The organism is Rufibacter sp. JT3400010, assembly GCF_054956755.1.
On record NZ_JBUDXA010000012.1, the window covers coordinates 57,672 to 115,342 of the forward strand.

The window sequence follows — 57,671 nt, forward strand, 5'->3', positions numbered from 1 at the left end:
CATGTTGAAGAAGCGGCGCACGCTCACGTACCGCCACTCGTTGCTATTACCGGCCAAGGTGCGGGCTCCCCATACCAGCGTACCTTTGCCGGTAAAGGCCTTGATCACGTTGATGGACTTCCCGAAGTTGACATCCACGTTCAGCTCTCCGTTCTGCGACTCTTCCAATTTAACTGACGGCCCCACCACATTAACCAGACTCTCATTTGCGGGAGCTTTCCAGACACCGCGGGCGGCATCTACGCGGGCGTACAGCCCGGCAATAGCCCCGGAAGGTGGTAGCAGAGCGGTTTGTTCTTCCAGGTAGGAGATGACGTTTCCTAACACCGGAATGCGGCGCAGAACATCAGCCTCAGCGGCTTCCTCAGAATTCTGGGCATCGCGGAGCAGGTTGGTGATGAGGGTATACAGTCCATTGAAAATAGTGTCGCCGCGTTTCTCGATAATTTCTCGCAGGTTTTTGACTGCGTCTTCACGAGCCACGTCAGAATCAGCGGAAGCATCGGCGGTGAGGGTCAGTCCGGCAAGGTCTGCATCTTCGTCTAAGCCATCTTCTATGGCAGTATCCAGGTCCACAAAGTCCCAGGTACGGCCGCCCTTGTCATTGATACTGGCGATGCCTGGGTCACCCACTATTTTATCATCCTGGGAGAGCACTTCCACGCCAAACAATTGCCGGAGGTACAAGGGCGGCGTTCCGCCAGTAGGAAATAAACGTTCTTTGAAATCGGCATGTAAAGAGCCCGTGAGTAAGGCCGAGGAGCCACTTCTTAGACCTTCGTCAATGAAGACATCTACTATCTGGTACAGAAAATCCCAGACGGTGGTGTAGCTGGTTTTGACGGGCGTGATGTCTGCGTAGTTGCCGGCCAGCGTGGTAATGGCACTGTAGAAAGCAGCTTTGCGCTCCTGGTACATTTCCTCCAGCGATGCCTTGGTGCCCAGAAAGGTACTGAAAGCACTGTTCAGCCTTTTCGAACTGTCCACAAGGTTGTCTAGCTCCTTCAGGTTGTTTTGGGTGGTCGTATCAGTGATTTGCACATAGTCGGCGCTTCCCCAATCAACAGTGGCCCCGAATTTGGTTACCTTGCCTTTCACATCACGGTAGCGCACCTGGCGGGGCAGGTTGATGCGCAGGTACGGGTAGTAAGCGGCCCCAAACTGCAGGTTGCCCATGCCAATGTTGGTGCGGAAGGTGTCAATGTCTGTTTTCCGGTATTTTTCGTCAGAGGGGTTCGCAATTTTCACATCTGCGATCAGGAACCGGTCTTTCAGCGCAAAGCATTGTTCCAGCGCGACCTTGTGCAAATCGCCTAACTTGTTAGCGTCTAGTTTGATCCCATCCGGAAAAAGGAGAAGAGTGGGTTCGTCTTCTTTCCGCAGCTCGGCTAAGGCGCTTTCCACGGCCGTGGTCATGTCGCCTGCCACAAACGTGTTGGGGAATTTACCCAGAGATACAATGTAGCACTTGCCACCCCCATTCCGGAAATACATCCGGAGGCTATCATATAAATAATAAGTGCTTTCTACCGTGGCGGTCTTCACGGTGTTGCTCACGCTGAGGCCTACTCCTGTCACGTTCAGCGGCGGACTGCCCCCAAATAACTCCTCAAACTCCACCAGAGATTCCAGCCGGGTAGGCGTAAGTGCGTAGTCTTTGCCCCCGAAGGCGGTGCGCTGGGTATAGCCTATGAACGCCGGCACCGCCGTGTCTACGGCTGCTATGGAGGGCGGAAACTTGGGGACCTCGTCTATGTAAACACCGGGCACCCGCAGGGTAGATAGGTTCAACATGGCTATGGTGGGTTAAAGTATTGGTTATTCGTTTATGGTCTGTTTTTCTCAAATCTGCCCCAAATGAAGCTTGAAAACTAGGGCATTCTTGCTATCGCCGGCCCCCGTTAAGAGGCTGTAGTTGCTGAGTCCGCTTTTGCCGGAAATCTCAATTTTACCCCAGGCAGCGCGCGGCATGGTTTCCTCCCTATCTCGTAAGCTTTGGCGGCTGGCATAGTTGATTTTATTGTCAACGGACTTCCAAGAAGCGGTGTCAGTAGCAGGGGCTCCTTTGTTTTTGGCGAGGGCCAAGAAATGCTTTCCCTCTTTTTGCACAAGGTCGCCGGGGAGGTATTCCTCGGTGGCCAGGTAGGTTGGTAAAGGCAGGGTGAGATGCGGGTAAGTTGCCCCAAAAACGCGCGACCACTGGTTCCCGAATAAATACAACCCGTTCTCGTCGGCTGCTTTTACTTTGAAAGACAAGGCCGTTTGCTCTGATACTTTAAGATTGAGCCACTTCAGCCAAAAGCTTAGCACTACCTTTTCCAGCTTCGCCATGGGTTTACGGGTCTCTGGTAAAGTATCTGCCAGTAATGCGAACAAGGCGAACCCTGTTTTGGTAAGCTTCATTACCAACCCATTTCCTCGCATGGCCTTTTGGGTAGAGGCGTCTGGTTCTATCTGTAGCCATTCCCGCACATCATAGCTCCTCCGTTTCTGGGCTTTGCGGGGAGCGGGTAGGTCCTGAGTGCCGTCATATACTTTTCCGCCCTCGTCCAGAAAGAAATGGTGCAGAATCTCAACCGTTACCAATTGCTGGTATCTTCGCTTTGTGCTTTCCATGGCGAACTAAACAGGAGATTTATGGCCTATCTTTTCTTCTATCTCCAAGATCACAGAACCGCCTTCGGTTACCGCTTCCTGCTTCAGTTCTAGCAGGCGCATCATGTACAGCACCGAGGGGTGCTGCTTGCCGCCCAAGGTTCCCCACAAATGGTTGAGTTCCTCAAAGGTGGGCGAGTACAAATCCACAATAATCTTAAACTCGCTTAGGCGGTCATAGTCAATAAAGCCACCGCTAACCCCCACGTTGCTGTTGGTATGGGTAAAGATGCTCTTGTGCTGAAAAAACCGGACGAGCCGCGAAATGTAGGTCAATGCTTTCTCGTAATCACGGGTGGTGGCAGAGAACAGCACGAAGAGGTTCACGAACACCGGCGGGTTGAAATACTCTGTTTTCAAGGTGGCGTTATTGGCGAAGGAGTAAGGACCGTTTTTGAGCGTCTTTTCTTCCCGCATATTCACCAATGTCACCACAATCTTTTCCCTCAAGTCAGGGTTATCGGTCCCTGTGGGTGATTCCAGCACGGAGATATTACCCAGCACCACCGTATCTTCCACGGCTGTCTGAATACCCTCAAAGAAGGTATTCAGCTCTGAGACCAGAATCTTGAGAGCGTGGGAAATCACGGTTAACGAATGTGAAAGAAACCTGGAAGGTGAATCTTCATCAAAATTTGTAAGCCTCCAGAAAGCTTTTCTGGGTGGGGAATCTACGGCTATAGGTAAATCATGCTTGGGAGCGATTTTGGGCTCCTTTGGACAAATCTGCCTTTAAATGACATTCACAAAAAAGCCTTTCCTATACTTTGGTAACTCTGCAAAAGAAATCCAGTGAATTAACGGGAAGACCTTATAAGGTTCGTTCCTCCAGAGGTAGGAGGTGGGGCGGGTTTTCCGGTTGAGCCGGAAGGAGAAGATCAACTGAACAACGCGTTCCCAAGACAGAGAAGTAGCTTACTGCCTTAGCACATGTTCAAACTTTGTTTTTGTGCTGCATTTAGCACAAACGAATCCTGGCACAATATTCTTGATCAGAAGTATTGTGAAAGAATATATATCTGAGGCCTAATCTAGTAAATTAATACAATTTGCACAAGCTTATGTCTAATTTATTTTCATAAAAGTTTCTGCGCAGATGCGTATGAAATCTTCAAAAATGGAATATGGAGACGTGTAATTAACAAATCTGGCTCTCAATTAAATAGCTGGGAACACAAAAGTTTTTGGACTAGGGAAAACAGGTGTAACCATCCCCCTTTGCCCCCATTCAAAGGAGCAGGACCGTTCAGTTCTACATTGAAGGACTAACCTGCCAGGAAGCTCATTGCCGTTCTTTCTGAGTTTGAGGCCGCCGCCTCACTGATTTGCAAACTTCAGGTCATCTTAGGTCCAAGTTATAAACTTGAACCATCTGCCTTTTTAGAACTTAACGGCCCTGCCTGAAGGATGGGGTTCGGTAACCTAAAGAGTGTGCTACTTGGTACAAACAAAAAACGCTGTTAATGAATCAGTTTAAGACAAGACTTCAGCAAGCATTTAAATTATTTTCCAAGGCCACTCAGGGTATAGGTAAACTTAAAACTTAAAAAGCTTAAAATCCTCTATTTGCAAATTGCGTGCAAATAAAAAAGCCACTTACAAGTTTAACCTTATAAGTGGCTGATTTCTAAGTGATCCCGTTTGGATTCGAACCAAAGACCTACTGCTTAGAAGGCAGTTGCTCTATCCAGCTGAGCTACGAGACCATCGAAACAAAAATGAGTAATGGAGAATGTCTGTACATCCAACATTACTCATCTTTTTTCGTCGGGGTGGCAGGATTCGAACCTACGACCTCCACATCCCAAATGTGGCGCGATACCGGGCTACGCTACACCCCGAGTCCTGCAATTACAAAGTGACCAACTTCACTAAACTTCCGTTCTCCGTAATCGCGGTGCAAAGATATGAAATGAAATCTTCTTTCCAAATTTAATTTTCAAGAATATTTCGCGGAGAGAGGGGGATTCGAACCCCCGGTACCCTTTAGAGGTACGGCAGTTTAGCAAACTGCTGGTTTCAGCCACTCACCCATCTCTCCGGGCTAGCTCTTTCGGTTAAAGAGTGTGCAAATATAGCCGCTTAAAAATGAGATTACCAAAGCCCCCGCTAAAAAAATTTACAGGCTTGCCCCACTCCACGCATCATCGGCTTAGCTGCCAGCAAATTAGAATCAGGTATTCTGTGAAATTTATTTTCTACCACAACGTTTACCATAACAGCCAACCGACTTTTTAGCGGTTTTCGGCTGTAGGGAGAAGGCAAACGCATTTGTTTCTTTCTTTATAACTTGCCGCCGTACTGAAAAAACGCTCTCTTTACCCCATGACCTGGTACCTACCGTTTACTTCTATAGAGTTTTTTTTCTTTCTCCTGTTTGGGGTGCTCTATGGCGGCTACTTGTACCGGATAAAGCGGTTGGCCCAGCAGTTCAAACAAAAGGCGAATGCCATCTGGATAAAAGCCGTTATCCGGAGTATATACATGGCGCTTCTCATTGTGGCGTTGCTGGGGCCCTCTTTTGGAGCCATGACCAAAGAGATAAGAACCAACGGCAAAGATGTTTTTCTGGCGGTAGACCTTTCCCAGTCTATGAAAGCCCAGGACGTGCCGCCTTCGCGCTTGGAAAAGGTAAAATTGGAATTGCAGGAGTTTATCCATAACTCCAACGCAGACCGCGTGGGGCTCATTGGCTTTTCTTCTGAAGCCTTCGTGCTGAGCCCCCTCACCTATGACCAAAGCGCGCTTGAACTCTTCGTGCAGTCGCTTAGCCCCACGTTGGCTCCGCCGGAGGCAGCCCAAATCCAACCCGTTTTAGAGCTGGTTCAACAAAAATTCAAGGAAAGCGAAACTAGCCGCGAAACGGAGCGCTCCAAAATAGTGGTCATCTTCTCAGATGGCGAAACCTTCGGGGAAAATGTGCAGGCAGCGGTCAGGTCGCTGGTAAAACAAGGAATACGCGTGTACTGCGTGGGTATTGGCACATATGCGGGCGGCAGAATTCCGGAAGGGCGCAGCTTCAAGAAAAATAGTCAGGGCGAAATAGTACTCACCAGATTAGAGTCTGGTCTTTTGCAAGAGGTAGCGCTTCGTACCAAAGGCGCTTACTTTGAAGTAAACCAGCAGATAAGTGAAATGCCCCGGCTGCTCAGTGCCGTAAATTCAGTTAAAAGTGAGTTGCGCCAAACCAAAGTGGTGGAGGTAGCCGCTAACAAATACCTTTATCCCTTGCTGGCGGCCCTGCTGCTCATTGCGCTGGATGTATTATGGACCATACAGGTGCTGAAGATATGAGATACTGGTGGCTTATTTTTTTGCTTGCCTCCGCCCCGCTGGACGGTTTTCAGCGCATCGCGCTCCGCAACCAGTATGCCCAGCAGGCGGAAGCCGCCTACAAACAAAAGGAATATCAACAGTCCGCGGCCTTGTACGAGAAGGTACGCGAAACCGAACGCGAAGAGTCCCATTCCTCGGTGGTGTTAAACTTGGCGCATTCGTACTTTCATCTGCATGAGTACACCCGGGCCTCCCCTTTGTACCGTTCGCTGCTGAAAACCACAGACAAAGCACTTCTCTCTACGGTTGCCACCCAGCTAGCTATCATTGAAGCCGAAGAAGGTAATTACCCCAAGGCGCTTACTTACTGCAAACAGGCGTTGAAAGCCGATGAAACTAACCAAGCAGCCCGCTACAATTATGAGTTGCTTCAGAAGTACCTCCTGCTGCACCCTGAAAAACGACAGATGCCTCCCCCACCGCCAAAACGTTCTCCCCAGAACGGCTCGGGCGGTGCCCAACAACCCAATGCAGCGGGTAGCTCCAGCGCGCAAGGTTCCGGCGGAGCCGATGCTACGGGGACAGGTAATTCAGCCAACGGCGGCGGAGAAGCAAATGCGCAGAATGGCCCGGGTAACGCAGATCAGCGGCAGAACTTCGGGAATACGCCTGGTCTGAACCGAGGCCTGAGCGACCGCGGCAACCAGAACAGCAACGGGAACGGAGGCAACCCACGGAACAACCAAGCAGGTCAGACCGATGATGCTTTGCTGCAAACCCGTTTTGAGCGACTGAAGAAATTGCAACTCAGCCCTGAGAAAGCCCGCCAGTTGTTAGACGCCATGCGCCAGGAGGAAGCCCAATACCTGCAACAGGTACCGCGCAGAAAAACAAAGCAAACAAATAAAAACGCCCCAGACTGGTAGTAGTGCTGTTGTTTTAAGGCTGTTTTCAGGAAAGTAGATTCAAAACAAAGCGGTGTGCTCTGTTTGTTTTAAAGCGTAACACTCGCATCTGTTTTCGGCCTGTTTTCATAAAATATGCTTAAAAGCGCCACAATGCGGTATAGGATGTTAGGCCGTCCTGCCGGTGTTTCCCGGCGAGTCTCGAGACTCGCTTCATCCGGAGGCACGAGACGGAAGTCTCCCGCCAGTATCCAGTGCTTTTTAAACCTGTTAGGTCTTGGGAATCTGCAGGTTTTTTCGTTTTCAGCCGGTTTCCATAAATTTAGCCGGAAAGCAGTTTGCCCCTTAGTACGGTCAGCGGATGATGAACTCACAATTACAGCCTACGCGTAGATTCTAACGTTTAATGGAGGAACTCAGAACTCATTCTACCTAACAAGCGTTTGGTTATTTACCGCAGAAAAAGTAATTTCAATCCGACAATCTGGAAAACGCTACGGATCGCTAGTTGTAACAAGCTACATCAGTCTTCTAACTTGTCAGGTTCTTGCTCAATTTATCAAAACATAAGCATTGATACTCAATGGAAAGCACAAGCAATAGAATAAAAGAAGTTTACGTCATCTCAGCTGTTCGTACCCCCATCGGGAGTTTTGGTGGGGCGTTGGCAAGTTTGACCGCTCCTCAGTTGGGGGCCATTGCCATCAAAGGTGCTCTGGAGAAAGCCGGCGTTGACAAAAGCCTGGTCCAGGAAGTGATCATGGGCAACGTGTTGTCGGCGAATGTGGGGCAGGCTCCCGCACGGCAAGCCGCCATTGGGGCCGGTTTAGGCTATGAAGTGGAATGCACTACCATCAACAAAGTGTGTGCCTCGGGTTCTAAGGCCATCATGTTCGCCTCGCAGGCCATTATGCTGGGTCATAAAGACATTATCGTGGCGGGCGGCATGGAAAGTATGTCCAACGTGCCGTATTACCTGGACAAAGCCCGTTTTGGGGCGAAGATGGGTCACGGACAGATGATTGACGGCTTGGTGAAAGACGGCCTCTGGGATGTCTACAACGACTACCACATGGGCAGCGCCGCCGAGAACACTGCCCGCGAGTTGGGCATCACCCGCGAAATGCAGGACGAATACGCCATCAGCTCGTACCGTAAATCGGCCGAGGCCGCCAAAGCCGGTTTCCTGAAAGATGAGATTGTGCCTGTAGAGATTCCGCAGCGTGGCAAAGACTCCATCTTCATCACCGAAGACGAGGAATACAGCAAAGTGAACTTCGAGAAAATCCCGGGTTTACGGCCTGTTTTTGAGAAAGAAGGCACCGTAACAGCGGCCAACGCCTCTACCCTGAATGACGGTGCTGCCGCCCTGTTGCTCATGAGCAGAGAGAAAGCCGAGGAATTGGGTTTGAAACCAATCGCTAAAATCCTGGGCTTCGCCGATGCTGAGCAGGAGCCGAAATGGTTCACCACCACCCCGGCCCTGGCCATTCCTAAAGCCTTGAAAGTATCTGGGGTATCACCGTCTGAGGTTGATTTCTATGAAATAAACGAAGCGTTTTCGGTGGTTTCTTTGGCCAACAACCAAAAACTGGGATTGGAAGGCAAGAATGTGAATGTGTATGGCGGCGCGGTTTCTTTGGGACACCCGCTGGGAGCTTCCGGCGCGCGTATTGTCACAACGCTCATCAACGTGCTGCATAAAAACAACGGCAAAATTGGTGTGACTGGCATCTGCAACGGCGGCGGCGGTGCCTCTGCTATTGTGCTGGAGCGTATGTAATCTAGATTGAACTATACTAATTGCAAAAAGCCTTACGTTACAAGTAAGGCTTTTTTTATTGTTTTGTATTCATGAAAAGGATTTTGTTTCTAGTAGCGTTTGTGTTGTTGAACCTTGGCCTTGGGCTAGATTCACAGGCGCAGATACGCGTGGTTACCTATCATGATTCGCTGCAAACGGCCATCAAAGAGGTGTACTTCCTCAAATCGTCGGCAGACTCGGTCATGCACGGCTACTACCGCAAATACTACTCCTCCGGTGAACTGGAGGCTATGGTCAAAGTGGTAGAAGGTAAACGCGACAGCCTCTATACGGAGTTCTTCCCCAATGGCAAACCTAAACTGACGGTTCCCTACAAAGACGGAAAAAAGAACGGTCCTTTCTCCGCCATCTATCCCAACGGTAATAAATTGCAGGAAGGTCAATATGCGAATGACTTGCAATACGGCCCTTTCAGAAGTTACCATGAAAACGGCCAACTGAAACAGGAAGCCACGTTTGTAGACGGTTTTCCCGAAGGCTCCGTGAAAGAGTATTTCCCCACGGGCAAGCTGAAGTCTGAGCTTATGTATTCTCGCAAAGTGCAGAGCGGGGTTGCCCGCACATTTCACCCCAACGGCGAAAAGGAGTCTGAGGCCAATTACCGCAACGGCATGCTGGAGGGCGGCTACAAAACCTTTTATGACAACGGCCAACTGGAAACCGAAACCATCAGCGAAGGCCCTACCAAACCGGCCAAACTTAAAACCTACTATCGTTCCGGCAAGCTCATGACCGAAGGCAGCGTAGTGGCGGGCAAGCCCGAAGGCCCTTCCGTCTCATACTATGAAAACGGGCAGCGCCGCAGTACCCTCACCTACAGCAAAGGTGTGCGGGTAGGTTTGGCCCAGGCTTTTGACGAGAACGGGAAACTGCAGCAGGAAATCCGTTACAGCAACAATGAGCGGGACCGCAAAATCACCCGTTTCTATCCGTCGGGAACCGTTGCAGCCCAGGAAGAATTCAAAGACAACAAACGCGTAGGCACCTGGCAGGAATTCCACGCCAACAAGCAGTTGAAAACCTCAGAGCCGTACAAAAACAACCGCATCAACGGCGAACGCCTCTCCTATTATGACAACGGCCAGGTCGAATCCAAAGCCACGTACCTGAACGGCAAGATCGTGAGCACGTTAATCACCTATTTTCCGTCTGGAAAGGTGAAATCAGAAACGCTCTACAAAGACGGCCTCCGCTACGGCACCTTCAAACAGCTTTACGAGAACGGCAAAACCGAAATGGCGGGCACCTTCCGCAACAACCGCGAAACCGGCACCTGGACCTACTTTGACGAAACCGGCAAACAACTCAAAAAAGTAGAATACCGCAACGGACAAGTGGTGGTGGCAGACAAAAAGTAAGGCCTAAATGGACACCTTGTGTTATGTGTACTGTTCTATAACATTTTCCTTTAGACCTAAGAAACTCCAGTCACTTACACATTTGCTTCTAAGAATTTTTAACATACAAGCCTTTTATGGCTTTTAAAACTGCTCTCCTTTACTCTTAATGGCAGTTAGCTTAAAAAATATTTTAAATATTAATACACTAGTTTTGATGTTAGCAGACTTAGTACACGTAGCTACTTCTATCTTTTTGAATAATAAATATTTAACTCATTTATAACAAACGATGATTTTATAAATGCTTTTGACTTAAATTCAAAAAAACATTTATAAAATGCAAAAATTCTACCTCTTAATTCTTGTAGTCTTCTTCTGCCATCCACTTCTAGCGCAGAAGAACAAAGATGATCTCTTCATGCCTTTTGAGTTCCAGAAGGCATATAGCAATGGAACCAGAACGAAAACAGGCCTTGTTTCTGAAAAGTACAGCCAAAACCGTTCAAAATACCGCATCAAAGCCACCATCAACCCTGCCACCCGTTTACTCACGGGCGAGGCTCAGATAACGTATTTCAATAACTCCCCAGACACCATAAAGACAGTTGCTTTTCATACCTATCATGATTTCTATAAACCGAATTCCCAGAAAGCAGCCATTTTAGAAACCGCTGCCAACTCCGGAATCTACCAGGGGTTCATCATAGACAAGTTGCTTCTGGGGCAGGAGTCAGTCAACCTGAAAGATCCCTTGCAGGCAAACTACCGAGGAACCAATTACGCGGTACGGCTGAAGCAACCTCTCCTACCCCATACCACGCAGGAGTTGACCATCCACTGGAATTATGTGATTCCTGGAGAAGGATTCCTGCGGAGCGTCGCTATAGATAGTACCTCTATGATGGTGGGGTACTGGTATCCTGAGATGGCCGTACTAGATGATATAAACGGGTGGGACCAGATTCCATTTGATGCCGCCACGGAGTTCTACCACGACTTCTCTGATTATGAAATTAGCCTGACCATCCCCAATAACTTCACGGTGTGGGCCTCGGTTGCGCCAGAAAACCCTAAGGAAGTGTTCCCGCCAATGGTACAGCAAAGGCTTGAACAGGCCAAAAAAAGCAAAAAGCCAGTCCAAATCCTGACCGCAGCTGATTTCAAGTCTACTTCAACCGGTACCACCACATGGAAATATGAGGCAAAAGGTTTCCCTGACTTTGCCTTTGCCCTGAGCGACCATTACCTATGGGATGCGAGCACGTACCAAGATGAGAACGGCGACTATTTTGTGCATACCGCCTACCCAGTGAAGCACCCCCAATTCGCCTCTGTGATGCCTACTATACACACTTCTTTGGATGTGTTCCACCATACCTTTCCGGTGTATCCCTTCCCTTACAAGCACTTTACCATATTTAATGGATTGAAAGGCGGAGGCATGGAGTTTCCGGGTATGGCCAACAACGATGCTCCTACTGCAAAACAATTAGAAAATCTTACCCTTAAAAACACCACAGATGAGGAGGTGATTCTTGGGCTAACATTGCACGAAATGGCGCATATGTATTTTCCTTTCCTGATGGGAATACAGGAGAAAAAGTACGCATGGATGGATGAAGGTTTTGCGGTTTTTGCTGGTTTTTTCACCAAGCCTATATTTCTAAACACTAACTGGGATGAGTTTGGTTTAGGATCACAAAGTATTGCCCCAATGATGGTGCCCTCTTATGAACACCTTAGTTCCGGTGCTAATTCGTATGTTATTGGTTCAGCAGCCTACCACTCCCTCTACAGACTTTTAGGCAAAGAGGAGTTCTTGAAAGCGCTACACGCCTTTATGAATGAATGGAAATACAAGCACCCCACGCCTTATGACCTTATGTATACCTTTAACAGAGTATCAGGCAAAGACCTGAATTGGTTTTGGAAGAGGTGGTATTTTGACTGGGGATATCCTGATTTAGGTATTACGTCTGTCAAAGGCAAGACAGTGGTGGTAGAAAACAAAGGAGGCAGACCCCTGGCATTTACCGTATTGACAACGTTTAAAGACGGAACAACTTCAAAGCAGGAGATAAACCCCATTGTCTGGAAAAATTCTTCCAGCTATACCCATAAAATGAAGGCATCCAAACAGCCGCTGACCAAAGTAGAATTAATATTGCAGTTAGGAGGCGACGCTGAATCGAAAGACAATGTCTGGGTAAACCCCTTGCCATCGGTAAAATCTCAGCCTGCTGATTAAGTAGCAACTGGGTTAAAGTGAAGTCCTTAGGGTGTATGTGGCAGCAGCACTTAAGGGACGTCCTGTTTTCCATTCCATCATTGTTCCCTTACCAAAAAATGTTTTTGACATGGTTTTAAGAAAACTGGCCGAAATCAAAAAGATTTAATCCTTTACTCATTTAGAGCATCCCTCCCTTTTTATCTAAAACTATCATAGGAAATCTGTTTTATTTTCAACCCTGATTTTCAGAAAACAACCAATAAATAACCTAACACCAGTTAGGAACAAGCTCAAAAAATTTCTCCTATTGCGTTTTCCGCCGTACTTTAGTCGCTTAAACTAACCTAACAGACTATGACGGACGCCCTGAACACCGCCGCTCCTCTCCGCACGGATTGGACCATGGATGAAATTCGCGCCATCTATTATAAACCGGTATTGGAGCTCATTGTAGAGGCCAGCCAAGTTCACAAACAATTTCAGGCTACCGGTGAGGTGCAGGTATGTACGCTCCTCAGCGTGAAAACCGGTGGTTGTCCCGAGGACTGCGCCTACTGTCCGCAGGCGGCCCGTTACCACACCGGTGTACAGGCCCACAAACTGCTCAGCCATGAAGTGGTGCTGGACGCGGCCCGCAAAGCCAAAGAAGGCGGTTCTACCCGTTTCTGCATGGGCGCGGCCTGGCGCGAAGTGCGCGACAACCGCGACTTTGACCGCGTGCTGGAAATGGTAGAAGGCGTGAACGAAATGGGACTGGAAGTTTGCTGCACTTTGGGTATGGTAAACGAGTACCAGGCCGAGCGCTTGAAAGAAGCCGGTCTCTACGCCTATAACCACAACCTGGACACCTCTGAGGAAAACTACAGCAACATCATCACCACCCGTACCTACGGCGACCGTCTGGGTACCATTGAGAACGTGCGCAAGGCTGGAATCTCCGTGTGTAGCGGCGGTATCATTGGCTTGGGCGAAACCGATGATGACCGTATTGCCATGCTGCACGTGCTCAGCAACCTGCCGCAGCACCCAGAGTCAGTACCGGTGAATGCGCTGGTGCCGGTAGAAGGAACGCCATTAGCCGAGCAGCCGCGCGTGAGCGTATGGGAAATGGTGCGTATGATTGCCACCGCCCGTATTCTTATGCCTAAAACCATGGTGCGTCTGTCGGCGGGCCGTCAGGAAATGCCGGTGAGCGAGCAGGCACTTTGCTTTTTGGCGGGGGCTAACTCCATCTTCTCCGGTGATAAACTTTTAACTACGCCTAACCCCGGCTTCGCCGATGACAAAGCCATGTTTGAGCTGCTGGGCTTAAACCCGCGCAAATCATTCAAGGCCGAGACTGCCTGCGGCGGAACGGTAAGTGTTCCCGCGGAAGCCGCTCTTACCGCCGAATAAGCCACAGCCATGAAGGTGCCGGAACGGCTGTTGCGCCAATTAGAGGCCAGAAATCAGAAAGGCATCCTACGGAGTTTAACTTCGCCTGCTCCCGGTCTCGTAGATTTCAGCTCGAATGATTACCTGGGTTTGGCAGCCTCAGAGGTGCTGGCCCAACGCATCGCCGAAGAATTAGGGAATCAACCGGGGCACGGCGCCACCGGCTCACGGTTATTGAGCGGGAACACGCTGTATGCGCAGGAACTGGAAGAAGAACTCGCTCTTTTCCACCACGCAGAGGCCGCGTTGCTGTTCAATTCCGGTTACGCGGCCAACTGCGGTTTCTTTTCGGCGGTTCCGCAGCGCGGCGATACCATCTTTTATGACGAGGCCAGCCATGCCTCCATGAAAGAAGGAATCCGGCTCAGTTTTGCGCAGAGTTTCCCGTTCCGGCACAACGATGTGGAAGACCTCCGCAGCAAACTGAAACGGGCGCAGGGCGAGGTGTACGTGGCCGTAGAGTCATTGTACTCCATGGACGGTGATTTTGCGCCGCTGCAAGAATTGGGAACGTTGTGCCAGGAACAGGGCTTGTATCTGGTAGTAGACGAGGCGCACTCCAACGGTTTGTACGGCCCTAAAGGCGAAGGCTTGGTTTCAGCCTTACAGTTGGAACAACAGGTGTTCGCCCGCATCATGACCTTCGGGAAAGCCGTTGGTTGCCACGGGGCCGCAGTGGTGGGGCCGCAGGAGTTACAGCAGTTCCTGTTGAATTTCAGTAGGCCTTTCATCTACACCACGGCGCTTCCGCTGGCTTCCCTCATCGCCGTAAGGCAGGCGTACACCTTTCTTCCAGAACTCACCGCAGAACGGAACCGGGTGCAAGAACTGTCTGCGTATTATCAGTCGCGCACCGCTGACAAAGACGTTTCAGCCCTTTTTTCAGGAAACCAGGCCCTAAACGGAAGCCCTATTCAGGCCTGGCAGTTACCAGACCCGGCTGCTTTGCGGCAACTGGCTCATATTATCCAATCATCGGGTTTTGACGTGCGGCCGGTGTTCAGCCCCACCGTTCCGGCGGGCAAAGAACGCCTGAGATTAGTGCTGCACGCCTACAATACCCACGAGCAAGTACAAGAACTATGCAACCTTCTTCACCAGCATACCCCAAAAGATATTTCATTACCGGCATAGGCACCGATGTGGGTAAAACCATAACCGCCGCCATCTTTACCGAAGCCCTGCAAGCCGATTATTGGAAACCAGTGCAAGCCGGTAACCTGGAAGATTCAGACACGCACACCGTGCGCAGTTTAATCTCCAATACTCAAACTGTTTTCCACCCTGAGGCTTATCGCTTGCGGATGCCTGCTTCCCCGCACACGGCTGCGGCCGCCGAGGGAGTCCGGCTGTCCCTGGAGAAGATAGAGATGCCTTCTACTCCCAATAACCTGATTGTAGAAGGTGCCGGAGGGCTGATGGTGCCCCTGAACGAACGGGACTTGGTGCTGGACTTGATTCAGAAATTGCAGTTGGAAGTGGTACTGGTCTCCAGAAATTACCTGGGCAGCATCAATCATACGCTTATGGCCGCAGAAGTTCTCAAAAATCGCCATATTCTGGTAGCCGGAATTCTGTTCAACGGAGAGCCCAATGCTTCCTCTGAAGAATTCATTTTGAACTACACCCAACTCCCGGCATTCCCGCGCATTCTACAGGAAGATAGCTTTGATCAAAATACGGTTTCGCGCTATGCGCGGAACCTTAGAAACTACTTTGAAAACCATGGATAATAGCCTTTCTGCCCGTGACCAGTTGGTGAACTGGCACCCGTACACCCAAATGCAAACCGCTCCGCCCCCTATTGGCATTGTACGCGGTGAAGGAGCAGTCCTCTACTCAGAGGATGGAAAAGAATACATTGACGCTGTTTCTTCCTGGTGGGTAAACATTCACGGGCACGCACATCCGCACATCGCGGAGCGGGTAAGCCAACAGTTGCAAACCCTGGAGCACGTGATCTTCGCTGGCTTTACCCACGCCCCGGCGGTAGAACTCTCCGAGCGTCTTCTTCGGCTGCTGCCAGATAATCAAGCCAGAGTCTTTTACTCAGACAACGGTTCAACCGCGGTTGAGGTAGCCCTCAAAATGGCCCTCCAATACTGGTTCAATCAAGGAAAAGATAAAACAAAGATCATTGCCTTTGAAGGAAGCTACCACGGTGATACCTTCGGGGCTATGTCAGTCAGTGAACGGTCGGTATTCACCCGTCCGTTCCAGCAGTACTTGTTTGACGTGGAATTCCTGCCCGTTCCGGTACCCGGAAGCGAAGAAGCAGCCATTGCGCACTTAGAAAACCTGCTAACCCGCGGGGACATTGCGGCCTTCGTGTTTGAGCCTTTGGTGCTGGGAACGGCCGGCATGGTGATGTATTCCCCCGAAGCCTTAGACAAGTTAATCGCCCTTTGCCGCAAGCACCAGGTCCTCATCATAGCCGATGAAGTCATGACGGGATTTGGGAGAACCGGAAAACGCTTCGCCTGTGATTACGTAGCCCAGCAACCCGATTTGATGTGCTTTTCCAAAGGATTGACCGGAGGCACTATGGCCCTGGGCGTAACTACCTGTTCACAGGAAATCTATGCTTCTTTTCTGAGCGAAGACAAAACCAGAGCTTTCTTCCATGGCCATTCCTATACCGCTAATCCGGTAGCCTGTGCCGCTGGTTTAGCCAGCCTGGACTTGGTGGAAGACCCCTCATTTTTAGAGAATCTGGACAGAATCAGTGCCTCTCACGCTTCATTCGCCCAAAGCCTACAAGGACAGCCCGGAATCAAAACCTGCCGCCAGACTGGTACCATTCTAGCCGTAGAGTTTGAGGTGGGGCAAACCTCCTATTTCCATTCCTTACGGGATCAATTGTATAATTTGGCTCTGGAAAACGGCGTGCTGCTTCGTCCCTTGGGGAACATAGTGTACGTGTTACCGCCTTACTGCATCACTCAAACTCAATTGGAACAGGTGTACCTTGTGATGGAACAAATGCGCCAGTTGGTAGTAGAGGCGTTTTAACCTTCTTTTTAAGAATTTTAGCCAAGAAACAGATGGAAAAAGAACGGGAGTGGATTGTGATACGTGGGGTTGGTTCTGTCTCTGGACTGGGCGGAACACCGGAAGAAGTCCGGGCTTCCTATGCCAGCGGCAAAACCGCTTTTACTTCACTTTCCTCTTTGGGTTCAGACATATCAGTAGCTCCCCTCTCTCCTGCAGCCGAAGCACTCCTTCAGAAATTACTTTTGGAGAATCCTACCTATTCTTCCTTAGACCGCTCCGTGCAACTGGCAATTCTGGCCTCTAGGCAAGCAGTGGTTCATGCTGGTTGGAATTTGGATCGGGATACTTCCGTGGGCATCAACATAGGTTCTTCCCGCGGGGCTACCGGTTTGTTTGAACAGTTTTATGCCGATTTTCTGCAAAACCCCGGTAAACGTCTTTCGCCCACCGTTTCGCCTAGCACCACCCTGGGGAACGTTGCCAGTTGGGTAGCCAATGACCTGCAAGCCGAGGGCCCGCTCATCAGTCATTCTGTTACCTGCAGCACCGCTCTACAGGCGTTTGCAAACGGAGTAGCCTGGCTTAAAGCTGGCATGGCGAAACGCTTTCTGGTTGGTGGCACCGAAGCACCACTTACGCCCTTTACCATTGCCCAAATGAAAAGTATTGGCATTTACTCAAAGTATGCCGCCCATGACACCCCCTGCCGTCCGCTTAACAAGGAAAGCAACACTTTTGTATTGGGTGAAGGAGCTGCCGTTTTTGCCCTGGAAAGGATGAACCAAGCCGAAATTGAAAGCTTAGGGCTGATGCAAGTAGTGGTGGTGGAAGCAGTAGGCATGGGGTATGAACGTAGTCCCTCTAAGACGGGTATTTCAGCCGAAGGCCATCATTTCCAAAAAGCAATGCGAGATGCATTATCTCAAGCATCTCTGCCATCCTCGGCAATTGATACTATAGTCCTGCATGCCCCGGGAACCAAGGCGGGTGATGCGGCTGAGATGCAAGCTGTAAATGAAGTCTTCGCCAGTAAGCCGCCAATCTACTTTTCTAATAAATTTCAGATTGGTCATACATTAGGTGCTTCCGGCGCTTTGTCTGCAGAGTTGGCTTTTCTACTTTTAACTAGTGGAAACATAAAGCAACCCTCTTTCTTTCCTTCTGGGCCTCTCTCCACAAGACCAAATCAGATTATGATAAATGCTGCTGGTTTCGGTGGCAATGCGGCTAGTCTTTTATTAGGCGTAAGGAATTAGTTAGAATTCAGCTATTAAAATGAACGATGATCTTAGGTTATTCATCGTCCAAAACGGCACATTCGTCTAAAGCAACAATTGTTCTTAACAGATGTACATGGGTTTAATCTAAATATAATGAAATAGGACAATTTTAACTTCGATTCAAAAATTTTAAAATAACCATTATCTTAATTACAATACATTCAATCTAAAACAGCTATATAAATAATAGTGTAAGCACTTAAACACTGCATTCATCGAAATAGCACATTTAAAAGCTAAATGAAAGTTAGCTTTACATGATCTTAATAGTGCTATTTAGTATTAAACGTAGTGAATCAGTATTATCCTTTTCCTCCCCTATTTAAATTTAGCAGTTATCTTACTGCTATTATTCTTCTCTTATTATCATGCTGCGTTGGCCAAAAGGCTACCGCGCAAACCCCAGGAATGATCTTCCAGAAAGCCTTGAATCCGGGACCCACCACTTTGGACCCCAACAATGACGGGTATGTTTCCAGATTCAGTACCGGATTTGTGGGCACTGCTGACATGGGGGTAAACAGTGAAATCCCATTCAGATTCTTGCCACAAATGCCAACCACAAAAGGTCCCGAGCCACTGGCAGACCTAACCACAGGTTCTAACGGGGGGCACACAGACCTAGCAGATGTGCCTTTAGCAGTTGCTTATAATGGTACAGACTTGATATTTAGAATGAGGGTTGGAGGAAGCTCCACCGCCTCTAAAGGATATAGCTTTTTGTTAGATACAGATAATGTATTCAATAAAGTTAAGCTAGCGAATGGAACTTTGATAGACTATACCACGCCTTCAAAGGTGACCAACTTGGGGTTTGAATATGAAGTGGTTCTTGCTTTAAACTTTGATGTCATTATTTATAGACACAAAGGTAGTGGAGATCTAAACGATCCTATGACCAGTAACATCATCTGGCGAGGATCTGCCAATGGCGGCTATAATAAATACTTCCAGAAAGCTGTAGCTGCTTCAAAAGCTGGTGGAGACACAGATTACTTCTTTGACTTTTACGTGCCGTTGTCTGCTTTTAGTGCAGATGGAGGAATTGGCATTTCCCCTTCTACCCCTTTGCGCTTAAGCGGCTCAACTGTGACAAGTGCCCAAACTGGCTTGGAAGGTACTATTTCTGATATTGGTGGTGTTAATGACAAGATGTATGGCAATGACAAAATCAGAATCTGGAAAGACCTGATTGCTGCCTTCCCTCCCACTACTCCGTTGCAAATTCAAAATGGAGACTTTTGTCAATCACCCGCGCCAGAAGCTCCCTCTATTTTGAACTCAGGCGGCCTTAGAACAAACACTACTATCATAACTGGTAAATCAACTGAAAATGGTGGTACTATTAAAATTTACAGAAACGGTACTGAAATTATAGCAAACAGCCCAGTAACAGTAAGTGAGGGCGCATGGTCGTTCGTCTTGCCAAATGGCACTACCTTGGCGCTTAATGATAAGATCACGGCCAAAGTAACTAGAGCAGCAACCTCAAATTGTCCTGAATTTACTTCTGTTTCATCTGCCACAGCAACGGTGGCTACCATCCAGTATGGTACCTGTACCGTAACTGCTCCTACTATCTCAGGCACTACTAACAAAGATGCTATAAGCGGTACTACTATTTACCCAGGCGCAGAAATCAGGATATATAAAGATGGGGTTTATCATGCCTCTACAACTTCTGGCACTACCCCTACCACTACTGGCGGAAGCATTTACAACTGGACATACGATAACACGGCCTTTTCTAGAGACTTTGGATACCCAAGAGATGCAAGCAACGCTAATGCTTCAAAGGATTATGCCACTATTAATGCTACCGTAACCCCTGTGAATGGCTGTCAATCTAAGAGATCCAATAGTTACTACATGAACTCTTCAGATCCTACTGTGCCCACTACTACAGGTACAACCCAAACCACGCAAGTACCGGTTTTATTAACTACTAGCCTATGTTCTGGCGCTACCAACATCTCTGGCACTTCTGAGCCCGGAGCTTTGATTTTCATGTATGTAAATGGTGTTCCGGTAAACCTGAATGGAGCAGGAGGCCTTGGAACCATAGCTCCCACTAACACCACAACAGGATTCTCCCTTATTACATATACAGCTCATGTCACTACTGCAGATGGAATCGCGGCTAATAATACTACCAGCACTGCTAATAACTCCAATTGGCAAATAGATATAGCACAATTCACCTTGCAACCAGGAGATAAAATTTCATTCAAAGCCGCAGTACCTAATAACTCTGGCTCAACCAAAACACCTAATTACCCAAGTGGGTATGAAGGCCTTTCAGCTTCAACCTCAGAGATAGAAATTGGAGCCTGCATTACTGCTACACCAACTATTTCCACAACTGCTCCCTGCCCATCTGTTTCCACTATCATGGGTACTTCTCCTGAGAATGGATCATTTGTAACAGTGTACAGGAGAATTGATGCCGAGGCAAATACTACTTCTGACACCCGTATTACTAACCCGGTAGAAGTTGTAAATGGTACTTGGACTGCTACCATCTTACCTGGTTTTTCGCCTTCCGTAGGTAATATTCTATATGCTGTAGCTTCGGCTCCTAATAAAAAAGATAGTCCTATCTCCAATTTTGCGACAGTTCAAACTCCAAGTTTGGCGGCCGACTTAGGTTTATCATTAAACTCAGTTAGGCAGGGAGCTACTACTGTTACTGGAACATCCACAACCAGTGGCACTGTCTTTATTTACATTGATGGCGTCAGAATTACAGAAACTGCTACTGTTTCTAATGCATCTTCAAGCAACCCCGCTACATGGACTGTTTCAATTACTGCTGCTAACCAATTAAACTTGGCACCTGGTATTCAAGTAAGGGCTTCAATACAACCATCATCTAGTTGTGAAAGCCAACAAACAGCTGCTCAGACTGTGACTTGCTATGCCCCTTCTTCCAGCCCTGTAATCTCTACTACCTCCCAAACAATTTGCCGTGGTAACTTAGCTACAGTGTCTATTAACGGAGTGGAAGAGGGTGTTGTATATCAATTATACAATGGAGAAACCGCCACTGGCCCTTCTGTAGTAGGAGATTTATTTAAAAGTACATCACTTACCTTAACATCAGGCCCCCTTAACAGCACAACCACTTTAAAAGTGAGAGCTTATAGGGTTGGTAATTCTTCCTGCACCGTTACTTTAAATGGTTCATCTGTAGTAACGGTTAACCCAGGCCCTACAGCTTTCAGCATTACGCCTGCTTCAGTAAATGTTTGCAATGGTGGAATGGCAACTGTTTCACTTTCTGGTTCTGAAAGCAATACTACGTACCGTATTCAGGTGTATGATGAAAATATAGACACGTATGTAAACAGTGGAAATTCAGTTGCTGGTACTGGCAGCAACATTTCACTTACAACAGCAGCTTTGTCGGGAAGTGGCACCTTCAAAGTGGTGGCTATTTCTGGTTCATGTACCGTGGACATGGGTAACACGTTCACTGTTTTTGTACCCGCCAAAAACTTAACTCTAACGCCAACATCAAGATCCATTTGTAGCGGCTCTACCGCATCTGTCACCATCAGATCATCACAAACAGGGGTAACCTACCAACTATACAATGGTTCAACTGCCTCTGGTTCTGCTGTGGCAGGAACCGGAAATGACATTACGTTAACTTCAGCCGTATTGACATCTGTAGGCACAACTACTTTTAAAATTGTAGCTAGCACCTCTACCCCTACTTGCAGTGTAGATTTAACTCAAACGTTTGCAGCTACGGTCACGCCTACTTTAACTACGCCTACCATAACTTTAACATCTACCAACCCTATTTGTGATGGCGGAAGCGCTACCATAAAGGTAAACGGTTCCCAACTGGGAGTTAATTACCAAATCTATAATGGAAATTACACAAGCGGCTCCATTGTAGTGGGCACTGGTGGAGATATTGTACTTACTTCTGCGGCTCTAAATGCAGGAACCACCTTGACAGTGAGAGCGAGTAATTCTTGCGGCAACACTTCTATGAGTGAGGGCACTGTTGTAACGGTTTCGGCTATTCAAGCATATACTATTTCCCCTACCAGTACTACAGTTTGCTCTGGAAATAATGTAAATGTCACGGTGGCCAACTCTGCCCCAAGCACAACCTATACGTTAAAATACTTTAACCCATTCACAAGAACATTTGTTGACTTTAGCCCAGTAGTTTCAAAAACCAATACAGCTTCACAAACCGGCGCCTTATCCTTAACTACTCCTGCTTTAACAGCAAATGCGACGTTGAAAGTGGTGGCAACGTCAGGAACCTGTAGCAAAGACATGCTAAATACTATAGATGTTGCTGTCTCCTCTACTGAAGTCACTTTTGGCACATCTACTCAAACTATTTGTGCTAATTCCTCAGCTACAGTAACTATACTTAACTCTCAATATAACGCAGTTTATCAGTTAGTGAATGTAACTGGCACGGCTATTAACCCAGGCAGTTCTGTGGTAGGAACAGGGGGTGACATTACGTTAACATCGGCTGCTTTTACTACTAATGGAACATATACATTAAGAGTTACAGTAACACCTCCAAATTGCCCAACTTTTAACTCATCTAATTTTACTGTAAACGTGGCTACTCCTACCGCCTTTGCTGTATCAAGAGTTTCTCCTGCTTCAATATGCTCTGGAAGCACCGCCACTTTGGCTTTAAATTCCTCTGAATTAGGGGTTACCTATCAGATATTTGAAGGTAATGACGCCGTAGTTTTACCAGTGCAAGGAACAGGTGCGGGCATTTCCTTAATCACTTCACCTCTAACTGCCACAACTACCTTAAAAGTAGTAGCTAGCAAATCTGGTTGCGGTAGTGTAGATATGACTAATACCCATACTATTACTGTTACCACCCCTCCTGTAGCTTATACCATTAGCCCATCAAAACAAACCATCTATACAGGCTCTACCGCCAGTGTCACCGTATCTAACTCACAAAGCGGGGTAACTTACCAGATCTTCAATGGAAAAGACGCTAGTGGTACAACTGTAAATGGTAACGGAAACAGTATCACTCTTACCTCAGCCGCATTAAGTTCTAATGCAACGTTAACGGTCAAGGCTATGGCTTCAGGTAGCTGCAGCGACGTTCAAATGGATGGGTTTTCAATGATTACTATAAGTCAATCCCCACTCCCGGTAATGCTGACCAGCTTTGACGTGGCAAACACGCGTGACGGTTCGGTTCAATTACGTTGGGTTACTGCTTCAGAAAAGGACAATGACTACTTCCAGGTAGAGCGCAGTCTGGATGGAAAGAGCTTTGAAGCTATTGGTCAGGTGAAAGGAAACGGGAACAGCAATGTAGTGCAGTCCTACAACTTTACAGATGTTTCTGCCCCTGCCGCTACCCTTTACTACCGCTTAATGCAAGTAGATTTTGACGGTAAATTTGAATACAGCAAAACCATTTACGTGAAAGCTGCCGGAAGCAAAGCAGTTAAGCAAGTGACCATTTCGCCTAATCCTTTTTCAAAGGAACTGACTATTTCATTGACAAACCTAGGAAGCCGAACGGTACAGATTGAATTGTACGACTTACAACAGAAGCTTATTTTTAAAGTATCAGCAGAGGTTGCTTCAAGCCAGATGTTGTTAAAGAAAGACTTTTCTAACCTTAGTGATGGAGTATATCTGTTACGGGTAACTAGTGAATCTTTGTCTGAAGTTATAAGGGTAGTTAAAAAAGACTAAGACTAAATACCCGTAAGAAGTCCTTTATTGAAGGACAGAATATGCAGTTTGTTATGCATTATGGATCCATCGGCATCATTGCTGTTGTGCCACCAACCATGGTTTTTAGGCTCCTTTTTCAAAAACTGCCCTTAAACTGAACTGATTAAGTTTGTTTAAACAGGGTATTCAGAGAAGTCTAATTCTAAAAGTACTCCCACCCAGGTTATTAACAATTAATCTGGGTGGGAGTACTTTTTTCAATAACCGTCAACATCACAAAAATTAATTGGCAGCTTTCCTTCATATGAATATTCCATTCTCAGGATAGTTTATCTCTAGCCTCTGGCTGTGCCATGTAGATCTCTGAACCGCTTTTTCATTCACCTCTGTATACAAATAATCTAGCGAGCCTTTTTCTTAGTTCATCGATATAAAACTTCTAAAAATTCAAATTTTAACAAATTTACAGTTCAGTTAGCTTATTTCAATGCCTTGATTCAATTGAAGTAAGCTTTAACAGATTACATTTTATTTAAGAAATAAGAACCTTCTATGGCACTAAATCAATTCTGGCGAAAGCTACTTAATAGTAATTTAGCTAAAAAGCTATAAGTAGTTGCTCCAAAATGACTTGGCAGGAAAAAATAAACAGATTAGGTTACTAAAAAAATTCCTAGTTAAACATTTTAATGTCAACCACATAGGCCTTTCTAAAATCACACTTACTTGCTAGTTTATCTTATTCAATGTTGAATTTCTGTTTTAACACGATTCCAGCTTCTAACTCTCTTACTCTTTTTAGAGAAAAAGCCCTTTCTGTAGCTAATTGTATTGTAGCAATTACATTGATAATCTGCATACTAGGTATTGAAGAAGCGCGGGCACAGACTCAAACTAATTTAGCTTTAGGTAAAACTGCCGTTGCTTCTTCAATTGAAAATGCAAACTTTCCGGCTACATCCGCAGTGGATGGCAATTTAGGAACAAGGTGGGCAAGTACTAATCCATCAGCACTCGCATGGATATATGTAGACTTGGGTGGCTTTTATAACATCAACCAAGTAAACTTAGCTTGGGAAGCTGCTTACGCGGCAGATTATACAATTCAGGTTTCCAATGATGCTTCCAATTGGACTACCATCAAAACGGTCACTAACAATACACTGTCAGTAAGTACAGGTGGAGTTTATAACGACAATCATACTGGTTTGATTGGTATGGGCCGCTTTGTAAGAATAAACGGCACCAGGAGGAGCACCAATTTTGGGTATTCTCTTTGGGAAGTTCAGGTATTCGGGACAGCTGCCCCGAATTTAGCTTTGAATAAGCCAACTACAGCTTCTTCTGTTAGAGTTAGTACAAATAATCTTGCTACAAATGCAACAGACGCAAGCACTACCACCAGATGGGAAAGCGAGTGGGTTGCAACCCCTCAATGGATTCAGGTAGATTTAGGGAGATCCTACTCTGTCAGCCGTGTAGTTCTAAATTGGGAAGCAGCTTCAGCAAGAGCCTATGAAATACAAATGTCTACAGATGGAAATAGCTGGATTACTATTGGTCAGACAGCAACGAATACTAGTTTAAATAACGACTGGTTAGCGCTTGCAGGCAATGGTCGTTACCTAAGAATCTATACTACCGAAAGGACAAACACAGCTTATGGGTATTCTTTGTATGACTTGCATGTTTATGGTGTAGAAAACCAGGCCCCGGTAATAACCTCCAACGGGGGCGGAACTACAGCTTCCATCTCAGTTCCTGAAAACACCACCGCCGTAACTACTGTAACCTCTACAGATGCAGAGGCAGGTTCTAGTAGAACCTACAGCATTCTAGGTGGCGTAGACGCCGCTAGATTCAATATCAATGCTACTACCGGGGCCTTAACTTTTGCTTCGGCCCCTAACTTCGAAGCCCCCGCATCAGCCGCAGGCACTAACGCATACCAAGTGATAGTGAGAGTCACAGATAATGGAGGCTTAACTGCTGACCAGACAATCACTGTATCGGTCACCAATGTGAATGAGCCACCGGTTGCCAGCAACATCACAACTTCGCCCACAGTACCAAATACTGCTTCCAAAAAGAGCATTAGCAATTTGGTAGGCACTGACCCAGATGCAGGAAATACAATTGCTAGTTTCAAGATAAACACAATTCCTACCTCGGGTACCCTATTCGTAGGAAACACAGAGGTAACTAGTACAAACCTTGGTAATATCTATGCGGCTACAAACAACCAATTAAGTGGGCTTACTTTCACGCCTGCCACTGGTTCAACGGGAAATGTGACGTTTACCTACACAGCTACTGACAACTCCAACCCTTCCGCTACATCTTCACCTGCTACCTATACCATTCCTGTAACCACAGACAATCCGGCTGTCTATTCGTACTTACAGCAGGGCTACTCCAAGTATGCCCTCAGAAGTGGTTTAACCATAGCTACTGCTTCAGATCCTAATGGTTCCATTACAAGAGCTACAGTATCAGGAACTGCTCTGCCTTCCTTTTTAACCTTGAATCCCTCCAACGGCAGCATATCGGTAAATACCAATGAGGCTGTGGCCGGTACTTACAACAGAAATATAACCCTTACAGATGATAAAGGGGGAATCTCTACTGTGGCGCTGAACCTAACCATCACCAATGATTACTACCAAGCTAATGCCAATGCTTTCAAAACGGGCGAAAACTGCTACCAACTTACGGCAAATACAGCCAACCAAAGAGGTCAGGTTTGGGCCACCACTCCCATTTCTTTGGCCAAGTCGTTTGAAATTAGTTTCAACATCTATCTGGGTAACAATGACGCGGGTGCTGATGGAATTGCTTTTGGTTTTCAGCGTGCCGCAGATCCTCTCTTTGCGGTGGGCGCACCTGGTGAAGGGATAGGCTTTGGTCATGGCGCCAGTACAACAAACCCCAGAACTGGCGGTATTGCTCCTTCAGTGGCTATTGAATTTGACACCTATCAGAATACACATTCCTCTGAGATTGCCGCCGATCATATTGCCATCTTTAAAAATGGCGAAGAGCGCTCGCCGGTAAAAGCAGCCGTTCAAATGAGCAGCACTTCTGCGAACACCGAAGATGGATTACCCCATAAAGTGCAGATAATCTGGCGAGCCACAGACAACACCTTGTTTGTTTACTTTGATGGAGTACTACGCGAAAGGTATTCAGAAAGCTTCATAAGTACGGTCTTTGGAAATAACCCGGACGTCTACTTTGGCTATACTGCAAGTACTGGCGGCTCTACAAACCAGCAGAGTGTCTGTGAAATCAACTTCAACCCTATGGATGCAGATGCAGATGGCATTGCGGACTCCCAAGACTTGGATAACGATAACGACGGTATTTCCAATTTAATGGAATCTGGTGGCCTCAACCCATTTGCTGATGATGACAATGACGGCATTCCCAACTTCCGTGATGCCAACTTCGGCGCCCTAAATGTAAGAGGTGTGGTAGCTATCTTAGATAAGGACGGGGATGGTATCATCAATGCTTTAGACTTAGACTCTGATGATGACGGTATTCCTGACGCCTTGGAAGCAGCGAATGGAACAGCACCAGCTAATTACGACTTCAATACCGGTCGTCTAACTAACATAAACGCCAGCGGGTCGCCAGTTAACACCGTTCAAACGCATTTAGATTTTGATGGCGATGGCATTCCCAACTTTCTGGATATTGATGCTGACGGAGATGGTATTCCAGATTATTTAGAAGCCCAAGCAACAGGAAAGGTAGTAACTAATTCAGGCGTAGATGCCAACAAAGACGGCATTGACGATGCTTTCAGTACCACAACAGCCATAGCGTTGACTCCGATAAACACAGACGGTGATAGTCTACCCGACTTCCTGGACCTGGACAGCGACAATGACATGATGCAAGATTTCATTGAGGCTTTTGACATCAATAAAGATGGTATGTCAAGTGATGATCTGGCAAAATTAGGAGCCGACTTCACCACCAGAGCCCAAGGCACGACTGCTGCAGGATATTACCCAGCCACTATTTCCAGCGGAAGCAAAGTGCAGGAATGGTTGAAATACGCTTCAGACACCCGCTTCCATTTTCTCAGCAAAAACAGCTCCTACTACAAAGACACAGATGCCGACGGTTTGGTGGATCTGCTGGATACTAATAATTATGGAAGCGAGCTTTCAGTCTCTAACATTAACTATGCCTTCAGAACAAGTTCTACCGTGGTGACACTTCCCGTACAGTTAATCTCTTTCACGGCCAAAACCAAAAGCACTTCTATTCAACTGAACTGGTCAACGGCCTCTGAGAAAAACAACGACTACTTCCAAGTTGAACGTAGCACAGATGGCAAGACCTTCACCGCCATAGACAAAGTAAAAGGCAACGGAACCAGCAACATAGTACAGAACTACGGCTTCTTAGACACCTTTGCGCCTGTGGGCATCAGCTACTACCGCCTGAAACAAGTAGACTTTGACGGACATTCTGAGTATAGCAAAACCATTACCGCTAAAGTCACGGAAAGCAGTGCCCAACAGACGCAAGTAGCAGTGGCCCCTAACCCTTTCAGTCAGGAACTTTCCTTCTCGGTGAACAGTAGCCAGCCACGAATTGTCATCATTGAACTTTATGACCTGAATGCCAAACAAGTAATGCATGAAACTGTACAAGTGCCAGCGGGAACTACGGTTCTGAAAAGAGACCTGCGTACTGTAACCGTAGGAGTCTACTTGTTGCGGGTGAAAGGCGAGTTGATCAATGAAATGATTAAGGTTGTGAAAACAAACTAAGTCTCTTCAGTTACATTATGGCCCCAAGCCTCTAAACCTGATTAATGTAAAAATTAACGGGTTTAGAGGCTTTTCTTTTAAGGTATCTACACATTGTTTGCGTAAATTCGCAGGTTTTATTTACGATCTATGAAAATCATGAAATTTGGGGGTACCTCCGTAGGCTCTGCCGAGCGGATGGGTGCCGTCTCTCAACTGCTTCCCACGCAGGAACCCGTGATTGTCGTGCTTTCTGCTATGTCAGGAACCACCAACCACCTGGTGCAGATTGGGCAGCAACTGGCGCAGGGCGACATAGCCCAGGCCGAATCTCTCACAAACCAACTGGAGCAACACTATAAACAGGTGATTGCCGATTTATATAAACAGGAAACTTCCAAGGACAAGGGCAAACAGGTAGTACAAACCGTATTTGCTGACATACGGGCGTGCTTTGATCATCCCTTCTCTTCCACTTCTGAGAAAATCATTTTGGCGCAGGGCGAGTTATTGTCTACTCAGCTTTTCCAGATTTTTCAGGAAGAGAACGGTATTCCGTCTGTGTTGCTTCCCGCGTTGGAGTTTATGAAAATCACCGCCGAGGAAGAGCCAGACCAGGCTTTTATCCGAGAGAACATCAGAAAGCAACTGGATCAATACCCAGACGCGCAGCTGTTCATCACGCAGGGTTACATCTGCCGCAACGCCAACGACGAAATTGACAACCTGAAGCGCGGCGGCAGTGACTACACCGCATCCATCATCGGCGCAGCCGTAAAAGCTTCTGAGATTCAGATCTGGACCGATATTGACGGCATGCACAACAATGATCCGCGCATCGTGAAGAACACCTACCCTATCGCGGAGTTGTCTTTTGACGAGGCGGCGGAGTTGGCGTACTTCGGGGCGAAGATTCTGCACCCGTCCAGCATTCTGCCTGCGCAGCAGCACAACATCCCGGTACGGCTCTTGAACACCATGCAGCCAGAGGCTCAGGGAACTACTATTTCCTCCAAAAAATCTGGCAACGAGATCAAAGCGGTAGCGGCCAAAGACGGCATCATCGCTATCAAGATCAAGTCAAGCCGCATGTTGCTGGCCTACGGTTTCCTTCGTAGCGTATTTGAAGTATTTGAGCGCTTCAAAACGCCTATTGACATGATCACTACCTCTGAGGTAGCCGTTTCCCTGACCATAGACAACCAAACGTATCTGCCTGAGATTACGGAGGCGTTGCAGCGTTTTGGTACCGTGGAGATTGACACAGATTTAACCATTATCTGCGTGGTAGGTGACTTCATGGAAGACAAGCCGGGCGCGGCCTTGCGCGTGGTGCAGTCTTTGGGCCACATTCCGTTGCGCATGATTTCCTACGGCGGAAGCAAAAACAACATCAGCTTCCTGGTAAATACTACTTACAAAGAAGACGCCCTGGTTTCCATTAACGAGGGTGTTTTTCAGGAAAGAGAGGAAAACCATGCGTAAAGAACAACTGCAGGCATTCGCCCAGCAGCCAACACCCTTTTATGCGTATGACCTTTCCCTGTTGCGCCAAACCTTGGAGGTGGCCAAGGCCGAAGCCGGAAAATACGAATATCATATACATTACGCTCTGAAAGCGAACGCTAACGCACCTATCCTTACTGAAATCCTGGAAAGAGGCTTCGGGGCTGATTGTGTGAGTGGCAACGAGGTGCGACGGGCGCTGGAAGCAGGTTTTAAACCAGAGCAGATTGTATTTGCAGGCGTAGGCAAGTCTGACGCTGAAATTAACTTCGCCCTGGATGCGAACATCTTCTGCTTCAACTCAGAATCGGTGCAGGAACTGGAAGTGATCCAGGAACTGGCGGCGGCCAAGGGGAAAACGGCACAAGTGGCCCTGCGCATCAACCCAAACGTAGACGCCTATACCCACAAGCACATCACCACCGGACTAGAGGAAAACAAGTTTGGGATAAACCTGTGGGAACTGGAGGAACTGGTACCCAGATTCGCGGAGTGGCCCAATCTGAAACTGATAGGCTTGCACTTCCACATCGGTTCCCAGATCACCGACCTTACGGCGTTTGAAAACCTGTGCCTGCGCGTAAACGAAATCCAGAGCTGGTTTGAGGAACGTGGCCTTACTTTTCCGCACCTGAATGTTGGCGGCGGATTAGGTGTGGATTACCGCACTCCGGAAGAAAACCCCATTGCTGATTTTGAAGCATATTTTGCTATTTTCAATAGATTGCTGGAGAAACGCGAGGGTCAAATAGTGCATTTTGAATTGGGCAGAGCTTTGGTGGCTCCCAGTGGAAACCTTATTTCCAGGGTACTTTACCTAAAACACGGCAAAAAAACCAACTTCGTAATTCTGGACGCGGGCATGACCGAATTGATGCGCCCCGCCCTATACCAGGCATACCACAAAATAGAGAACCTAACCAGCGACTTACCCTCCAAAACCTATGACGTGGTAGGCCCCATCTGCGAATCAACGGACTGTTTCTCCAAAGCCATTGAACTCCCAGAAACCAAACGCGGCGATTTAGTAGCCATCAGAACCGCCGGTGCCTACGGCGAAGTCATGGTCTCTGAGTACAACCTCCGCGACCGGGTAAAAGCCGTTTATCTTTCCTAGAAGTTTCTAAAGATTATTGCTGTAATCAGCACCTCATTGAACCTCCGTTTTAAAGCTGTTTTATGGAAAACAGCTTTAAAACGGAGGTTCTTTTTTCTGAATAGTTTGGTGATAGGAAATACTCTCATTCCCCTAGCTGGAGTTTAATGTTCCTATCCGCAAGTCGATGAGGAAAGCGTTTCTGGTCCCTTTTCAGAAATAGGATCTATAAACAAACTGGCGCGAGACTTCAGTCTCGTGACAAAGGATGAAGCGAGTCTTCAGACTCGCCGTACCACAATTAGAATTGCTGTGCGTAGAGTTAGCGTCAGCGCTCTACGCACTAGTGGACAGCCAATCTCCCGATTGGCGTAACGGAAAGGTTATTGGCACAGACGCTCGCAGGTCTTTCAGACACTATGAGGTCTTTTGAGTAAACGGCAAAGCGGCTGCATGCGGCATGTAAATTCCCCTCCTAGTTTAGGAGGGGTGTCCGGAGGACGGGGTGGTGAAAACTGGTCTACAGATTTGCCAGCCTTAATTACAGCAATGCTTGGTTTCGAAGACCACCCAATATCTCCAGACATCAGTCTGAAGACTGGTGCCAGTTTTGTTGAAAGCTTTGTACTAGTGCGAATTGAAGCTAATCTTCTCCATTTCAACCCTCCTTTCCTCAAAACTGCGCTAAAACGAAAACACCCGGCTGATGCCAGGTGTCTGCGTCAATAAACGAACAAATTAAACAAGCCTCCTTTTATGAACGGTTTACACCGTTGACTATACTATTTACTTCTTCCAAAAATCTACTTAAGACAACTCTGCTTTTTCCTTTTCCTTCTTGGCATGCGCACCTACAAAATCAGAGGACAAGGCCATGATGTGTGCGCCCGCGCTTCTAATTTGGTCTTGTGCTTTGATGAGGTTGCCTAGGGAAACGGTACCAATAACGCTGAACGTGTCATTCTCCCGCTGCACGTTTTGCAGATTAGACAAACCTAGGGCTACTACCAGATCAGGCTCACTGCTGCGCAGGTACACTTCAAATTCAAAATCCAGCGCCAAGGCCGGGGCATTGGTGGTTTTGTGCAGTTTTTTATAGCCGTAAGAATAGCCTTGGCTAATAGAAACAATGTCTGATAACACGGCGGCTCCGGTAGGATGCCCGCCCGCGCCGCGGCCCTTGAACAATTGCGGACCTGAGTAGGTACCTTGCACTACTACGCCGTTGAATTCCTGCTCCACCACAAACAGATCATCTGAGGTGTCAACCAGGCTGGGCAGCACCACTGGCACCAATTCCCCATCGGCGGTCAGGTGCGAAGAGGCGACCATTTTAATGACAGCGTCATTCTGTTTGGCATACGCCACGTCCTGTTCGCTCAGGTAATCAATCCCAAAGAAAGCGACTTCCTCGGGGGCGATAGTTCTCCCGAAAGCATGGGCGGTGAGGATGCACAATTTGTGGCGCGCATCGGCTCCGGCTACGTCTAACCAGGGGTCCAGTTCGGCAAAGCCTTTGTCCTGGGCTTCCTTCAGAGCTTCGGCGTAGCCTTTCTGCAGTTTGAAAATCTGGCTCAGAATGTAGTTGGAAGAACCGTTCAGGATGCCGTGCACCCGTTCCAGCGGTTCATTGGAGAAATACTCTTCTACTGTTCTGATGATGGGAATTCCACCGGCCACCGCTGCCTCATACAGCAACGTACCGCCAAACTCCTGCTGCAAAGCCAGCAGTTCAGGCAAGTGGTAGGCGACCAGTTTCTTGTTGGCCGTAACTACCTTTTTGCCTTTCCGCAGGGCTTCGGCCACAATGGTGTAGGCTTCAGTGGCATCACTGATGGCTTCCACCAGAATGTCCAGGCTCTGGTCCTGCAGTACTTCCTGCCAGTCATAGGTGAAACTTTCTGCCGGCAGCGGCCGCAGTTTGTTTGGGTCTTTGACGCAGATGCGCTCTACTTTGTAAGGGAGCGACTCTTCGCGGGAGAGGATGTCATACAAGCCCTGGCCTACGCAGCCAAATCCAAATAAACCTATTTTTAGAAGACGGTGGGAATCCATGATTTTCGAGGTTGTTTTTTCTTTAAAAAAGTATCTAGTACGTGACGCAACTGGTCTGTCTCCAACAAGAAACCGTCATGTCCGGCTTCAGAATGAATGACCTGAAAAGTGGCGTTACGAATATGTCTGGAAACAAATCTTTGTTCATTGAGGGGGAATAATTGGTCTGTGTCTACACCCACCACCAGGGTTTCAGCCTGCACTTGCCGCAAAGCCTCTTCCAGGGTGCCTCTGTTGCGGCCTACGTGGTGACTGTCCATCATTTTGGTGAGGTGCCAGTACGAGAAAGCATTAAAGCGTTTCGCCAGTTTCTCGCCCTGATACTGCTGGTACGTGGCTGCCCGGTAGATGTCCTTCAATTTAGAAGAACTTTCCTTTTGGGACTGGTTGTAGGCGTTATAATTGCGGTATGACAATAAGGCAATGGAACGGGCGGTTTTCATGCCTTCCAGTCCGGCAGTGTCTGTTGCTAATTGCCAGGTTACATCTTGCTCAATGGCCATGCGCTGGCTTTCATTCAAGGCAATAGCCCATGGAGTTTGCCGGGCATTGGCCGCCACCTGAACCAGTCGTCTGGTAACCGTTGGGTTTTCAACCGCCCACTCCAGCGCCTGCTGTCCGCCAATGGAACCGCCTATCAACACTTCAAACTGTTCAATCTCTAAATGCTGCCGTAGGGCGTCAAACGCCCGCACCACATCTAAGTTGGTCACCGTTGGGAAAGAATGGTAGTAAGGTCTGCCGGTGTCCGGATTCAAACTGAGCGGACCGGTAGAGCCGTAGCAGCTACCCAGCGAGTTGGCGCACACAATAAAATGCTGGGTTGGGTCAAAAGTTTTCCCTTCGCCAAATAAATCTCCCCACCAGTCTTTCACAAAAGCGTTGCCGGTAAAGGCATGGCACACCCAAATGACATTGCTGCGGTCCTCGTTGAGGGTGCCCCAGGTAGTGTAAAAGAGTTGGAAGCCGGGCAAAGTTCGCCCGGACTCCAACGTGAATTCACTTGTATATTCAAAAACGCGTCCTTTCAACATGGCTGTTACTCACTTATAAAGAGGCCTCCAACTTCGGTTCCCGTATCTTCACTTTGGCAAATGCCTGTTCAAAATCGGCTTTGATATCATCTAAATGCTCTATTCCCGCCGAAACGCGCAGCAGCGTAGGGTTCACGCCCGCTGAAAGTTGCTCTTCTTCGTTCAATTGCTGGTGCGTGGTGGAAGCCGGATGGATGATCAGCGTTTTAGCGTCGCCTACGTTAGCCAGGTGGCTCACTAGTTCCAGGCTGTTCACAAACACTTCGGCCTCTTCTTTGCCGCCTTTCAGGTTGAAGCTCAACACACCTCCGTAACCGCGTTTCAGGTATTTTTTGGCGAGTTCATGGTAAGGGCTGGACGCCAGCCCCGGATAATTCACGCTCTCTACCAACGGATGCTGCTCCAGCCACTCGGCCAAGGCCTGGGCGTTCTGAACGGTGCGGTCAACCCGCAGCGACAGCGTTTCTAACCCTTGAATTAGTTGAAAAGAGTTGAAGGGGCTCAAAGCCGGGCCGAAATCCCGAAGCCCTTCTACCCGCGCTCTTATGGCGAAGGCAATGTTTCCGAACGGCCCACCGGCCCCAAATACTTCCCAGAAGTTAAGGCCGTGGTAGCCTTCAGACGGTTCACTGAACTGCGGGAATTTACCGTTGCCCCAGTTGAAGTTACCGCCGTCTATAATCACGCCCCCTACGCTGGTGCCGTGCCCACCAATCCATTTAGTAGCCGAAGCCACTACTACATTGGCCCCGTGCTCCAACGGACGGAACAGATATCCACCGGCTCCAAAGGTATTATCTACTACCAACGGAAGGTTGTGCCCAGCGGCCACTGCGGCAATGGACTCAAAATCTGGAATATTGAAGCGCGGATTCCCGATGGTCTCCAAGTAAAGAGCTTTGGTGTTTTCGTCAATCAAAGAAGCATAGGTAGCCGGTTCATCATTCTTGGCGAACTTCACCTCTATGCCCAAGCGCTTGAAAGCTACTTTAAATTGGTTGTAAGAACCGCCATACAAATTGCTGGAGGCAATAAAATTGTCACCGGCTTGTAAGATGTTGTTTAAGGCAATGAATTGCGCCGCCTGCCCGGAGCCTACCGCCACGGCTGCCACTCCCCCTTCCAGGGCCGCGATGCGTTTTTCGAACACATCGGTGGTGGGATTCATGATGCGGGTATAGATATTTCCGAATTGCTTTAAGGCAAATAGGTTAGCGCCGTGCTCGGCGTTTTCAAAAACGTAGGAAGTGGTTTGGTAAATGGGAACCGCCCGTGAACGAGTGGTTGGGTCTATTTCTTGACCAGCGTGCAGCTGAAGGGTTTCAAAACGATATGAATTAGACATGATAATAGCCGGTTACAATTGGAAAATTGAACAAAAACAAGAGCCAGAAAACAGACAGACAACAGGTTTCCTCCTGCCGCTGCGCGTCAGGCCCCTAAAAGCAAAAGATTTAAACTTTATGAGAGGGGTTTAGCGACAACAGCAACAAATGTCTGTGGCAGACATAGTGCACATTCGCATATTGGAAGGGATACTAATAATTGGTGTGTTACCTTTTGCCGCCATGGTCAGGCGCGGCGCTGCATTGTCAGAAGTGGCGTTGAATTGCTTTTCCATCTTCGTATCAATTTATATTCCCCAAGTGGCAATATGTCCCTTGGGATCAGGAATTAGCACCTTACACGGTTGGTAGGTTGCTAGAGCTTCATTGAGCCTGTCTCTCCGCTCTTCTTTATAAATCAACTACCGGAATAATTGACTTGATGCTGCAAATCTATTAACGAAATCTTTAGCACCAAATAAATATCGAAATATTTTGTAAAAAGTTTTAAAATCCCAACAAATGTTAGTAAATGGAGGGAAGCACAAATGTGTCTTTCAGAAGTGAAATATCCTTGCCCCGTCTGTATCCTTTTCTAACTTTGCCGCTGTTAGTCAACTGCCATGCAAGCTCTAAAAGAAACCAATTTCCATTTTCCAGAACAGACCGGCTTTTACCGGGGCAAGGTTCGGGACGTTTATTATTTCAAAGATAAATTAGCCTTGGTGGCCACAGACCGTATCTCGGCGTTTGACGTGGTGTTGCCGCGGGCCATTCCTTACAAGGGCCAGGTGCTAAATCAGATTGCAGCCTCTTTTCTGGAGGCTACGGCTAACGTGGTGCCTAACTGGGTTCTTCGCCAACCGGCTCCTAATGTCACTATTGGTAGACAGTGCGAAACGTTTAAAGTAGAGATGGTCATCAGAGGTTATCTGGCGGGGCATGCCTGGCGCGAGTATAGTGCCGGCAAACGCACCTTGTGTGGCGTTGCGCTCCCCGATGGGTTGCGAGAAAACGATCCGTTCCCGGAGCCCATCATCACTCCTACCACCAAAGCTTCTGAAGGGCATGACGAAGATATTTCCAGGGAAGAGATTCTAGCCCAAGGCATTGTGCCTGAAGAGGAGTATCTGCAGTTGGAAGCGTACACCAGAGCCCTGTTCAAACGTGGCACAGAATTGGCTGCTGAACGCGGACTGCTCTTGGTAGATACCAAATATGAGTTTGGGAAAGCAGATGGCATCATTTATGTGATAGATGAAATACACACGCCTGATTCTTCAAGGTTCTTTTATTCAGAGGGTTATGAAGCGCGACAAAATGCGGGAGAGCCGCAACGGCAACTTTCAAAGGAGTTTGTACGTCAATGGCTCATTGAGAACGGGTTTCAGGGAAAAGAAGGACAGCAGATACCGGAAATGACAGACGAAAAAATAACTGAGATTTCGCAGCGTTACATAGAATTGTACGAGCAGTTGTTAGGCAGAAAGTTTGTTCCGCAAGATTATGCAAGCCAGCCACATACGCTCCAGGAAAGTATTGCGGCCAACATTTTTTAGATTACTTTGTTACAGATATTCCACCAATAATTGGTACATTCGCACTCCAAACCTTTTTGCTGTTACTTATGAAGTACACAATCGATAAAAAAGAAAATTACACGATCATCACCATAGATGAAAAAAAACTGGACACCACAATCGCGCCTGATTTGAAGTCTGAGTTTGTGAAGTTGAATGCAGAAGGTATCACCAACCTGATCCTGGATCTTACCAACGTAAAATATACCGATTCTTCCGGACTTTCCTCTATCCTGATTGCCAACCGTCTTTGCAACTCTTCGGGAGGAGTTTTGATTTTAACTGGCTTGCAAGAGCACGTGACCAAGCTGATCACGATCTCTAAACTGGAGTCTGTTCTGAACATTCTGCCTACCGTAGAAGAAGGCATTGACCGTGTTTTCCTACACGAGATTGAGAGCGATCTCACCAAAAAAGAAGAATAGTTTCTAAACGGGCCGCAGTTTGGATTTTGAGCTGAAAATACTTGGGAGCTCCTCTGCCACCCCGTCTTTTGAACGAAATCATACCGCACAACTCCTTACGGTTGGCAATCAGATCAACCTGATTGATTGCGGCGAGGGTACACAAATGCAGCTGATGCGTTACAAAGTAAAGCATCAGCGCATTTGTAATATCTTCATCAGTCACCTGCACGGTGACCACTACTTCGGCTTGGCCGGTCTGCTCTCTACCATGCACCTGCAGCAGCGCACCGGCCCCCTCAACCTCTTCGGCCCCAAAGGCCTGGCCGAAATCATTACCCTTCAATTCAAATACGGCGGTACCCAACTTCCCTACCACATCAATTTTGTGGAGGTAGACACCACCGTTTGTAAAAAAATCTTTGAAGACAAGCACATCACGGTCCACACGCTGCCCATGCAGCACCGGGTGCCTTGCTGTGGTTATCTGTTCAAAGAAAAACCCAAACCCCGCCATTTACTCAAAGGTAAGCTCCCTGAATTCCTGACACCTCCCCAACTGGTTCGGCTGAAATGGGGCGAGGATATCCGGAATGAGCAAGGGGAAGTTCTGGTGCGCAACCAGGATGTGACCACTGAGCCAAAGCGCAGCCGCAGTTACGCGTACTGTTCTGACACTAAGTACAAAGAAGATATTCTGTCTCAGGTTACCGGGGTAGATTTGCTGTACCACGAGTCTACTTTTCTAAGTGACCTGGAGCATAGAGCCACCCACACCTTCCATAGTACCGCTGCCCAAGCCGCCACCTTTGCCGAAAAAGCGCAAGTGAAACGTTTGCTCATCGGTCATTTTTCGGCACGTTATAAAGACCTTTCGCCGTTGTTGGCCGAGGCCCAGGCTATTTTCCCGAATACGGCGCTGGCGACGGAGGGGAAAACGATTAGTGTGTTGGAGTAGAGGTTTTGAGTGCTTTGGGGGCATGCCTATTGCCTTGGCTTTCCTGTTGTTTTCGTGGTGCATGCAGTTTGCTGTTCCCTTGGCTTAATCGCTTTTTGCGTGAGTGCAGGTGCTGTGTTGTTTCATTTTGGCGATGAGCGCTCACGGCCGCGAGGCCCCGCCTTCCGCCCTCGCGCTGTGATTTCTCCTCACCTGCTTCGCTAACGCTCACAGGTCGTCGAACTCTAGGCGCTCAAGCGAAAGGCTGGAAACTGAAATGCGTGGGAAGAAGAGACGAGTAGGTTTTAAGGTTGTTTTGCTGAAAAGAGCCGATAAACAAAAAAGACGCTGGCGCGAGTCTGGAGACTCGCGCCTACAGATACCGGGTAGTCTCCAGACTACCCTCGCTGCACCGCAGCGAAACCACGTATTGCTGATCTTCTTCTGTTCCTTCAAATCTAAATTTCGCTTTCAAGATTACTGAAGAAGTATTCATCTTAACTAGGGGCGCAACTTTCATTTCTGGCCTGCTTTTCAAGAATCAGGTAGAAAACGGCTATACCTCGCTTCATTGAATATTACCGGCTTTCTTCCATCTTTACAGTTCCATTTTTCCAAATTTGCTTTATTCTTTGCGGACTATGCTGCATTCTACTTCTTCCACTTCCGACATGGGCTTCAGGAAACGGCAGCTCTTTATGGTGCTCTGTGGTATATTTCTGACCAATGCCTTGCTAGCCGAATTGATTGGGGTGAAGATTTTCTCGGGGGAAGGGCTTTTTGGGGTAGGTGGGGCGCAGATTCCGGTGATGGGCACCAAACTGGATTTCAACTTAACGGCGGGGGTGATTATCTGGCCAGTGGTCTTCATCACCACCGATATTATTAATGAGTATTTCGGGAAAGAGGGCGTAAAACGGATCAGTTACTTAACGGCGGCGCTCATTGCGTATGCCTTTCTGGTGATTGTGGTGGCTACTGCTTTGCCGCCCGCCCAGTTCTGGCAGGAAGTAAACAGCCAGGGGCCTAACGGCTCTCCTTTTGACATGAACTATGCTTTCAGCAAAGTATTCGGGCAAGGGTTGGGCATTATAGTGGGATCTTTGGTGGCTTTCCTGTTGGGCCAATTGCTGGATGCCCACGTTTTCCATTGGCTGAAGCACTTGACCGGAAACCGTAAAATCTGGCTTAGGGCCACGGGTTCTACGTTGGTGTCGCAGTTAGTAGATACCGTGGTGGTGCTGTTTATTGCCTTTTACATTTTTGGCGACTGGGACTTGAAAACCGTACTATCGGTTTCGGTAATTAACTATCTCTACAAATTTACGGTAGCCGTGGTCCTCACCCCGCTTCTCTACATGGCCCATGCAGTGATTGACCGCTACCTGGCCGGAGATAGGAACGTACCCATGGAGACGTTTATTTCGAAAGATTGAGTTAATTCTGTTTTACGTAAGATTCTGACATGCCCCAACCTCCGTTGTATCTCCTAAGTGGTCTCTGTGCAGATGAACGCTTGTTCCAGTTCCTACAGTTAGCTCACCCTAACCCAAAAGTGATTCAGTGGATTACCCCGGAACCGCAGGACAATCTGGTTTCTTACGCCACCAAACTCATCCGGCAAATAGAGCCTGGTCAAGCGCCACCTATTCTTGTAGGGCTGAGTTTCGGGGGCATGGTTATTCAGGAAATCACGAAGCAGATTCCGGTGAAACGACTGATTCTGCTTTCCAGTCTGGCCAATACCCGTGAGTTGCCGCTTCACTACCGAATAGCCGGTTTCCTGCAGATGGAAAAATGGGTTCCGTTGGGTTTGTTCAAGCACTGGATGGCTCTGGCTAATTGGCTTTTTGGGGCTCACACCAAAGAGGAAAAACGCATTTTACGCGCAATTATTCAAGAAACCGACATTCCGTTTTTGCGCTGGTCTTTGCATCAAATCCTGCACTGGCGGCATGAGGCTTCAACGGAGAATGTGGTGGCTATTCACGGCGATGCCGATAAAGTACTGCCAGTTCCTGCGTACCCCTACCTCCATGTGGTAAAAGGCGGGGAACACCTCATGGTCATGGGTCGGGCCGAAGAAGTAAGCGACCTGATTAACCAGCATCTGCATTAACGCGTTTTCTTGCCTTTTCCTGAAAAGCGACTCTTAAACAGAAAGGCTTTCCTGTTTGCCGGGCAATCGCTTTCTTTGCACAAACTTTACGTAGAACATGGCACGATTTCTCACCGGCATCCAAAGCAGTGGCCGTCCGCACCTGGGCAACCTGTTAGGCGCCATTCTTCCCGCAATAGAGCTTTCCAGAAGTTCAGAAAACGAATCGCTCTATTTCATTGCAGATTTACATTCGCTCACTTCTATCAGAGATGCACAGGAACGTCGTCAAAACACGTATGCTGTAGCCGCCGCCTGGCTCGCCTTCGGGTTTGATACGGATAGAAATATTTTTTACCGTCAGTCAGATGTGCCTGAGACTACCGAGTTGACGTGGTATCTGAGTTGCTTCGCGCCGTATCCTATGCTGGCGAACGCGCACTCCTTCAAAGATAAATCGGCCCGCCGCGGATTGTCTGAAGTGAATGCCGGTTTGTTCACCTACCCTATTCTCATGGCCGCCGATATTTTGCTCTACGATGCCAATTTTGTGCCCGTGGGGAAAGACCAGATCCAGCACCTGGAAATTACGCGTGATGTAGCCAGTTCTTTCAATCACATCTACGGCGAAACGTTTGTAATTCCAGAGGTGAAGGTAGACGAAACCGTAATGACGGTGCCGGGCATAGACGGCGAGAAAATGAGCAAATCTTACGGCAATACCATTGATATTTTCCTGCCAGACAAAGAACTCCGGAAACGCATCATGAGCATTGTGTCAGACAGCAAGGCCTTGAAAGACCCTAAAGATCCGGCAACGGATAATACCTTCAAGTTGTATTCGCTGCTGGCTTCCGAAGAGCAGATAGAGACCATGCGCCAGAACTATTTGGCGGGCGGGTATGGCTACGGTCACGCCAAGCAAGCACTCTATGACCTCATTCTTACCAAGTACGCTGAGCCGCGCGAACGTTTTCACTACTACATGAACAACCTACAAGAGGTGGACGCAAAACTTGCCGAAGGTGCCGCCAAAGCCCGCGCCATTGGAGCCCCGGTTCTGCAACGTGTTCGGGAAAAGCTGGGATTTTAGTTGAATTACAAGTAGCATTTTTGTAACAACCAGAAAGCCGATGCTGTGTAGCATCGGCTTTCTGGTTTTATCCCTCTTTTACATAGAAGGCTTTCAAGGTATCAGAGGAGAAGTAGAAAAAATACTTCTTCCCAAGGAAAGATTCCAGTGGAAGTTCCTTCCAAGCCTTGTTCTTTGCACGTTTCTTTAATTGTGAGATTTCCTGCAAGGACAAAATTTTAGATGTAGTTGGATTCTCCGTTGAATAAGAGTGAACCTGCTTTTTCTCCTCATCTAACATAAAAAGAACATTATTATCTTTTAATAGAATTACAGGGGCCATATAATCAAGCTCATTGTAAAAGCCGTCATACCTATAACTAGCCAGCTGCCTACCGTCTATATGGTAGAAAATCAGGTTATTTGATTCACGGTCATATTTAGTATCCCATTCTTTCTTTTCCTTGTCATAGGAATGTTCCACATAGTCATACAAAGCGAAGAAAGAAGTATCTGAGATAAACTCAGCGGTGACCATGTCTGGCTTGCCGAATTTGAATTTGTACCCTTTAGGCCCGTATAAGGTGTGGCAGTTTAGAAAATACCTACGGTTAGGGCTTGTGTGCACAATCCCATCACAGCCGTTTCCGCCGGTGCTGCTATAGCTTTCTAATTGTAACAGGTTCCCTTTCAAGTCAGTGGAGAAAAAGGAAATGCCACCAAAATCACTTTCCGGCAGACCAAACCTAATGTCAAACAATACCCTTCCATCTTCGGTGACTCCTCTAAACTCGGCAGCCATGGGTACACTTTCAATGATAAATCCATCGTTTCCCAGTTTCAGAAAATCATGTTTGGTAAACTGTTTAGAAAACAACGTTTTTCCATTCTTGCTTAAATGGATTTTATAGACGTGGTTATGGGCTTTCGTGATTCTAACACTCTTGAGTTTCCCTTGAACGCTGTCTCTTTGTATTTCGGTAAATGAACTATCATTAAGGCTATAGCCCTCCGTACTAGCGATATAGACATCGTCTCCGGCCTTAAACTCACTTTTCCTTCTCATGTAAGGATACTCTCTCCTTTTGTAAGGGTGTTGGGTATAATAAGTAGTGTCAACCTTTTCAATAAGAGTTGAAGGAGCCTCAACTGGTATCTCGCTTGGCAGGGAGGTTGTCTCTTGCTTTTGTTGTGCCGACTTCTGGTTTTCACAAGAAGCAAAAGCAAACAAAGCAAGAAAACCCATAAGAATGGTGAGCTTTTTCATACTACATGTTAGCCACATTCCACCTCAAAAACAAACACCTGAAGAAGCGTCATTCTCGCTCCGTTTTCCGTAAATCTGCCCTACAACAGAAAAGGCTCCTGTGCGGTCTGAAACCGGCACAGGAGCCTAAATCTAAGATTATGGTTGGGGTGCGACTACACTTCAGTGCTCCACACTTCTTCGCGCACGTTTTTGCCTACGCTTAAGATAAGGCGGGTAGGGCTGGGCACCAATACCAAACGCGCTTCTTTGTTAGGGTACGCATCGGCTTCTACCCAAACCCCTTGCTTGCCGTTCAGTTCATCGGCGTTGAGGGTTTCCGGCAGGTAAGCGGTGGGCAGCAGGACATCAGTATCTGGGCATACTTTCATGTGCACATCGCCTAACACTTCCTCCAGATATTCCCCGAAGTTGTCGTTGAACTCGTCTTCTAAGTCATGCAGCTCTTCTTCCACGTCATCGTAGCGGTTATCGTTATAGGAGAGTTTGCTAAGCTCCTGCTTTTTCTGGATGATTTGCACCAGCGCAGTATTCAGTTCCTGGATATTCATGCGTTCTTATTTTTTACAAATTTTATAACATCTGCGGCTAATTGCAAGTAGCCGGGCCAAATACACCTCCTAAATTCCTATTTTCTTTCCTGCTCATTTATTCTATTTTTACAGAAAATGTCCTTATAACTGAGCTACCCTAAAAAAACTCTCCTATGGCCGAGCCCACTGATTTTCTTCCCCTCAACGGTACAGATTACATTGAATTCTATGTGGGCAACGCCAAGCAGAGCGCCTACTTTTACCAAAGCGCGTTCGGGTATGAATTGGTGGCGTATGCCGGCCCCGAGACCGGTGTACGAGACAGAGCCTCCTACGTGTTGCAGCAAGGCAAAATAAGGCTCATGCTCACCACCTCCCTCCTGCCAGACTCGCCCATCTCTGAGCACGTGCGCCTGCACGGCGATGGCGTGAAAGTGATGGCCCTGTGGGTAGATGATGCCTACAAATCCTACGAGGAAACCATCAGCCGGGGCGCAAAATCGGCGGGCGAGCCGCAGACCCTGACCGATGAATTTGGCGAGGTGCGCATAGCCTCCATTTACACCTATGGCGAAACCATTCATACGTTTGTGGAGCGCAAGAACTACACCGGGGCTTTCATGCCGGGCTACGTAGCGCGCAAAAGCACTTTTCCGGTGGTGCCGGTGGGTTTGAAGCACGTAGACCATTGCGTAGGAAACGTGGGCTGGGGCGAGATGAACACCTGGGTAGACTTCTACGCCAAAGTGATGGGCTTCCAACTGCTGCTCACCTTTGACGATGAAGACATCTCCACCGAGTATTCGGCGCTGATGTCTAAGGTGATGAGCAACGGGAACGGCTACGTGAAATTTCCCATCAATGAACCCGCCGAGGGCAAGAAGAAATCGCAGATTGAAGAATATCTGGACTATTACCACAGCCCTGGCGTGCAGCACATAGCTATTGCCACCGATGATATTGTGGCGACTGTAGGCGAACTGCGCCGTAGAGGTGTGGAATTCCTTTCGGTTCCGGCTTCGTACTATGCAGATTTAGCCGAACGCGTGGGTTCTATAGAGGAAGATATGAAACCCATCCAAGACCTGAACATTCTGGTAGACCGTGACAATGAGGGCTATCTGCTGCAAATCTTCACCAAACCAGCGCAAGACCGCCCTACTGTTTTCTATGAAATCATTCAGCGGAAAGGTGCAAAATCCTTCGGGAAGGGAAATTTCAAGGCGCTATTTGAATCAATTGAACGTGAACAAGCCCTGCGGGGTAACTTATAATCCTTTATAGCCGTTTTTGAGACTGTTTTCACTAAAACAGCCCCTAAACGCATTCGTCCTTTTCTATAAAACTATGCAAAACAATTTATCACTGGAGCCAGCCGTATTAAACAAGGTAAATACTTGGCTGGAGGGTGCTTATGACCAAGACACCAAGACCGAACTGCAACGCCTGATTGATAGCCAGGATGCTGATACCTTAACCGATTCTTTCTACAAAGACCTGGAGTTTGGCACTGGCGGTTTGCGCGGCATCATGGGCGTGGGCAGCAACCGCATGAACCGCTACACGGTGGGTATGGCTACCCAGGGCCTGAGCAATTACCTGCTTAAATCCTTCCCCGGCCAGCAGATAAGCGTGGCTATTGCGCATGATAGCCGCAACAACAGCCCGTATTTTGCCAACGTGGTAGCCGATGTGTTCAGCGCCAACGGCATCAAAGTATACTTCTTCAGTGAGCTTCGGCCTACGCCCGAATTGTCCTTTGCCATCCGGCACCTGGGCTGCCAGAGCGGTGTGGTGCTCACGGCTTCGCACAACCCCAAAGAATACAACGGCTACAAAGCCTACTGGAACGACGGCGCCCAGGTAACCGCGCCGCACGACAAAAACATCATTGCCGAGGTAAATAAAATCCAGAGCCTTGACCAGGTGAAATTTGAGCGCAACGAGGCCAACGTAGAGTTCATTCTGGACGAAGTAGACCAGGCGTATTTGGACAAAGTAGCGACGTTGAGCGTTGACCCGGCCATGATTCAGCGCCAGAAAGATTTGAGCATTGTGTATACGCCTATCCACGGAACCGGAATTACCTTGGTGCCGCGCGCGCTGGAGCGTTTCGGGTTTACGAACGTGCACGTGTTAGAGGCGCAGGCTACGCCCGATGGAAACTTCCCTACTGTGGTGTACCCCAATCCCGAGGAGAAAGACGCCATGAACCTGGCCATGCAGAAAGCCGAAGAGCTGAACGCCGAGCTGGTATTGGCCACAGACCCAGATGCTGACCGCGTGGGCATCGCCGTGCGTAACCTGGAAGGCCAGTTCGTGCTGCTCAACGGAAACCAGACGGCCGCCCTTCTTACTTATTACATTCTACAGGCCTGGCAAAAAGCGGGTAAACTCACCGGCAAAGAATACGTGGTGAACACCATCGTAACCACCGACCTCATCAACCGCGTGGCCGAAGGTTTCGGGGTGGACTGTTATGAGACCCTGACCGGCTTCAAGTACATTGCCACCATCATGCGTGAGAAAGAAGGCCAGGCCCAGTACATCTGCGGCGGGGAGGAAAGTTACGGTTTCCTGGTGGGTGACTTCGTGCGCGACAAAGATGCGGTTTCGGCCTGCGCTATGATCGCTGAGATGGCCGCCGCCGCCAAAGACCAGGGCAAGAGCCTGTTTGAACTCATGATTCAGATGTATCAGGAGTACGGCTACTACAAAGAAGACCTGATCTCTTTGACCAAAAAAGGCCATCGCGGAGCGCAGGAAATCCAGGAGATGATGCAGGAACTGCGCGAGAATCCACCAAAAACCATCGCGGGTTCCGAAGTGACTGAGCTGATTGACTATAAAACGGGCTTCCGCCGGAACCTGCGTACTGGCGAAGAAAGCGCCACCGGCCTGGAAAGCTCCAACGTACTCCAGTTCCTCACCGAAGACGGCACCAAAGTATCGGCCAGACCATCGGGCACCGAGCCTAAGATTAAGTTCTACTTCAGCGTACGCGAGCCTTTGGCTTCCGCCGATGAATTTGAGAAAACAGGCCAGAAACTGAATGACAAAATTCAGGCGATCATCTCTGACCTTAACCTTAAATAAGTGAGAGGTTTCTTCAAATCAGAAAGCCCTTCTTGTGTGTTACAGGAAGGGCTTTCTGTTTTGAAGCTCCTTTGGTGAAAACAGGCCTTAAATTGGTTAAATGTCAGAAACTGTGACTTTCTGGAAAGTTTAATGGGTTAGATAAATTGAACTTAACCATGAACCCACTAACGTAGATAAGCAATGACCTAAAGCAGCTTCCTGAATAAAGTCTACTTTTATCCTTCTTTCTGAAAACTATCGCTTATAAATAGAGTATTCTTGGATAGAAGGATTTCAAAAGTTTTGACGTAACCGCTCTGCGTAGTGGCACGGCTACGGCTTCAAAGATTTCGGCGGTGCCTGATTGTGCATCTGACTTTAATCCCGTATTTTTAACCAAGGCTACCTTACTTATGGCTGAGAAAAGGCATGAACTACAAGTCTTTGCCTTTCTGTTCACTTTCTTCACGAATTCAAGAATGTGATATAATAAATTTTACTTTTTTTCGATAATTAGAAAGAGGTTCCCACACTTAAGAAGCAAGACTATTTGATATAACTATTACTACCTCCCTATATCTGGATCATCTACCCAAGTACCCCCTGTTTCTGGATAGGCAGACTGAATAGTTCTGTACCGTTTTCTTCTTCTGAATGTTAACCTGATTTAGTATTGTTTACTTTTTTCAGACAACCGAATGCATTCATTCAAAAGCTATCTGCTGATATTTGCGGTCTATCTCTGTAGCTCCAATCTCCTTTATGCGCAATGCGGTGCGGCCATCACTTCTCCCGGTCCTGATCCGGTTTGTTATGGTACTACCTTATCTGCCACTCCTACCGGGCCAGGTTTTCGGTACCAATGGCAAAGAAACGGGGTCAATATCTTAGGTGCTAACAAAGCCACCCAACCCGTTGAAGCTGACGGAGATTATACTGTTATCGTTTCCGGAACCACCTGTAGGATAGACACCTCAGACGTAGTAACGATGAAACTGATTGAACAGGAAGCCAAGTTCAACGCCAACGACAAGAAGCCAGACTCTCCTCTGTCACCACCTCCTTTATGTGGAGTGCCTGTAATAGTTACTCTGGAGAATGAATCTACCGGAGATAATTTAACTTATGAATGGGAAATTTTAGATGGAAGCGAACAGCCGGTTCCTGCTACTGTTGCAGAATACGTAGCTCCCTCGAATAATACTGTTGAAAACCCTGTTATTCGCTTTTATCAAAAAGGCCAGTATACTATTCGCCTTAAGATTAAAGGAGAATGTAATCCTGGAGGAGAAGAAGGCCCTCTAGATACACTAGACGTACGAAACCCTACAGCGAAGCGAGATGGGCGGTACGTGCATGAGGAGCAGGTTCTTATTGTTTATCCCCAAATACAACCACAACCCTTAGAATTCTGTTTGGACCCAACTGCCGGCCCAACCATCACATTGAATGGGAAACAACTTATTGGTGATCCTGATTTCAACACACCAAATCCAATTCCTAATTCCTTTGTATGGACGGTATTCGATGGCGTAACTATCAGCGGAGATGCCACGTCAGACAACCCTAGTTTCCAGTTTCCAAATGTGGCTGGCTCCTACAGAATTACTGTAGATTTTGCGAATGAGTGCGAAAAAGCAAGCGGGCTCACAGGCGATCCGGTGGAAATCATTGTCACGCTCAATCCGTTGCCGGATAAACCTACCATTGCCAGACCAGAGGTGTTTGTGTGCGAAGGCGAAACCTATACCATTAATCCTAGCCCGAACGCCAACAACCAAGACATACTGTATAACTTCTACACTGCGCCTACCGGAGGTTCACCTTTGAACACGGGAGGTCCGCAACCAATGTTCTCCGTTGGTCCTCTGAGTGGCAGACGCGTAATCTATATCTCTTCCTTTGAGAATGGCTGCGAAAGTGCTGATCGTACCATGTTCACCATCAACATTATCCAGCAGGAACTCGACAACACCATTGCCACGGACCAAAGCATCTGCGCAGATACCAAACCCACCACCTTATCGGGTTCCAACGCAATAGTAGGCACTGCCAAACCCATCTACCTATGGGAAAGCCAGACCACTGGCGGCACATTCACCGCCGCTGCGGGTACCAACGACCAACAGAATTACTCTCCGCCTGTACTCCAGGAAACTACCATCTACAGAAGAACGGTGACCTTTGAGGGTTGCACCTTGCCCAACTACAGCAATGAAATCACCATTGAAGTTTTACCCAAAATAGACCCAAGCGCTAACGTCATCCAAGTAGACAAAAAGATAGTCTGCAAAGGCGATGTTCCTACCTTAACCGGCAACCTCCTGGGCGGTGACATTGAGTACGTGTGGGAAAGCAGCACCACCAGCGCCACCACGGGCTTTATTCCGGCGGTGGGCTCAGATAATACTAACGGAGCGCTGTTTACACCTGGCTTCATCACACAAACTACCTGGTACCGCAGAACGGCCAAGTACCGGAACACCAATTGCGATCCGGTACCTTCCGCAGAGGCGATACAAGTGACCATTGATGAATTACCGGGAACTCCATCGGTGGTTGCTCCTGCAGTTTCAACCTGCCAAGGTGGTTCTGCTGTGTTGGAAGTTGTACCTGATCCAGCCGGGACCGGTACCCTCACTTATGTGTGGTACACCGAGGCTTCCGGTGGAACTCCTATTGGCTCTGGTTCACCATTTACCACACCACCGTTACAAACCAATACCACGTTTTATGTAGAGGCTGTAAATGAGAATGACTGCGTGAGCCTTCGCCGTACCTCTGTCATGGTTACAGTGCTCCCTATCACCGCTGATGCAGGACGTGATACCACCATCATTGAAGGTCAGTCTACTACCTTAAGGGGAATCGGGGCCACGGGCGCTACCTATTCCTGGACGCCAACCACTGGCCTTAGCAACCCTAACATCGCCAATCCGGTGGCCACGCCTACTGAGACCACCACTTATACCTTAACCGTTACCAATGGCGGTCAGGAATGTGTGGCCACAGATGAGGTAACCATCACGGTTATTCCGCGCATTGTCATTGTGAACACCTTCAGCCCCAACAATGATGGGGTTAACGAAGTCTGGGAGATTGAGAACATCCAGAACTACCCAGAAGCTACCGTGGAGATTTTCAACCGCTATGGGGCCCAGGTATTCAAATCTGATGTTGGGTACACCCAGCCTTGGAACGGAACGCACAACGGCAATCCGCTGCCTATAGCCACCTACTACTACATCATCCATTTAAATAAAAATGAGAAGCCTTTCACCGGCAGTATCACCATTATCAAATAAGCAGATGAAGAAATATTTAGGCGCTTTTCTGGTTCTGCTGCTTCTCACGGCCCCGGCTTGGGGACAACAGCGGCCGCAGTACAGCCAATACATGATTAACAGCTATTTGCTGAACCCGGCCATTACCGGTATTGAAGATTACACCGAGGTGAAGATTGGCACCCGCCAGCAGTGGGTGGGCTTAGAAGGTGCTCCCAAAACCTACCATGTGAGCGCCCACACGCCCCTGAACAAACAGGTGGCCAGCATCCGGAACGTGGGCAAAGGCATCACCAGCACCCGCACCGTGAATAAAAACCGGTTCGTGCGGGCGTATCCGCACCACGGCGTTGGTATTCAGGTCATCAGTGACCGGACAGGACCCTTGCGGAGAACCAATGCGAATCTTACGTATGCATACCATTTGCCTATTACCAGAACCATTACGGTCTCTATGGGAGCCAGTGCCGGCATTTTGCGTAATAGCCTCAACGCCGGAGAAGCTACGTTCACTAGCCCAGACCCGGCCATTTCCAGCGACTACGTGAACCGCAATTACTTTGACCTGGGCCTGGGCACCTGGATTTATTCTAACAGCTTCTTTGTGGGCCTTTCTGGGGCGCAGCTGATTAAAAGCAACCGAGACCTGAACCCCAGCGAGGAAAACGAGGGACCAAACAATGTGCTGCAAAAACACTTTATTGCCACGGCCGGCTACAAATTTAACGTGGGGCAGGAAGTTACCCTTATCCCCTCCGTATTGGCTAAATTCAACAACCCCAGCCCTACCACAGTGGACTTCAACCTAAGAGCTATCTATGCGGACCGGGTTTGGGCCGGAATCTCTTACCGGAACCAGGATGCGTTCGCTTTGATGACCGGCGTGAACATTAGTCACATCATGGATGTCAGCTATTCCTATGACTACAACACCTCGCCATTGAATATCTCCAACTCAGGTACCCATGAAGTGGTGCTGGGTTTGAAACTCTTCAACAAAGGCAAAGTCATCTGCCCTAGATGGATGCATTAATTCTATTTTTGGTGATTAAACCAGCAGGGGCCGATTTCTATGGAATCGGCCCCTGCTGGTTTATGGCCGCTTTTCAGAAAATGGCGCTTTTATAGTTGTTGTAAATGGAGGGGCAACCCCTTGTGGTTGCCCTTTATGTATGCTGATTTTCAGATAATCTGATCAGCTAGAGTGGGACAGGTCGCGACCTGTCCGTACGTATTCTTGAAATCCCTTTGTTTTCTGGGGAATAGAGTAAAAACGGAAAAGGGCAACTCTTTGGGGTTGCCCTATAAGAAAGCCCCAGCTCTTGGTAAGAGCTGGGGCTTTCTTCTTTTATGAATCCTGTAAATTAAGACTTCACAGGTGTAATGGTTTGGATGGTGCCGTCTGGGTTGTGGGTTAATTCCGTTACTTTGATGTTACGTAGGTACGTTTTGCCAGACAATTGGGTGTCATGGTAGAAGATGTACCACTTGCCTTTTACCTCTACAATAGAGTGGTGGTTGGTCCAGCCTTCCACCGGCTTCAGAACCACGCCTTTGTAGGTGAATGGTCCTGTAGGCGAGTCGCCTATGGCGTAGGCAATGTTGTGGGTGTCACCGGTAGAGTAAGAGAAGTAGTATTTGCCATTGTGCTTGTGTACCCAGGCCGCCTCAAAGAAGCGTTTGTCGTGGTTAGTGGCTGGGAAAGGCTTGCCGTTTTCGTCCAGAAGCTGCACGTCTTTCACGGGTCCGTCAAAGCCTAGCATATCTTTGCGCATTTTGGCCATTTTAGGAAGTAAGGCATTGCCCGTAGCTGGCTCAGGTGCGGCTGTAGAGTCATACTTGCCGGTAGCCCAACGCTGTAACTGTCCTCCCCAGATACCTCCAAAGTACATGTAAGATGTACCGTCTGTATCTGTGAACACGGCAGGGTCAATGCTGTAAGCACCGTCAATCGGCTTCGCCTCTGCTTTGAAAGGTCCGGTTGGCGAAGTAGAGGTGGCTACGCCGATTCTAAAGATGTTTTGTTTGTCTTTGGCCGGGAAATAGAAGTAATACTTCCCGTTCTTATAAGCCGCATCTGGGGCCCATACCTGACGGGCCGCCCAAGGAATGTCTTTCACGTCTAAGGCAACCCCGTGGTCGGTTACTTTCCCGTTAATGTCATCCATGGAATACACATGGTAGTCGCGCATGTCAAAATGGTCGCCATTGTCATTCTCCGGAGTACCAGTGGCGGTATCATGGGAAGGATAGATGTAGATTTTACCGTTGAATACGTGCGCCGAAGGATCTGCCGTGTATACATCGGTTACCAAAGGTTGGGACAGGTACTTGGAACTAGTGGAGTCTGCGGTGGCAGAAGCATTGCTTTGTGCTGTTCCTGTTTCAGAGGTGTTCGTTTCTGCCCCGGTCTGCTTTTGGCAGGCACTGAAGAAGGCGGAAGCAGCTACAAATGCCAAGGGCAGGTACTTAGCAGTTCTTAAGTTCGTCATGTTTTTGTTTGTGGTTTCGGATTGATTTGGTGAAGATACTCAAATCTGTATCTTCTTTGCAACCGATTTCAATAAATTAAGTCCACCAGATTTTCTGGGCTGCTAAGCTCTATCAATGCTTCCTTTTGGAGATAAACCAACTAAGTCTGATGCGACTAAACTTATGCTCTTGATAGAAGATACCACCTGGCCTTAGCAAATCAGTAGCGCCATCGCTTGGAGCCCAGACCATACGCCAGCATGAAATCTAAAGCAAGTAGGACAATACAATAGCAACTAAGGCTTCATTCCATTTAGATGCTTCAGAGTACAGGACAATCCATAAAATAATAAAATCGCCTGTTTATCAGCTATTTTGGCAAAATCAGCTTTAAAATGGAAGCGAGGCAACGTGCTTTTTATTCCGTCTCATTTCAGTTTAAGATAACCTTTCAAGAAAAAATCTTCGTTTAAGAAAAAGATAATCAAGACACCTCTACAAACATTCATGAGTATGGCTTCTAAAAACCTCAACCTCAACGTAACCGAGAGCTTTGAAGAATCAGTTGTTTCCAATAAAATTGAGGAATCTATTGAGGCTGAATTGGCAGATGGCAGTGCCGCTTCCAAAAGCACAGACAACCCTATCCCCAGGGTGGTTCTGCGGCCCAATACGTACTCTCTGTTAGACGGAGAATGGAAATTTTCCCTTGACCAGGAAGACAGAGGACTACGCGAGGGCTGGTACCTGGGCCATAAATACGTACATACCGCCAACTGGCCCGGCTCTGTGGAAGACCACATGGCTAAAACCAAAGGCGAACTGGATACGCCTGCCTGGCAGGATAAATTGATTGCCTGGTATGAGCGGGAATTCACGCGGCCCGAGAAACTGGAAAGCGGCGGAAAAAGGATCTACCAAATCACCTTCGGGGCTTGCGGGTACGAGACCAGGGTGTGGCTCAACGGAAGGCTTCTAACTGATGTGGAAGGCGGAGAAGTCCATTACGGCGAGTACAACTCTTTCTCCTTTGAGATAAATGAAGATCATCTGTTGCCGGTAAACTACTTAACGGTGCGCATCTCGCACAGCATGGATGCCGAGGTGCCACGCGGCAAGCAGGAATCACACGTGTACAAACGCGGGGGCATCTGGTACCAGACCTATACCGGCGCGGTTAGAAGCGTTTGGTTGGAAACCGTGGAGCGCAACCGCCTGCGGTCCAGAGTGGGGGTACAAGGCCTTATTGAAGACTCTTTGGTGCGCTTCAACTTCACCACCAGAATTCAGGACCCGGGCACCTATACGCTTCGGCTTAACATTTTTGAAAGGAACGCCCCAGATGACTCTACTCCGCTGGCTACCTCAGATTATGAACTTAGGTTGGAGGCCGGGCAAAGGCAGCAGTACGTGGTCATTGAGGTGCCTGATGCCCAGCTTTGGAGCCCCGAAGACCCACACCTGTATAAATTTGAAGCCCAACTGATAGACTCCACTGGCTACGCCTCAGAAATTGCCGGACACTTCGGGTTGCGTAAAATTGAGGCCCGTGGCCGGCACATTTACCTCAACAACCAGGAAATCTACATTGACGGCATCCTCTATCAGCCGGGCACGGCTACGTACGAGGAAATGCGGCGTCACATGTACGCCATGAAAGAACTGGGCTGTAACCTGGTGCGCGTGCACATTGCCGGTATTGACCCCCGCATCTACAACCTGGCAGACGAGATGGGCATGTTGCTGTGGGTGGAAGTGCCCAGCCCCCACTCCTCTACCAAGCGCAGCCGTGAAAACCACCGCATTGAATTGCTGCGCATGCTGGCCCTTATTGAAACCAACCCATCGGTGATTATCTGGAGCTTGTACAACGAGGACTGGGGCGCGCAGGACATTGCCACTAACCCCGAGACACGGCAATACATCATGGATATCTTCCACTTCATGAAGATCAGGTATCCGCAGTTTCTGGTGGTGGACAATGACGGTTGGCAGCACATTTCCTATGAAGGCAAAATCAAGACTGATCTGCTCACTGCCCACATCTACACGCCAAAACTAACCAAGTGGAAAAAGACCCTGGACAAAATGGTGGCCGGAGATTTGGACAATGTAGCGGTACTGCCCCTGGTAATTGGTGACCAGTATTTCTACCGTGGGCAAACGCCTTTGATCGTAAGTGAGTGGGGCGGTTTCGGGTTCTCTGATTACGGCGGGCCCGAAGGTTCAGAAGAGCGCACAGACCGTATTCTGGCCTTCAAGAAGGAACTCCGTAAAAGACGCATTGCCGGTGATGTCTACACCCAGGCTACCAACATTGAAGACGAGAAAAACGGCCTGATTGACTTCCATACCGGTGAACTATCAGTGCCGGCTGGTATACTCAGTAGCCGTGACTTCGAGGAAAAAGCAACGAAGAAGGTGAAAAGCCGCAAGAAAAAGGCTAGCGAATAATCTGTTGTTGTTTTAGTTACTTGGGGTTAATCCTGTTTAAGGGGCGTTTTGCAAAAAACGCCCCTTAAATATATCAATGCCTTCGTGTTTAAGTATTGACAGCCAGCAAAAACATTCTGACTTTTATCTTGTCTTTCTTCAAACTAACCTAAAAGATAATTCTATGAAAAAGCTTTTGCTTCTGCTACTCTGCCTGAGCTCTTTGCCGGCGTGGGCTCAAAGTCTGCCGCAGCCAGATCGTGTTAAAACGGATAAAGGCGATATCGTCATTCAGCCGGTCACACATGGCTCGGTGGTATTCCAGTGGAACGGTAAAACCATTTGGGTTGATCCCTACGGCGGTGCCGCTTTGTACACCGGTCTAGCCAAGCCTGACCTGATCCTGATCACCGACATTCACGGCGATCACCTGGATTTGAAAACCTTGCAGGCCCTGCCCGTTTCCAATGCTACCATTGTGGCACCACAGGCGGTTGTAAACCAGCTACCAGAACAGATGAAAGCCAAAGCCAAAGTGCTTGCCAACGGGGCCAGCACCAAACTGATGGACATTGACATTCAGGCCGTGCCCATGTATAACCTGCCCGAGGCCAGTGATGCCATGCACCCCAAAGGTCGGGGCAACGGCTACGTACTTCGGTTAGGAAACAAAAACGTTTATGTCTCCGGTGACACCGAAGACATTCCAGAAATGAGGGCGCTCAAAAACATAGATGTTGCGTTTGTGTGCATGAACCTGCCCTACACCATGGATGTGGACCAAGCGGCCTCGGCAGTTCTGGACTTCAAACCGAAAGTGGTGTACCCCTACCATTACCGCGGGCAAGGTGGTTTAAGCGATGTGAATGCCTTCAAAACCAAAGTAGAGGCGGGCAAAAAACAGATAGACGTGCGCTTACGCCAGTGGTACCCTAAAAGCTAAACCGAAGATTCAAGCCAAAGGATAATACCCAAAACCTCCATTCTGCTTAGAGACGCTTTCTGGTAAAACAGGCCTAAAACAAAAGCTGGTTTCCCCTGTGAAAAGGAGAAACCAGCTTTTGTTTTTTGAGTGAGATTGAGAGACTACAAACGGTTATAATCTGCTTCGTCAGAATTAGTTTCTTTGCTGTCCAAGGGTTGGTCATTCATGCGCAGACCGTTGGCAGTGCCGTCCATGGCGTCATAGCTGCCTTCCATCTCAAAGCCGGGGCCTTGGGTATCTGACTCTTTGCTGTCGGGGTTATTGGCTCCGTAGCCGGTTATCTCGTTTCCGCCTATGTGCAGGTTTTCCAGTTTATCTTTCTGGTCGTTCCGCTGCAGGTCACCGTTGGGCCCAATGTTACGCTTGGCCGAAGGGTCTGGGGTGTTCCCCATGTTGTTCCGGTCATTGTAATCATCATGGATGTTCTTGGTGCTTGATTCGTCTTTGTCTTTATCGTCTGAATTGAAAATATCTAGAATAGCCATGGTCTTAAGGTTTAAGTTCTGCCTCTGTTTACGGACTCCAGTACAGGTGGTTTACGTTGGGCACCTTTCAGTTCAGATAACTAGTCTGTAAATGGAAAGAGAACCGGCTATGAGTAAGTCCTCTTTCCATCTATGGCCGAGACGAAAAACGAGGATCAGTGCTTTTTGCCTTTCTTTCCGTTGCCGTTTCCTTTACCAGGGCCATGCCCGTGGTTCTTTTTCTGCTGACCGGGCGCATAGGCCTTCGCAGATTGGTCTCCGTTTATCTTTTTGGCTTGGCCCGGCGGAAACCCCCGCGTAGAAGATCTTTCGCCCGGGAAATAAATACCGGGATGAGAAGTTCGCTGACTTTTAGACGTTCTAGGGGTAGACGGGTAGCGCGAACTGCCGGTGTCTCTGGAACTGGAGCAGCCAACGGCACTCACCAGAAAAATTATCATGACCAGTAATGGTAAAAGCTGCTTTCTCATAAGAATTTCAAATTACATCCTGTTCACAAGCTGGTAGCAACTTTAAAGCCAAAAAGAATCCTATAAAGGCGTTTTCTGCCTTATTTTGAGAAAGAACCCCTGAAACGTTATCTCACCAAGCGGTGTTCTGTCGTTATCAACTCACCTATCTCCTTTTATTTCAAGGCTTACACAGAATGGCTAAGCTGGTTTTCGTTTTAAGTATATTTTTCACCTGTTTTCAGGCAATTGCCCAGGAAAAGGAACCTTCCTTCATTCCCAGCGCAGTGGCGGTACCTGTTATACCCACTTCCCACACCAAATCCATTGACCAATTTTCCCGATTCATAAACAGCCACTACAAAACACCTCAGGAGAAAGTAAAAACCATTTATTACTGGCTGGCCGCTAACATTGTCTATGATGTGGCTTCCTTGGCCAACATGCCCCTGTATTACGAGCGGCAGGCTCTCATTACTCAGACTTTGAACACCAGAAAAGCCGTGTGCCAAGGCTACGCCGAAGTCTTTCATGAACTTTGCGCCAAAACGGGTATTCCCTCCTACCTGGTAACCGGGTTTGTCATTCCCAAAGGCACGTCCACACCCACTTCCCACGCCTGGGTAGCCGCCCAGGTAAGCGGACAATGGTACCTTTTTGATCCTACCTGGGGCTCTGGCGTAGTGGAAAACGGCAAATTTGTACCGCGCATCAATGACCGCTACTTTATGGTTCCGCCCGCCAGAATGATCCAGACGCATATTCCATTTGATCCGCTGTGGCAGTTCCAGACGCAGCCCCTGTCTTACCATGCGTTCATTTCGGCCAGAAATAGTGGTATTTCTCTGAAGTCTAGTACTGCCAAACCTAAACCGGCCTTTGCTTACCTTGATACCCTTTCCGTGTATGCAGCAGCCTCTGAAAAAGCAAAACTAACGGCTATCCTCCGGAGAATGTCCTCTAACCAGGTAATTCCGCCGGTAGTGTTGGAGCATCTGAATGATGTCAAGCAAAACCTGGCGGTCATCCGGCAGAACGAAACCATTGACCAGTACAATGCGGCGGTAAGCGCTTTTAACGCAGGCATAGACCAACTGAACCAGTTTACCAGGTACAAGAACAACCAGTTTTTACCCGCCAAGTCTGACATGGCACTTAAACAAATGCTCT

At 48.1% G+C, this 57,671-nt stretch carries 38 protein-coding genes, 3 tRNA genes and 1 riboswitch (2 of these 42 cut by a window edge); of the genes, 27 read left to right on the forward strand and 14 right to left on the reverse strand.

The genetic code is table 11. The features are described 5' to 3' along the window. The 6 genes from ACY0JR_RS12765 to ACY0JR_RS12790 all read right to left on the reverse strand — a co-directional run. A protein-coding gene (locus ACY0JR_RS12765) for a phage tail sheath family protein (protein WP_462634485.1) crosses the window boundary here: on the reverse strand, window positions 1–1,794 show its 5' portion. The gene continues 294 nt to the left of window position 1, outside the view; only the first 1,794 of its 2,088 coding nucleotides appear in the window; the start codon lies at window positions 1,792–1,794; the stop codon falls past the left edge of the window. Window positions 1,795–1,842: 48 nt separating this feature from the next. After that, a complete protein-coding gene (locus tag ACY0JR_RS12770) occupies window positions 1,843–2,616 on the reverse strand; it encodes a hypothetical protein (RefSeq protein WP_462634486.1) in 774 nt (257 codons plus the stop codon). 6 nt (window positions 2,617–2,622) lie between these two features. Continuing rightward, a complete protein-coding gene (locus tag ACY0JR_RS12775) occupies window positions 2,623–3,243 on the reverse strand; it encodes a Pvc16 family protein (RefSeq protein WP_462634487.1) in 621 nt (206 codons plus the stop codon). A gap of 1,044 nt (window positions 3,244–4,287) precedes the next feature. After that, window positions 4,288–4,361, reverse strand: a tRNA-Arg gene (locus ACY0JR_RS12780). A 61-nt stretch (window positions 4,362–4,422) separates the two neighbouring features. After that, window positions 4,423–4,496, reverse strand: a tRNA-Pro gene (locus ACY0JR_RS12785). Window positions 4,497–4,608: 112 nt separating this feature from the next. Next, window positions 4,609–4,696 (reverse strand) — tRNA-Ser (locus tag ACY0JR_RS12790). Between the two features lie 284 nt (window positions 4,697–4,980). Here ACY0JR_RS12790 and ACY0JR_RS12795 point away from each other — a divergent pair. The 14 genes from ACY0JR_RS12795 to lysA all read left to right on the forward strand — a co-directional run bounded on the left by ACY0JR_RS12795 (window position 4,981) and on the right by lysA (window position 31,031). Then, on the forward strand, window positions 4,981–5,949 hold the full coding sequence (locus tag ACY0JR_RS12795) for a VWA domain-containing protein (protein ID WP_462634488.1): 969 nt from the start codon (window positions 4,981–4,983) through the stop codon (window positions 5,947–5,949). Next, entirely contained in the window at window positions 5,946–6,857 is a 912-nt protein-coding gene (locus tag ACY0JR_RS12800) for a tetratricopeptide repeat protein (protein ID WP_462634489.1), read from the forward strand. Before ACY0JR_RS12795 ends, ACY0JR_RS12800 begins: the two co-directional genes overlap by 4 nt. Window positions 6,858–7,419: 562 nt before the next feature. Next, window positions 7,420–8,619, forward strand: a complete 1,200-nt coding sequence (locus ACY0JR_RS12805; RefSeq protein WP_462634490.1) for an acetyl-CoA C-acyltransferase — start codon at window positions 7,420–7,422, stop codon at window positions 8,617–8,619. A 71-nt stretch (window positions 8,620–8,690) separates the two neighbouring features. Next, window positions 8,691–10,019: a toxin-antitoxin system YwqK family antitoxin gene (locus ACY0JR_RS12810; protein WP_462634491.1), complete on the forward strand. Its 1,329-nt coding sequence runs from the start codon at window positions 8,691–8,693 to the stop codon at window positions 10,017–10,019. Window positions 10,020–10,338: 319 nt separating this feature from the next. After that, a complete protein-coding gene (locus ACY0JR_RS12815; RefSeq protein ID WP_462634492.1) occupies window positions 10,339–12,249 on the forward strand; it encodes a M1 family metallopeptidase in 1,911 nt (636 codons plus the stop codon). A gap of 336 nt (window positions 12,250–12,585) precedes the next feature. Further along, entirely contained in the window at window positions 12,586–13,626 is a 1,041-nt protein-coding gene (gene bioB, locus ACY0JR_RS12820) for a biotin synthase BioB (protein WP_462634493.1), read from the forward strand. Between the two features lie 9 nt (window positions 13,627–13,635). Then, entirely contained in the window at window positions 13,636–14,799 is a 1,164-nt protein-coding gene (locus tag ACY0JR_RS12825) for an aminotransferase class I/II-fold pyridoxal phosphate-dependent enzyme (protein ID WP_462634494.1), read from the forward strand. After that, entirely contained in the window at window positions 14,748–15,398 is a 651-nt protein-coding gene (gene bioD, locus ACY0JR_RS12830) for a dethiobiotin synthase (protein WP_462634495.1), read from the forward strand. The genes ACY0JR_RS12825 and bioD overlap by 52 nt, the downstream gene beginning before the upstream one ends. Beyond that, window positions 15,391–16,677, forward strand: a complete 1,287-nt coding sequence (gene bioA, locus ACY0JR_RS12835; RefSeq protein ID WP_462634496.1) for an adenosylmethionine--8-amino-7-oxononanoate transaminase — start codon at window positions 15,391–15,393, stop codon at window positions 16,675–16,677. The genes bioD and bioA overlap by 8 nt, the downstream gene beginning before the upstream one ends. A gap of 32 nt (window positions 16,678–16,709) precedes the next feature. Next, entirely contained in the window at window positions 16,710–17,915 is a 1,206-nt protein-coding gene (locus tag ACY0JR_RS12840; protein WP_462634497.1) for a beta-ketoacyl synthase N-terminal-like domain-containing protein, read from the forward strand. Window positions 17,916–18,347: 432 nt separating this feature from the next. Next, complete coding sequence (locus ACY0JR_RS12845; protein ID WP_462634498.1) at window positions 18,348–23,657, forward strand: T9SS type A sorting domain-containing protein; 5,310 nt, start codon at window positions 18,348–18,350, stop codon at window positions 23,655–23,657. Window positions 23,658–24,385: 728 nt separating this feature from the next. Then, on the forward strand, window positions 24,386–28,429 hold the full coding sequence (locus ACY0JR_RS12850) for a lectin-like domain-containing protein (protein ID WP_462634499.1): 4,044 nt from the start codon (window positions 24,386–24,388) through the stop codon (window positions 28,427–28,429). A gap of 129 nt (window positions 28,430–28,558) precedes the next feature. After that, the gene (locus ACY0JR_RS12855) at window positions 28,559–29,893 is read left to right on the forward strand and encodes an aspartate kinase (protein WP_462634500.1); all 1,335 of its coding nucleotides are present in this window, start codon (window positions 28,559–28,561) and stop codon (window positions 29,891–29,893) included. Further along, window positions 29,886–31,031 (forward strand): diaminopimelate decarboxylase, encoded by a 1,146-nt coding sequence (gene lysA / locus ACY0JR_RS12860; protein ID WP_462634501.1) that lies wholly within the window; start codon window positions 29,886–29,888, stop codon window positions 31,029–31,031. The genes ACY0JR_RS12855 and lysA overlap by 8 nt, the downstream gene beginning before the upstream one ends. 786 nt (window positions 31,032–31,817) lie before the next feature. Here lysA and ACY0JR_RS12865 read toward each other — a convergent pair. The 3 genes from ACY0JR_RS12865 to ACY0JR_RS12875 are packed head-to-tail and all read right to left on the reverse strand — an operon-like array spanning window position 31,818 to window position 35,444. After that, window positions 31,818–33,065: a homoserine dehydrogenase gene (locus ACY0JR_RS12865; protein WP_462634502.1), complete on the reverse strand. Its 1,248-nt coding sequence runs from the start codon at window positions 33,063–33,065 to the stop codon at window positions 31,818–31,820. Beyond that, window positions 33,044–34,099: a homoserine O-acetyltransferase family protein gene (locus tag ACY0JR_RS12870; protein ID WP_462634503.1), complete on the reverse strand. Its 1,056-nt coding sequence runs from the start codon at window positions 34,097–34,099 to the stop codon at window positions 33,044–33,046. The genes ACY0JR_RS12865 and ACY0JR_RS12870 overlap by 22 nt, the downstream gene beginning before the upstream one ends. 13 nt (window positions 34,100–34,112) lie before the next feature. Beyond that, window positions 34,113–35,444, reverse strand: a complete 1,332-nt coding sequence (locus tag ACY0JR_RS12875; RefSeq protein ID WP_462634504.1) for an O-acetylhomoserine aminocarboxypropyltransferase/cysteine synthase family protein — start codon at window positions 35,442–35,444, stop codon at window positions 34,113–34,115. A gap of 285 nt (window positions 35,445–35,729) precedes the next feature. Continuing rightward, window positions 35,730–35,844: riboswitch (SAM riboswitch) on the reverse strand. Window positions 35,845–36,047: 203 nt separating this feature from the next. Between ACY0JR_RS12875 and ACY0JR_RS12880 the strand changes: the two genes are divergently transcribed. From ACY0JR_RS12880 to trpS, 6 genes are all read left to right on the forward strand, one after another. Continuing rightward, the gene (locus ACY0JR_RS12880; RefSeq protein ID WP_462634505.1) at window positions 36,048–36,983 is read left to right on the forward strand and encodes a phosphoribosylaminoimidazolesuccinocarboxamide synthase; all 936 of its coding nucleotides are present in this window, start codon (window positions 36,048–36,050) and stop codon (window positions 36,981–36,983) included. Between the two features lie 68 nt (window positions 36,984–37,051). After that, window positions 37,052–37,429: an STAS domain-containing protein gene (locus tag ACY0JR_RS12885; protein WP_062545662.1), complete on the forward strand. Its 378-nt coding sequence runs from the start codon at window positions 37,052–37,054 to the stop codon at window positions 37,427–37,429. A gap of 19 nt (window positions 37,430–37,448) precedes the next feature. Further along, a complete protein-coding gene (locus tag ACY0JR_RS12890) occupies window positions 37,449–38,366 on the forward strand; it encodes a ribonuclease Z (protein ID WP_462634506.1) in 918 nt (305 codons plus the stop codon). Window positions 38,367–38,986: 620 nt separating this feature from the next. Further along, window positions 38,987–39,781 (forward strand): queuosine precursor transporter, encoded by a 795-nt coding sequence (locus ACY0JR_RS12895; RefSeq protein WP_462634507.1) that lies wholly within the window; start codon window positions 38,987–38,989, stop codon window positions 39,779–39,781. Window positions 39,782–39,810: 29 nt separating this feature from the next. Continuing rightward, window positions 39,811–40,464: an alpha/beta fold hydrolase gene (locus ACY0JR_RS12900; protein WP_462634508.1), complete on the forward strand. Its 654-nt coding sequence runs from the start codon at window positions 39,811–39,813 to the stop codon at window positions 40,462–40,464. Window positions 40,465–40,561: 97 nt separating this feature from the next. Continuing rightward, window positions 40,562–41,536 (forward strand): tryptophan--tRNA ligase, encoded by a 975-nt coding sequence (gene trpS / locus ACY0JR_RS12905; RefSeq protein ID WP_462634509.1) that lies wholly within the window; start codon window positions 40,562–40,564, stop codon window positions 41,534–41,536. Window positions 41,537–41,603: 67 nt separating this feature from the next. Here the strand turns inward: trpS and ACY0JR_RS12910 are convergent, their stop codons facing one another. Together ACY0JR_RS12910 and ACY0JR_RS12915 are read right to left on the reverse strand one after the other, a co-directional pair. Next, window positions 41,604–42,782 carry a hypothetical protein gene (locus ACY0JR_RS12910; protein ID WP_462634510.1) on the reverse strand — a complete coding sequence of 393 codons (1,179 nt, stop codon included), beginning with the start codon at window positions 42,780–42,782 and terminating at the stop codon, window positions 41,604–41,606. A 155-nt stretch (window positions 42,783–42,937) separates the two neighbouring features. Then, window positions 42,938–43,333, reverse strand: coding sequence for a hypothetical protein (locus ACY0JR_RS12915; protein WP_462634511.1), 396 nt, complete (start codon window positions 43,331–43,333; stop codon window positions 42,938–42,940). A 155-nt stretch (window positions 43,334–43,488) separates the two neighbouring features. Between ACY0JR_RS12915 and hppD the strand changes: the two genes are divergently transcribed. From hppD to ACY0JR_RS12935, 4 genes are all read left to right on the forward strand, one after another. Next, entirely contained in the window at window positions 43,489–44,589 is a 1,101-nt protein-coding gene (gene hppD / locus ACY0JR_RS12920) for a 4-hydroxyphenylpyruvate dioxygenase (RefSeq protein WP_462634512.1), read from the forward strand. Between the two features lie 73 nt (window positions 44,590–44,662). Continuing rightward, entirely contained in the window at window positions 44,663–46,411 is a 1,749-nt protein-coding gene (locus ACY0JR_RS12925) for a phospho-sugar mutase (protein ID WP_462634513.1), read from the forward strand. Between the two features lie 680 nt (window positions 46,412–47,091). Further along, window positions 47,092–49,698, forward strand: coding sequence for an Ig-like domain-containing protein (locus ACY0JR_RS12930; protein WP_462634514.1), 2,607 nt, complete (start codon window positions 47,092–47,094; stop codon window positions 49,696–49,698). 4 nt (window positions 49,699–49,702) lie between these two features. Next, window positions 49,703–50,710 (forward strand): PorP/SprF family type IX secretion system membrane protein, encoded by a 1,008-nt coding sequence (locus ACY0JR_RS12935; RefSeq protein WP_462634515.1) that lies wholly within the window; start codon window positions 49,703–49,705, stop codon window positions 50,708–50,710. 331 nt (window positions 50,711–51,041) lie between these two features. On the opposite strand, the gene ACY0JR_RS12940 is transcribed toward ACY0JR_RS12935, so the two are convergent. Next, window positions 51,042–52,169, reverse strand: coding sequence for a glycoside hydrolase family 43 protein (locus ACY0JR_RS12940; protein ID WP_462634516.1), 1,128 nt, complete (start codon window positions 52,167–52,169; stop codon window positions 51,042–51,044). A 493-nt stretch (window positions 52,170–52,662) separates the two neighbouring features. Between ACY0JR_RS12940 and ACY0JR_RS12945 the strand changes: the two genes are divergently transcribed. Together ACY0JR_RS12945 and ACY0JR_RS12950 are read left to right on the forward strand one after the other, a co-directional pair. Then, window positions 52,663–54,603, forward strand: a complete 1,941-nt coding sequence (locus ACY0JR_RS12945) for a glycoside hydrolase family 2 protein (RefSeq protein WP_462634517.1) — start codon at window positions 52,663–52,665, stop codon at window positions 54,601–54,603. Between the two features lie 163 nt (window positions 54,604–54,766). Continuing rightward, the gene (locus ACY0JR_RS12950) at window positions 54,767–55,525 is read left to right on the forward strand and encodes an MBL fold metallo-hydrolase (RefSeq protein WP_462634518.1); all 759 of its coding nucleotides are present in this window, start codon (window positions 54,767–54,769) and stop codon (window positions 55,523–55,525) included. Window positions 55,526–55,668: 143 nt separating this feature from the next. Here the strand turns inward: ACY0JR_RS12950 and ACY0JR_RS12955 are convergent, their stop codons facing one another. Beyond that, a complete protein-coding gene (locus tag ACY0JR_RS12955) occupies window positions 55,669–56,052 on the reverse strand; it encodes a hypothetical protein (RefSeq protein ID WP_462634519.1) in 384 nt (127 codons plus the stop codon). A gap of 155 nt (window positions 56,053–56,207) precedes the next feature. Further along, complete coding sequence (locus ACY0JR_RS12960) at window positions 56,208–56,492, reverse strand: hypothetical protein (protein WP_462634520.1); 285 nt, start codon at window positions 56,490–56,492, stop codon at window positions 56,208–56,210. A 206-nt stretch (window positions 56,493–56,698) separates the two neighbouring features. On the opposite strand from ACY0JR_RS12960, the gene ACY0JR_RS12965 reads away from it, so the two are divergent. Beyond that, window positions 56,699–57,671 carry the 5' portion of a transglutaminase domain-containing protein gene (locus ACY0JR_RS12965; RefSeq protein WP_462634521.1) on the forward strand. It continues 224 nt past the right edge of the window, so the window shows 973 of its 1,197 coding nt (coding positions 1–973); its start codon is at window positions 56,699–56,701; its stop codon lies beyond the right edge, outside the window.

Excerpts from the sequence above, each read along its gene's own strand:
- ACY0JR_RS12915 (WP_462634511.1), bottom strand. The coding sequence starts at position 43,333 with ATGAATATCCAGGAACTGAATACTGCGCTGGTGCAAATCATCCAGAAA.
- lysA (WP_462634501.1), top strand. The coding sequence starts at position 29,886 with ATGCGTAAAGAACAACTGCAGGCATTCGCCCAGCAGCCAACACCCTTT.
- ACY0JR_RS12870 (WP_462634503.1), bottom strand. The coding sequence starts at position 34,099 with ATGTTGAAAGGACGCGTTTTTGAATATACAAGTGAATTCACGTTGGAG.
- ACY0JR_RS12810 (WP_462634491.1), top strand. The coding sequence starts at position 8,691 with ATGAAAAGGATTTTGTTTCTAGTAGCGTTTGTGTTGTTGAACCTTGGC.
- ACY0JR_RS12960 (WP_462634520.1), bottom strand. The coding sequence starts at position 56,492 with ATGATAATTTTTCTGGTGAGTGCCGTTGGCTGCTCCAGTTCCAGAGAC.
- ACY0JR_RS12815 (WP_462634492.1), top strand. The coding sequence starts at position 10,339 with ATGCAAAAATTCTACCTCTTAATTCTTGTAGTCTTCTTCTGCCATCCA.
- ACY0JR_RS12850 (WP_462634499.1), top strand. The coding sequence starts at position 24,386 with ATGTTGAATTTCTGTTTTAACACGATTCCAGCTTCTAACTCTCTTACT.
- ACY0JR_RS12845 (WP_462634498.1), top strand. The coding sequence starts at position 18,348 with ATGATCTTCCAGAAAGCCTTGAATCCGGGACCCACCACTTTGGACCCC.
- ACY0JR_RS12910 (WP_462634510.1), bottom strand. The coding sequence starts at position 42,782 with ATGAAAAAGCTCACCATTCTTATGGGTTTTCTTGCTTTGTTTGCTTTT.
- trpS (WP_462634509.1), top strand. The coding sequence starts at position 40,562 with ATGGCACGATTTCTCACCGGCATCCAAAGCAGTGGCCGTCCGCACCTG.
- ACY0JR_RS12900 (WP_462634508.1), top strand. The coding sequence starts at position 39,811 with ATGCCCCAACCTCCGTTGTATCTCCTAAGTGGTCTCTGTGCAGATGAA.
- ACY0JR_RS12875 (WP_462634504.1), bottom strand. The coding sequence starts at position 35,444 with ATGTCTAATTCATATCGTTTTGAAACCCTTCAGCTGCACGCTGGTCAA.
- ACY0JR_RS12840 (WP_462634497.1), top strand. The coding sequence starts at position 16,710 with ATGGAAAAAGAACGGGAGTGGATTGTGATACGTGGGGTTGGTTCTGTC.
- ACY0JR_RS12940 (WP_462634516.1), bottom strand. The coding sequence starts at position 52,169 with ATGACGAACTTAAGAACTGCTAAGTACCTGCCCTTGGCATTTGTAGCT.
- ACY0JR_RS12950 (WP_462634518.1), top strand. The coding sequence starts at position 54,767 with ATGAAAAAGCTTTTGCTTCTGCTACTCTGCCTGAGCTCTTTGCCGGCG.
- ACY0JR_RS12945 (WP_462634517.1), top strand. The coding sequence starts at position 52,663 with ATGGCTTCTAAAAACCTCAACCTCAACGTAACCGAGAGCTTTGAAGAA.
- ACY0JR_RS12865 (WP_462634502.1), bottom strand. The coding sequence starts at position 33,065 with ATGGATTCCCACCGTCTTCTAAAAATAGGTTTATTTGGATTTGGCTGC.
- ACY0JR_RS12795 (WP_462634488.1), top strand. The coding sequence starts at position 4,981 with ATGACCTGGTACCTACCGTTTACTTCTATAGAGTTTTTTTTCTTTCTC.
- ACY0JR_RS12770 (WP_462634486.1), bottom strand. The coding sequence starts at position 2,616 with ATGGAAAGCACAAAGCGAAGATACCAGCAATTGGTAACGGTTGAGATT.
- ACY0JR_RS12925 (WP_462634513.1), top strand. The coding sequence starts at position 44,663 with ATGCAAAACAATTTATCACTGGAGCCAGCCGTATTAAACAAGGTAAAT.
- ACY0JR_RS12880 (WP_462634505.1), top strand. The coding sequence starts at position 36,048 with ATGCAAGCTCTAAAAGAAACCAATTTCCATTTTCCAGAACAGACCGGC.
- ACY0JR_RS12930 (WP_462634514.1), top strand. The coding sequence starts at position 47,092 with ATGCATTCATTCAAAAGCTATCTGCTGATATTTGCGGTCTATCTCTGT.
- bioB (WP_462634493.1), top strand. The coding sequence starts at position 12,586 with ATGACGGACGCCCTGAACACCGCCGCTCCTCTCCGCACGGATTGGACC.
- ACY0JR_RS12805 (WP_462634490.1), top strand. The coding sequence starts at position 7,420 with ATGGAAAGCACAAGCAATAGAATAAAAGAAGTTTACGTCATCTCAGCT.
- ACY0JR_RS12825 (WP_462634494.1), top strand. The coding sequence starts at position 13,636 with ATGAAGGTGCCGGAACGGCTGTTGCGCCAATTAGAGGCCAGAAATCAG.
- ACY0JR_RS12800 (WP_462634489.1), top strand. The coding sequence starts at position 5,946 with ATGAGATACTGGTGGCTTATTTTTTTGCTTGCCTCCGCCCCGCTGGAC.
- ACY0JR_RS12935 (WP_462634515.1), top strand. The coding sequence starts at position 49,703 with ATGAAGAAATATTTAGGCGCTTTTCTGGTTCTGCTGCTTCTCACGGCC.
- ACY0JR_RS12885 (WP_062545662.1), top strand. The coding sequence starts at position 37,052 with ATGAAGTACACAATCGATAAAAAAGAAAATTACACGATCATCACCATA.
- ACY0JR_RS12855 (WP_462634500.1), top strand. The coding sequence starts at position 28,559 with ATGAAAATCATGAAATTTGGGGGTACCTCCGTAGGCTCTGCCGAGCGG.
- ACY0JR_RS12955 (WP_462634519.1), bottom strand. The coding sequence starts at position 56,052 with ATGGCTATTCTAGATATTTTCAATTCAGACGATAAAGACAAAGACGAA.
- hppD (WP_462634512.1), top strand. The coding sequence starts at position 43,489 with ATGGCCGAGCCCACTGATTTTCTTCCCCTCAACGGTACAGATTACATT.
- bioA (WP_462634496.1), top strand. The coding sequence starts at position 15,391 with ATGGATAATAGCCTTTCTGCCCGTGACCAGTTGGTGAACTGGCACCCG.
- ACY0JR_RS12895 (WP_462634507.1), top strand. The coding sequence starts at position 38,987 with ATGCTGCATTCTACTTCTTCCACTTCCGACATGGGCTTCAGGAAACGG.
- bioD (WP_462634495.1), top strand. The coding sequence starts at position 14,748 with ATGCAACCTTCTTCACCAGCATACCCCAAAAGATATTTCATTACCGGC.